The following is a 55381-nucleotide window of genomic DNA, read 5'->3' on the forward strand; positions in this document are numbered from 1 at the left end:
TGCAGGCCGAGGAAGGGGCGATCGTGCTCACCGCGTCCCAGGCGGCGTTCGCAGCCGACGGCGGCGGTGCGGCCTACACGGCCAGCAAGGGGGCGGTGCGCAGCCTGGTGAACCAGCTCTCGTTCGAGTTCGCCCCGCGGGTACGGGTCAACGCCGTCGCCCCTTCGGGCATCGCGGGCAGTCAGCTCCGCGGACCCGGCGCTCTCGACCTGCACGAGTCCAAGCAGTCGGACATTCCCGCGGACGCCTTCCGCGCGGCGTTCGAATGGTCCACGCCCCTTCAGCACCTGCCCACCCCGGAGGAGTACGGGCCCTTCTACGCACTCCTCGCATCCCGGCACAACAAGGTGATGACAGGCCAGACCGTGATCGCCGACTCCGGCACCCTGAACCGGGCCCTCATGAGCATGGGCCAGCTTGTCAGCAGCTACCCGTCGGCCTGAGTGCTGCGCCTCTGCGCACAACACCGGGTCGCAGAGGCGCGCATGCCGTCTTCCTGCTGGACGTGCGTCAACCGTACGACCGTTGACGTGCGTGCTGTTGCCGCTTGGCCGACCTGTCCCGAACCCACATTCCAAGCCGTCTCCGCAAGCAGGTGCCGACGAATCAGCCGTACGAAAGCCAGCCCAAGGGGCGCTACATCAGCCGCGTGGTGGGGTGGCGCGCGTTGGGAGGGTGCCTCAGCCACTTGTCGGGTGCCCGGAGGAAGGAGACGTGCGCAAAAGCCGAGAGACCAAGTGGTCAGCACTGCGGGCGGCAAGCTCGTCGTAGGTCCATCCCCGCACCGCACGCAGCCGGGCCAGCTCCAGACGCAGAGCCTCGAAGTCCGGGTCGGGCGGGAAGATCGTCACCCACCCATCGGAAGGTGCAGACACCTGCCGTGTCAGTGCAGACCTCTGCCCTATTTCCGCCCGTCAGGGGCGCAGCGAAGGGCAGAGGTCTGCACTAGCGTGTGCGCCCGACTCCAGTCCGGCAGAGTGCCGGCGCAATGAACGACGGGAGGAAGACGCGCGCCATGAGGCTCTGCTCCGTACGCCCGGGAGTCCGGCGCACCTGGACGGTCGAACTGCGCCCCCAGCCCGGCGGACCGGTACTCGTGTGCCATCAGTGCACGCACGGCGGGCGGCCGCTCGTCGGCACCGCCGCTCGAACCGAGCTCTTGGCCCACCTGGCCGCGCATGCACGTCAAGATCCTCTCCCCGCGCATCTGCGGACCTGCCAGTGCCACGAACGGGGTTGTCGACAGCATCCCCGCCACCGCGGGTGCAACGGCCCGATCCGACTCCTCCTCGTCCGAGAACGAGGCGGACGCCGCTGGCGCCTCTCCGACGCATGCACAGCGTGCGCGGCGGCCACGTCCCAGGCCGCCGTCGTCCCCGAGACAACCCTGGCCGCAGTCACACCTTCCGGGCAGACGCGCGCTCGACGCAGGCGACGCCCGAGAGGGCCAGACAGCCAGACGCGGGTGCGCGAGATGCTCAACTATCTCGCCACGGTGCTGCCCGAGGAGACAAGGGCTGGCGCCCGCATGCTCGCCCTTCAGTGCGCACTACGCATGAACAACTCGGCTCAAGTCAGGTTGCCCCACGGCGTGGTGCGCAGCCTTCGCCTCGAACCCGCCAGGGATTCGTGGCGTGAGCTCATCGAAGCGGGGCTGCTTCGTCCACTTCCACCGGACCGCGCAGTTGCCGTCCAGATGCTCGACGCGGGTCTACTCACTCAGTATCCGGCCCGGCCAGACCGGTGCGCGCCGCCGACTGGGCATTGCGCGGCACCTGCCCTGCTCGTACCTCGACCCCACTCCTACGACTTGCCGCCCTGTCCTTCGTCGTCCGCACCGCCCGCGGAAGCAATCATGGAGTCGCCGAGATGGACCTTGTAGCGCGAGAGTGCGGGGTGCCTGCGGCCGTCCTTCCCCCGCTACTGGAGCAGTTGGTGATCGCAGGGGTTCTCACGACCTGGCAAGCGGCACTGGACACAGGAGAGCTGTCGTGGAAGCTGGGCCCGAAAGGGCTCCATCCGTGTTCCGTCAACGAGGACACCACCCAAACGCCCTGCACCAGCTGACCGCCGACCACGGCGACCTGAGACGCCTTCCGCTTTCCGAACGTGATCGTTTGGTTCGGGGTGGGTGGGCATGAACTCCGGCTGGCTGCGGGAGGGATGGGCGTGGTGCGTCCGTTCGTCTCGCTTGTGGAGGTGGCTGGTGCCGTCGGTGCTCGGTCTGCTGGAGGCCCGGGAGAAGAAGGTCCGGGAAGAGGTCGCGTGGTTGCGGGATGAGGCCGAGCGGGTGCAGGCCGCACTCGACGAGGCGGAACGCGCGCTTCAGCGTCTTGCGGATGCTCGTGTGACGGTGGCCGAGGTGCTGGCCGAGCCTCCGCGTGCGGTCGTAGAGCCGGTGCGGAGCGCGGTGGCGGGGGCCGCGGTGCCGCGACGGACCGAGGGGATGACGGCGTCGGCCCTGCCTGCGGACTACCAGCGGATCATTTCCGTGCTGGAGTCGGAGGCGGGCCGGGAAGGCATGCGGTGCCAGCAGCTGGCTGCGGCCCTGGGGCTTCAGGCGGTCCCGGCGAAGGTCGAGGGACTTCGGTCGAAGGCGAAACGCCTGGTGGAACGAGGCTGGGCGCTCCAGACGCGGCCGGGAGTGTTCACCCCGCTCGGGACGCCGGCCGTCCGAAGGCACCGGGCCGGCGCCCGGCCAGGCGGCCGCTCATGAGCATGGTCATCGACCACAGCACCATGGCCTCGTGCATGGCGGGCAGCGTCTCGTAGTCGCGCACCAGGCGACGCGAGCGCATCAGCCAGCTCAGCGTTCTTTCCACCACCCACCTGCGCGGCAGCGCCACGAACCCCGTGGTCTCGTCAGAGCGTTTGACGATCTCGAGCGTGAGGCGGAGGTTCTCGGCCGCCCAGTCGACCAGGCGCCCCGCATAGCCGCCGTCCGCCCAGACGAGCCGGACGGAGAAGCAGAGCCTGCGCAGCCGCTCGAGCAGAGGTACTGCAGCGTCCCGGTCCTGCACGCTCGCTGCGGTCACTGCGACGGCCAGGACCAGGCCGAGGCAGTCCACCACCAGGTGTCGTTTGCGGCCGCCCACCCTTTTGCCGCCGTCCCAGCCGGTCGTGGAGCCCGGGATGTTCGCTGCTGCCCGCACTGACTGCGAGTCCACGATGGCAGCCGTCGGGCGTCGCGGCCCTCCTTCTGGCGCACCTTGTCGCGCAGCCGGTCGTGGAGCTCGGCGAGCAAGCCCGTAACCTGCCAGCGGCGGGCGAACGCGTGCACCCGCCGGTACGGCGGGAAGTCACAGGGCAGGTTGACCCACTTGACGCCGTTGTCGACGACATAGCGGACTGCGTCCAGCATCACGCGGTGGCAATAGCCCTCCGGCCGCCCGACCCGTCCCTGAAGCCACGCGGGGACCGGCAGCAGCGGCCGGAGGACCTGCCACTCCGTCTCCGTCAGGTCGGAGCCGTAACACCGCACGCGGACGGGCCCGTCCGCCGCGTGGCCGAACCTGTGCGCGAGACAGTCACACGCAGGAGACGGCCCGTTGGACTCCACAGACGCAAGCGCGACAGACTGCGACAACAGGGCCTCCTGGTACTGCTCGGTTGGGATCGCAACCCCGAGCTACCAAGAGGCCCTGCCGCTATGCCCCGACCACCGAGAGATCACCCGAAAAGGAACCCTGTTCGACTGATCAAGCCTGCCGAACGGTAAGCGGATGGCGTCTCACCATCCACACCCGGTGCGCCTTTGTGGACGGGTCCGGACACCACCCGTGGTTTTAGCGGGCCTGGGTGGCGTCCACGTTCTTGCGAGACGACCCCACCGTGCCAAAACAGCGAGTCCGGCCCGGCGTCGACCACGGCGGCGTCAGGCTACGACGATGACCGTCTTGCCGAGAAGTTTGCCGTTGCTCTCATCCTCGTGGACGGTCGGCAGTTCCTCCAGCGGTCGACGGTCGGCGATGTGCAGCTTGAGGACGCCGTTGTCGACGCGGGAGACGAGGTCGGCCAGGTGGGAGGCGTCGGGGCGGGTGAACACGCCCGCCGTGCGCACCGAGCGTGCCTCGTCGACCGGCACCGGGCCGGCTGAGCTGACGACGATGCCGCCGTCGGCCACGTAGGCGGTCAGCTTCGCGGCGTCCTCGGGAGCCAGGCGTACGTGGTTCACCACCGCGTCGAAGAAGCCACCGACGGCGGCCGGGCCTGCGTCGAGGTCCAGGGGACCGACGACATTCTCCGCACCGTAACCGTTCAAGCGATCGGCGTGCTGGGGGCCTGCGACGGCGGTCACCTTGGCGCCGGCTGCGACGGCGAGCTGGACCGCGATACTTCCCACCGCACCGCCTGCCCCGTTGACGAGAACGGTCTGGCCGGCCTTGATTCCGGCGAGCTCGACTACCGCTTGGCGAGCGGCCAGCCCTGCCAGGGGTAGTGATGCGGCGTCGGTCAGAGTGATGCTGCGGGGAGCGGCGGTCACCAAGTCGGCCGCCACGACCGCGTACTCGGCGGCCCCGCCGTGCTCCTCCAGCGGGAGCATGGCGATGATCGGGTCGCCGACCTGCAGTCCGCTGACTCCGTCGCCGAGCTCGGCAACGGTGCCGGCGACGTCGAGGCCGGGGGTGATCGGCAGCGGGGTGGGGATCATCTCAGCCATGAGACCCAGCCGGGTGTGGTCGTCGGCGGGGTTGAACGAGGTGGCTGCCACCTTCACGAGCACCTGGCCGGCACCGGGAACCGGACGCTCCACCTCCTCCCGGCGCAGGACGTCGGTGCTACCGAACTCGTGATAGCGAATCGCCTTCACGGCACTCTCCTATGGCTTCGTGGTTGTCGGATCCATGGCGAACGGGGGGAATCTCCGGACCGGTGATCGCCACCTCGTCCATGCCATCGATCGGCGCGCGAGCCGATCAGCTCATCTGCACCGACCGGATCGAGTCGCCCAGCACATCCGGTCAATGGCGAAGGTGCTTGTCGTAGGCCCCGGCGGACCGGCTCGGCCGGAGAAAGGGCATCGGGTTGTTCGTCATGGCCATCGGTGTCGATCTCTTCAGGGCGAGACGCCGGACGCCGCCGGACTTGCCTGGGCAACTGTGAAAGAGTGTGTCTGACTTGCCTGGGCAAGTCAAGGTGTGTGGCACCACAGAGCCCCTCCGGGTCATTACCTGCTTCCTGAGCAGCCAAGACGTCTCTGGATACCGTGTTGTCCAGTCAAGTAAGCTGCGTGTATGACACTCCCTGTGTCGACCTCAGGCAGCGAGCAATTCGTTCTGCCCGGGTTGGATGAGCCGCCGTCGAAAGGATGTGCCCTAGTGACCGGCTCCCCCCATGGGCTCGACGACGAGCAGCAGAAGCTATGGGAGGACCTGCTGACTGTGGTCATGGCGCTGCCCGCACTGCTGGACCGTCAGTTGCAGCGAGACGAGGGCATCTCGAACTTCGAGTACAGCGTGATGGCCCGGCTGGCCATGACTGAGATGCACACGATGCGGCTCAGCGACCTGGCCGCGCAGTGCAACAGCTCGCTACCACGGCTGTCCAAGCTGATGGTCCGTTTCGAGCAGCAGGGGTGGGCGACCCGGGCCCCTTGCTCGAACAACGCCCGATACACCCTCGCGACCCTGACCGACGCCGGTCTGCAGAAGGTCAAGGACAGCACCCCGGCTCACGTCGAGCAGGTCAGGCAACTGGTGTTCGACCCACTCAGCGCTGCACAGCAACGCCACCTCGGCGCCGCAATCGCCCGCATCGCCGCTCTGGCACGTGAGCGACTCGACGGCAGGTGAGCGACGCCTGCCTGACTGACACGCCTTCCGCTTTCCGAACGTGATCGTTTGGTTCGGGGTGGGTGGGCATGAACTCCGGCTGGCTGCGGGAGGGATGGGCGTGGTGCGTCCGTTCGTCTCGCTTGTGGAGGTGGCTGGTGCCGTCGGTGCTCGGTCTGCTGGAGGCCCGGGAGAAGAAGGTCCGGGAAGAGGTCGCGTGGTTGCGGGATGAGGCCGAGCGGGTGCAGGCCGCACTCGACGAGGCGGAACGCGCGCTTCAGCGTCTTGCGGATGCTCGTGTGACGGTGGCCGAGGTGCTGGCCGAGCCTCCGCGTGCGGTCGTAGAGCCTGCGCAACCGCTCGAGCAGAGGCACTGCCTCGGCCTGGTCCTGCACGCTCGCCGCGGTCACTGCGACGGCCAGGACCAGGCCGAGGCAGTCCACCACCAGGTGTCGTTTGCGGCCGCCCACCCTTTTCCGGCCTGGGCATGAATCTCGGTTCGCCGTATCCCCGAGATCGGTCAACAGCAGCCCGAGCCGATTGCATCGAGGTAATGCGGCGTCACTTGTGACAGGGCTCACTGACAAACGGGGTCTCGGACCGCGTTGGTTGACCGCCTCGTCCGCCACACCGAAAGATCTCTCTAAAAGCCGACGGCCACCGCGTGCGAGGCCAACACCTCAGACGGATTCTCGCCGTGAACATTGGCAAATGAACAACGTCAAGTGACCTACTGGGACCGGGCGTTCACGCGTTCGTCAGGAGAGGCCGCCGAAAGATCCTGAGACGGACGCGCAAGCGGGAGGGGCGGCATTGGCGGCAGCGCACGTGCTACCGAGACGCACGATCACACAAGTACCTGCGCAAAGTCCCGTTGCCGTACCCCGTGCCCGCCGGCTTCCTGTCGTACCGAAGCCGGTTAGCGGCGAGGCTTTCCCCTCTTGGGTAGATTGTGTTGCGGGCACGCTGAACGTTTCTCCCGGCCGGGATGCCCACGCACTGGGGTTGGAGTGTGCCGAAGGCGCGGCAATCACCCGGCCCGTGTTTTTCGGAGTCATTCTCACCCCTAAGAGCCTCAGCGGCTTGCGCGATGCGACAGGGTTGCCAGTGCGAACCCTTCAGGACATGCAGCTCGCCCGGTATGACGGAACCGCACTCGACCTCGCGGGCCTGGAGCCGAGCGACCGGACGTCGATGCGGCTTGTCGCTCTTCGTGAATGGATGTTGACGACGTCAAGTCGGGCCTGCCCGTACTGCCTCGCAGAGAGACCGGAATGGCCTCTGTGGTGGCGTCTTGGGGTCGCGGCGGTATGCCCCGTCCACCGTTGCCTGCTGATCGACGTCTGTCCCACGTGCGGCATCCCACTCAGGCGCGGCAACCACAGCAACCAACGTGGCCTGCTCTCGAGGCCTCCACTGCCTGGTCCCGGTGAATGCGGCAATCGTCCGCCTGGCGGGCCGTCAGCCCGTGGCGGCCGCCGCGGCGGGCTGTGCCCGCAGCAGTACAAGGACATGCCGACGGTAGCCGTGAACGACTCCTTAGCTGGTCTCCAACTGCAGGTACTCGCCATCGCAGACGGGGCCGAAGGGTCCGTGGCCGGTACGTCTGTCTCCTCGAGGGAATGGTTTGCTTCCCTACGACTGCTGACAGCCATGGCCCGTCTCGCCTCTGATGAGACCGATGTCTCCGCCTTCCCTGGCTACATGGCCCAAGCGGTGACAGAAGACCGTCGACGGCGCCAGGCCATTCGCAGCGGTAGCGCGAGTCACCTCGGAGCAATGCCTGCAACAGCTGCTCACGCCATGGCCTATTTGGCGCTCGCTTCCACGGTCCTCGATGCCCCGAACTTCGAGACCGGTGCACAAGCACTGGCTCCTTGGGCCCGGCGCCTGGCGGACCTGCAACGGGCCGCCGGTGTCGGAGACCGGCTTCGCAAGATGCGCCGCCCCGCTGTCCTCAACGAAATGATGGCTGCCGTTGCTCCTCGTTCCTCTCGTGTTGTCGGCGCCCTCACAGCCGTCAGACCAGTGGGAATCAGCCCCTGTCACGTTCCTCATCTCACTGATGCTGCGGACTACAGCGAGCTCGTTGCCGCGCATCTGCCCGGAACCAGTCCGTTGTGGGGAAGGCGGTTCACCGCCCTGGCCCTGGCCCGCTGATCCTTGCGCGGCACCGAGGCGAACACATCGGCCACGAACAGACCCAACGCCGCGCGTAATCGGTTCACTTCATGCGTGTCCACACACCCAACATGCTCTTGATCAGCCCAAACGCCTAGACCTAACGAAGCACTACTAGCCCTCGCGCGGTACCTGGTGGCTCCGGCGTGATGCCGGGCACCGCGTCCGAAGCTGCCGCCGCCCTTGCACTCACGGAACCCATCCTGAACGCCTCCGACTGGGGTGCTGGCGCACGCCATCTTGCTCCCTGGGCGCGCAGGTTGGCCGCAGAACGGCAAACCAGGCACTTTGGCCGCAACCCGCTGCGCGGCATCCAGCACCCGGCGGGACTGCATCGCATGATGACGGCGATCGTTCCCCACCACTACCGAATCGCTGGCGCCGTTACCACTGGATCATCCGTCACCCTGGAGTTCCGGCATATTCCGAATCTGATAGACGCTGATGACTACCGCAACGTCATGGCCATTCACCTTCCCGGAACCACACCTGTCATCGGCAGGCACTTCTGCTCCCTCGCACTCGCTCGCCTGGCCGGGGCAGAGACTTGGGCCCAAGCCGAAGAATCGCTCGACACCATCCCACAGTGCCGCACGGGAAATTGGGGAAAAACTACTCAGAAAATCTCTGACTCTCAGGCTTTCTGGAGTGGAATTCGAACTTTGGCGGATCTATTGCGGAAACGAGGAGCCATTGATTACGCCGCTCGCCGGAGAGCACTATCCCAACTTCTCGAGGTCCCTTATGAAACCCTGTTCTCGATCTTCCATCCAGTACGGATGGGCGTTACTCGCCAGCGGCAACGCCACGCCGCAGCCTGGATCTGGCAGACCCTCACCGGCAGCCCAGCCCACGACTCCCCTGTCTACGCCGGTGGCTGGGAGGGACAGAGCGCGGCCTCGGTGACCCAAGCCCGGCGGAAGTTCCACGAACGCGTTCCGGAATCCGCCGCCAGGGAATTGACTTTGGGGGCTGGAATGGCTGGACGAGAAGGGCACGGGACCGCAGCCTGACTCGAGAGCCGCTGGTGCTGTGGGCGACCCGGTTCGATCATGGTCTGCGCACTGAACTGTTCCGCGCGAGGGTCGCTACTTCCTTCCATGCAGAAAAGAGTTCAGTGCCCAGGTCAGGACCACGGGGACTGAACTTTCTCCTTTCGTCCGACATGCCGGACTCCGCTGCTGGAAAGGCCGTTGATCGGCATCTCACCGGCGCATAGGTTCCGGGCATGACGAATGTACGGATCGGTGTGATGTACGACCGTGACTGGGCGCCGGAAGAGCTGCCCGGGTTCGCGCGGCGGGCCGAGGCGCTCGGGGTCGACGACCTGTGGGTGGTCGAGGACCTCGGGTGGAACGGCGGAGTGTCGGCGGCGGCCGTGGCACTGGGAGCGACGGAACGCGTCAGGGTCGGCATCGGCATCACGCCCGCCCCGCTGCGCAGCCCGGCGCTGCTGGCGATGGAACTGGCCACGCTGGCACGGGTGTTCCCGGGGCGGCTGGTGGCCGGGGTCGGGCACGGGGTGCGGGAGTGGATGGCCCAGGTGGGCGTCGCGCCGCGCTCGCCGCTCGCCCTGCTGGAGGAGACGATCACCTCGGTGCGCGCCCTGCTGCGCGGGCAGGGGGTGGAGCTGGCCGGACGTGAAGTGCGCCTGGAGGGCGTCGAGTTGGTGCATCCGCCGGCCGAGGTGCCGCCGGTGGTCGCGGGCGTCGTACGCCCCCGTTCGCTCGAACTGTCCGGCAGGGTCGCGGACGGCACCGTGATCACCGAGGGCCACGGCCCCGGTGACCTGGCCAACGCCCGTACGCTGATCGCCAAGGGGGGCGCCGCGCCCGACCACACCTTGACGGTCCTCGCCTTCGCCTCCGTCGGTGACGACGCCGACGAGGTGGCCCGCGCCCTGCAGCCGCACGTCGAGGGCCATGCCGGCTGGCTCGGCCGCCCGCAGGACGAGGTGTTTACCGTCGCGGGACCCGCCTCGCAGGCCGCCGGACGGATCGATGAGCTTGCGGCGGCCGGCGCGGACACGGTCGTCCTGCGGATCGCCGGCGCGGAGCCGCTGCGGCAGTTGGAGGCCCTCCTGGAGGCGGCCGGCCGACGGGGCTGAGGGTCAGCGAGGAGAGTGCGGGGAAGGGTGGCGGCGGCGCCCGGGACGCGCGGGCCTGATCGCACCCGTTCCTGAAGCAACCACTCGCACCGGGCGCCGCGGGACCCGCAGCGCCTGGAGTGGCACTGTCGCGCCGAGTGGGCCGACCGGGGCGTCATCGCTCGGGCCGGCCTTCTTCATGGGCAGCAGGAGCTCCTCGTAGCGGCCGAGTGCGAGCACCATGCCGAGCATGAGAAGCGGGATGATCACGGCGAGCAGCGCCATGGCCGTTTCCTCCCCGAGGATGTGCGTGGAGGGCGTGTGACGGGTTCCCGGCTTTCGGGCCGCAAACCCTGTGTCGGCCTCCGGTCTGCGGGTACGCGGAGGCCACCCCCGAAGATCTGGAGGGAGTCATGCAGCGAGGCAGTGACCGGCTGAGCGTCCACCGCGACGAAGAGATGAAGCACGAACTGCAGGGTCTGCTCCGTTCCGGGCACCCCACGCGGACCGAGGAATGGCACGACCCGGAGCCCACCGCCGACGACGACCCGGAGGTCGCGGGCGGTCCCATCGCACCGGGACGCTCCCGCGCGTCCCTGGCCGCGGTCCGCACGGAACTGGCCCGGCACCTGAACCGCCACGTGTTCCCCGCGGGCCCCCGCGAACTCGTCCGCGCGCTGCGCCGGGCCTACGCGCCCGACGCCCTGATCGACCCCGTGGAGCGACTGCCCCGCACGGCGCGCTACAGCACCGTCCAGGAACTGGCGGAGGCCCTCACCGGGGCCGGACGGGAACGACCGGCGTAAGACCCGGACGCGGCCGGATCCCGCGGTCGCCGGAGTACGAGGGTCCGCCGCGGCGCATAGGCCCCGGGCCCGGGGGTACTGCGGGCGGCGTCACCCCGACGACGGCCACCGGCCGGGAACGGAGAAGGGCCCACAGTGATGGCAGCGAGCGCGGATTTCGTCAGGGAGGTCATGACACCGGGCGTGGTCGCCGTCCGCCCGGACGCGTCACTCGTCGAGGCGGCGCAGCTGATGCGGGCGCAGGGCATCGGCGATGTACTGGTGGCCGACGGGCAGCAGCTCGTGGGAGTGCTCACCGATCGTGACATCACGGTGCGCGCGGTCGCGGACGGCGCCGATCCGCTGACGGTGAGCGCCCAGTCCGTGTGCACCCCCGATCCGGTGCTGGTCGGCCCGGACGATCCCGTCTCGGCCGCCGTGGCGCTCATGCGCGCGCACGCCGTGCGCCGGCTGCCGGTCGTGGAGGACGGGCTGCCGGTCGGGATGGTGAGCCTCGGTGATCTGGCCACGGTGCAGGACCCGGACTCGGCACTCGCCGAGATCAGCCTTGCCGTGCCCGACGGCCGGGCCGGCCTATGAGCCGGGACCAGGCCGCCGAGATCAGTGCCGCCGGTGTCACCGTCGACGTCGGTGATGTGACCACCCGCTATCTGCTGTACGGGCTGCTGCCCGGCTGGTTCCTGCCCGGTCTCGCCGACTGGGTGATGCACCGGCGCAGCCGCATCGAGGACACGGCGGGCACCAAGGAGTCGTTGATCCACTCGTTGATGATGGCTGAGGTCGGCATCCCCATCGCGCTGACCTTGCGTTACGAGGTCAACCCGCTGCTCCTGACGGTGCAGTTGGGCGGTGCCGCGGTGCATGAGGCGACCGCGCTGTGGGACGTGCGTACGGCGGTGAAGAGCGACCGCGAGGTCACGCCGCTGGAGCAGCACATCCACAGCTTTCTGGAGTCGCTGCCGTACGGCGCGCTGTCCGCACTGATGTGTCTGCACGCCGACCAGGTCAAGGCACTGGTGCTCGGTGGCAGCGGCCGCACGGACGCCTGGCGTCTGGTGCCGCGCCGCCGCCCGCTGTCCCGCAGCTATCTCGCGGGCATCGCCGCCGCGATCGGCACCTGTGTGGTGCTGCCGTACGGCGAGGAGCTCGTGCGCTGTGTGCGCGCGGGCCGCCGCAACAAGAAGCGCGTCACGACCGACGAGGCCAACTGGCGTGCTACGAAAGGACGTTGAACCATCATGCGTATCGCATTCCTGACCGCACCCGAGGGCGTCGAGCAGATCGAGCTCACCGATCCATGGCAGGCGGCGAAGGACGCGGGCCACGAACCCGTGCTGGTGTCGACCAAGTCCGGCCGCATCCAGGCCTTCGACCACCTCGACAAGGCGGACACCTTCCCTGTGGACGAGGTGGTGGGCGAGACCTCGGCCGCCTCCTTCGGCGCACTGGTCCTGCCGGGCGGTGTGGCCAACCCCGACTTCCTGCGCATGGACGAGAAGGCCGTCGCGTTCGTACGGGACTTCTTCGACCAGGGCCGACCCGTCGCCGCGATCTGCCACGCCCCGTGGACGCTGGTCGAGGCGGACGTCGTACGGGGCCGTGAGCTGACCTCCTGGCCGAGCCTGAAGACGGACATCCGCAACGCCGGCGGCACCTGGGTCGACGAACAGGTGAAGATCGACGACAACGGCGCCGGAAAGCTGGTCACCAGCCGCAAGCCGGACGACCTGAAGGCGTTCTGCGACGCCTTCCTGCATGTGTTCGCCGAGGGGGCCGGCTGATGGGGTCCCCCGCCGACCGGAAGCAGCAGCAGCGCGCCTCCTTCCACGCGGACGATCCGGCGGGCGGGCCGCTCACCACCGATCAGGGCGTCGAGGTCGACCACACCGACGACTCGCTGGCCGCGGGCGAGCGCGGTCCGACGCTGATGGAAGACTTCCACTTCCGGGAGAAGCTGACCCACTTCGACCACGAACGCATCCCGGAGCGGGTGGTGCACGCGCGGGGGGCGGGCGCGTACGGCTACTTCGAACCGTACGAGTCCTGCGCCGAGTTCACGCGGGCGGCCTTTCTGCAGGACCCCTCCGTGCAGACACCGGTCTTCGTGCGGTTCTCGACGGTGCAGGGGCCGCGAGGCTCGGCGGACACGGTGCGGGACGTACGCGGCTTCGCGACCAAGTTCTATACATCAGAGGGCAACTACGACCTGGTCGGGAACAACTTCCCCGTCTTCTTCATCCAGGACGGCATCAAGTTCCCGGACTTCGTGCACGCGGTGAAGCCGGAACCGCACAACGACATCCCCACCGGGGCCTCCGCGCACGACACCCTGTGGGACTTCGTGTCGCTTCAGCCCGAGACACTGCACGCGATCATGTGGCTGATGTCGGACCGGGCGATCCCGCGCAGCTACCGCATGATGCAGGGCTTCGGCGTGCACACCTTCCGGTTCGTGAACGCCGACGGGCGCGGCACGTTCGTGAAGTTCCACTGGAAGCCGAAGCTGGGCGTGCACTCCCTGGTGTGGGACGAGGCACAGGAGTGCCAGGGCCGCGACCCCGACTTCAACCGGCGCGACCTGTGGGACGCGATCGAGGCGGGCGAGTACCCGGAGTGGGAGCTCGGCGTCCAACTCGTCCCGGAGGAGGACGAGTTCGCCTTCGACTTCGATCTGCTGGACGCCACGAAGCTCATCCCGGAGGAGCAGGTGCCGGTCCGGCCGATCGGCCGGATGGTCCTCAACCGCAACCCGGAGAACTTCTTCGCGGAGACCGAGCAGGTCGCCTTCCACACCGGCAACGTGGTCCCCGGCATCGACTTCACCAACGACCCGCTGCTGCAGGCCCGCAACTTCTCCTACCTGGACACGCAGTTGATCCGCCTGGGCGGCCCCAACTTCGCGCAGATCCCGGTCAACCGTCCGGTGGCACCCGTGCGCACCAACCAGCGCGACGGCTACCACCAGGGCGCGATCCACCGGGGCACCAACTACTTCCCGAACTCCCTCGGCGGCGGCTGCCCCGCCCACGCCGGGGTGGACGCGAACGCCTACACGCACTATGCGCAACGCGTCGACGGCGCAAAGATCCGCAAACGCAGCGAGAGCTTCAAGGACCACTACAGCCAGCCCGCGATGTTCTTCCACAGCATGACCGACTGGGAGAGGCAGCACATCGTGGCGGCCTTCCGGTTCGAGCTCGGCAAGGTCGGTGCGATGACGGTCCGGGCCCGGACCGTCGGGGAACTGGCCGAGGTGGACGGCGAGTTGGCGCGCGAAGTGGCGCGCGGCATCGGGGTGCCGGAGCCGGACGGCACCGAGCCGGGGACGTACAAACTCGCCTCGCCCGCGCTCAGCCTGGAGTCACTGCGCGGCGACGGCTCGATCCGCACCCGGCAGATCGCGGTGCTCGTCAGCGACGGCGTGGACGCCGAGCAGGTGACCTCCGTACGGGAGGCGCTGGCCGCCGAGGGGGCGATCGTCGAGGCGCTGGCGCCGACGGACGGCACCGTGACAGGCGCCGACGGTGCCCGGTACACGGTCGACCGTGCGCTGCCGACCGTCGCCTCGGTGCTGTACGACGCGGTCCTGCTGCCCGGCGGGAACGACGGAGCCGCGCCCGCGGCGAAGGACCCGGACGCGCTGCGCTTCGTTCGGGACGCCTACCGGCACGGCAAGCCGGTGGGCGCGCTCGGCTCGGGCGTGGGCGTCCTGTCCGCCCTGGAACCCGACGGCCTGCGGCTGTCCGCCGGGGGCCGGAGCACGGTGTCCGACCGGGGCGTGGTGACGGACACGTCACCGGGCACCGCGGACACCGAGTTCGTACAGGCATTCGTCGACGCGATAGCGGCGCACCGGCATTGGGACCGGCCGCCGGTACGCCACTGAGCAGGCGCCGCGTCTCAAAGCGCAAACGCTGTCACGTTCTTGAGTGCGTTCACTTCCGATCCTGACGTCGACCTTTCGATGCTCGTCGAAAGGTTGGACCATGCGCCCGGGCGCCTGGAGAGTGGTGATCGCCTCAGCCGCCGCCTCCCGTGAAATTCCTGCATGTCCCCCCGGCGCCGATGGTTTTCGTCCCGCGTGCGTCGGGTGGTCGATCGCTGGTACGGGAGGGGCGGCACGCTTGGAGAACGGACAGGTGAGTGGAGAGCATCTTCTCGGGTGAAGGGCGTTCCATCAGCGGTTTCCTTCGTGAACGCTGGACGGAAATGTGCGACGGGCTCGGCCTGCCGCAGTCCATGAGCGGGCCGGTGACGGACCAGGTCCACGATCTTTTACGGCCATGGGCCGACCTGCCCGTCGGACAGGCGAGCCCGTTCCCCTCGTACGTCGCCGGCGACGGCTTCCCCGCCGAGACGTCGGTGAAGTGGTCCCGTGGGAGACCGGAGCTGCGCATCCTGTTCGAGGCGCTGGGCGCCTCCAGGCCCATCACCGCACAGTCCAACCGGGCGGCCGCGGCGGCGCTGACGGACCGTTTGGCCGGGGAGCCGCTGGTCAGTCTGGACCGCTACGGGAAGGTGGCCGATGTGTTCGCACCGGCCACCGCCCAGGGGTCGGCGCCCGTGCCCATGTGGCACTCCCTGGCCTGGCGGCCGGGGCACCCTCCGGCCTTCAAGATCTATTTCGGGCTGTACACCCTGGCCCCGCAGGAACGTTACGCCCTGGTGAGCGAGGCCATGGAGCGCCTCGCGATGGGCTCGGCGTGGGCCCACACCTCCGCGAGGGTGGCCCGAGGGACACAGGCGGACGGAGCCGAGCGCGAACTGGAGTTCTTCGCCCTTGACCTGGACACCGGCACACGGGCCCGGGCCAAGGCCTACTACCGCAACCACACCAGCAGTGTCGCGGTCCTGGAACAGATGGCCGCGCTCGCCCGGGCACATGATCCGGACAGGGCCCGCTCGGCTTTCCGCGCTCTGCTCGGCACGGCCCCTGAGGCAGCGGGGGAGGCTCCGCTGACCTGCTTGGCCTTCCGGCCGGACGCCACCTGCGCCGACGAGTCGACCACCTACTTCCGGGTGTCGAGTTTCACCGCGTCCGACGAGGAGGCCGCGGCCAGGATCGGCGCACTGATGGTGCACGAGGGCCTTGACCCACAACGCCACCACGCTCTCCTCCATGCCATGGCCCCACGGCCCCTGAATCAGAGCCGGGGCCTCCAGGAGCTGGTCAGCTACCGCTCGCTCGGCCACGACGGCGATGTGTCCGTCTACTTCAGGTTTCCGCTCTACCTCGCGCAGGCCACCCGTCCCGGCCCGGCGCCGCAGCCATCCAGAGGAACGCTCCGGGAGGACGAATCCCCATGACCACCATGCCCGCACCCCTGAGGGACGTCGCCGACAGGAACGAACAGCACGTCCGCGCATACCGCACCAGTGGCCTGATCGTCCTGCTGGAGGACCCCACGACACCGGCGGCCACCAAGGACGCCGTACTGGCACACCTGAAACCGTGGTCGGACGGCTTCCAACGGATGATCAGGGCGCGGGTCGCGTTCGAGCCCGACCCCCAGCTCAGGGAACTCGCTCTCCAGCACCAGCAGGAGGAGTTCGGCCACAACGAGATCCTGGCGGACAGCCACCGCACCGGCCGGGCCGCCCGCTGGGACCCCGTCGTCGAAGCCGGAGCCGCCTGGTTCGTCGACCAGTTCCGCACTCTGCCCGGACTGCACCGTGTCGTCCTGGCCCACCTCGTACTGGAGGCGGGCAGCCTCACCTTCAGCAACGCCGGCTCCGTGGCGTTCCCCGGCAACGCCTACTTCGCCCTGCACGACGAAGCGGACGAGGAGCACATCGAGATGGGCTACCGCCTGCTCGCCGAGCGCCAGGAGTGGCAGCTCGGCGAGGTCACCGAACTCCTCGACCGCGCCTGGCAGATCATCACGATGGTCTCCGACCGGATCGCCGAGCTGGCGCGCCGCGACACCGCCGCCCCAGCATGAGCGCGCTCCCCCAGGAGATCCTCGATCCCGGCTCCGCCACAAGGATCGCCGAGCGCTGCGCGAGGCTGTTCCAGGAAACCCTCGCCGACCGGCTCGTGGCGGCCTACGCCCTGGGAAGCCTGGCGCACGGAGGGTTCGCACCCGCTGTCAGCGACATCGACCTCGGACTGGTCCTGGCGGACCGCCGTCACGACGACGACCGGACCATCCACCGGGTGACCCGCGACCTCCAGGAGAAGGACGGCTCCCACCAACGCCTGTCGGTGTTCTGGAGCTCCTTGCCGGCTCTGCGCACGGACCGGGACGACGGCAGATTCCCAGCCGTCGACCGGCTCGACCTCAGGAAGAGCGGCGTCCTGCTCCTGGGCGAGGACGTACGCCAGGACGTGGCACCCCCCGGCGCCGACACGCTGCTGAACGACAGCATCCGCTTCGCGCTGGAGATGCTCGCGACGGGCCCCGTCCTGGCCGAGTTCCACAACCCCGCGCGCCTGGCGGGCGACATGAGGCGGTTCACCAAGGCGGTCCTGCTCCCCGTCAGGTTCCTCTACACCGCCGCGACGGGAGATCCCGGATCCACCGACGACGCCGTCCGCCACCACCTCGCAGGCCCCTCACCGGTGGCCGCGGAACTCGTCCGTGCCGCCATGCGTGCACGCCACGGGCAGCCGGCCTCGGCGGAGCACCTCACCGAACTGCTCCACGCCCAGCTCGTCCCGCTCTACCGCCACTACATCGACAGCTGCCTGCGCAACAAGCCGGCTCCCGGGGACAGTGACCTGTCACAAGGCCTGAGCCAGTGGCGGACACGACTCCTGGACCGGTAGGGCCGCCCAGCCCCTAGGCCGAGGAGCAGGATCAGAGGCGGGGAGTCGCCGACTCCCCGCACCGGCGGTCCCGCGCCCCTTCACGGGTGCGGCCCGCGGCCACCATGCGCCGCGGGTTGCGGCGCAGGTACTCGCCCTCCAGCTGGGCCATGCGATCGTTGTGGGCCCGCAGCGCGTCCGTCGAGCCGTACAGCAGCGTGTCGTGGCGTGTGCGGTGGATCGTCTCCAGCTCCTTCATGAGCTGCTGGTCGTCCAGCCGGCTGGGGTCGACTCCGTTCATGGTGGCACCCCGCTCGTCGTGTTCGTCCATGCGGTCCGGGTACCCGCCCGGTGAACACCAGTCCCAAGCGGCATCCGGGAGGGAGCCATGGATCTCGCTTTCCTGCATCCACTCTACGAACATCCGGGCCCCTGGGCCTCCGTGTACGTCGACACTTCCCGGCATACGGAGGACACGCCCCACGAACGGCATCTCACGGCCGTGGCGCTGGCCCGCGACCTCGACCGGCAGGGGGCGGACCAGGCGACCTGCCAGGCCGTCCAGGAGGCCCTCGACGAGCTGCAGCACTCCTCCGAGCCCAACGGGCGAGCCCTGTTCGCCAGGGCCGGCGAGGTCGTGCTGGACCCGCCGCTGGCCCGGCCCCCGCAGCGTGACAGCGCCCATTGGGCGCCCCTGCCGCACACCTCGCCCCTGCTCGAGCTGGCCGGTGAGGACCCGGCCTGCGTGGTGGCGTACATCGACCGCAAGGGCGCGGACTTCGAGCTGCGCACTACGCTGGGCCAGCAGGAAGCGGGCACGGTCAGCGGGCGGCAGTGGCCGGTCCACCGTACGAGCACGGGGGACTGGTCGGTGCGGCACTTCCAGCTGAAGGTGGAGAACACCTGGGAGCACAACGCGGCCGAGATCGCCGACGCGCTCGTCGTCTGCCAGGAGGAGACCCGCGCCGACCTGCTGGTTCTCGTGGGTGACGAGCGGGAGAAGCGGGCGGTTCACGACCGGCTGCCCCAGCGGCTGCAGGACATGGTCGTCGAGGCGCCGCACGGCGCCGGCAGCAGGCTGCTCGACGAGGATGTCGAGCAGGCTCGCGCCCAGCACGTACGGCAACGGGCCGAACGCGAGCTGGAACGGTTCCTGGCGGCCCGCGAACCGGACCCCGAGGGACGCTCCGGTGCCGTGGAGGGCGTGCCCGCCCTGGTCGAGGCCGCCCGCGAGCACCGCATCGACGAGCTGTTGATCCGTCCCGACGGCCCCGACGCCCACCGCGAGGTGTGGATCGGCGAGGACCCCGACCAGCTGGCGGTCCGCCGCACTGACCTGAAGATCCTCGGCGAACAGCGCTCCTGGCCGGCCCGCGCGGACGACGCCCTGATCCGCTCGGCGGTGACGACGGGCGCCCCGGCGCTGTCGGTGAGCCCGGCGGCCGAGGCGACAGGGGGCCAGATCCCTGCGGGCGGCTTGGGTGCCCTGTTGCGCTGGACGTGAGTTCACCGCGCGTCTGGGGGCTACCGCCCCCAGACCCCCGTTCGGCCCTGAACGGGCCTCGTCCTCAAACGCCGGACGGGCTGGTTGACGCCTACCGAACCCGCTCCACACGCCGCTCGTCCCACACCGGCTCGGCGGTCTCGCGCACACGCCCGTCGCTGCCGAACACCAGATACCGGTCGAAGGACCGAGCGAACCAGCGGTCATGCGTGACCGCCAGCACCGTCCCGTCGAACGCCTCCAGCCCCTCCTGGAGCGCCTCGGCGGACTCCAGGTCGAGGTTGTCGGTCGGCTCGTCCAGCAGCAGCGCCGTCACGCCCTCCAGCTCCAGGAGCAGGATCTGGAACCGTGCCTGCTGCCCCCCGGACAGGCGGTCGAACGTCTGCTCGGCCTGGGCCGTCAGCTCGTAACGGCGCAGGCGGGACATCGCCGCACCCCGGTCCTGGGAGTGCTCCTGCCACAGGATGTCCAGCAGCTTGCGGCCCTGGAGCTCGGGATGGGCGTGCGTCTGCGCGAAGTGCCCGGGTACGACCCGCGCGCCGAGCTTCCACTCCCCCGTGTGCGCCACGTCGTCTCCGGCCAGCAGCCGCAGGAAGTGCGACTTGCCGGAGCCGTTGGAGCCGAGGACGGCGACCCGCTCGCCGTAGAAGACCTCCAGGTCGAAGGGCTTCATCAGACCGGTCAGCTCAAGTCCCTTGCAGGTGACGGCCCTTACCCCGGTGCGGCCGCCCTTGAGGCGCATCGTGATGTCCTGCTCACGCGGCGGCTCCGGGGGCGGCCCCGCCTCCTCGAACTTGCGCAGACGGGTCTGCGCGGCCTGGTAGCGGGACGACAACTCATGGCTGATGGAGGCCGCCTGACGGAGGTTCAGCACCAGCTTCTTCAGCTGGGCGTGCTTCTCGTCCCAGCGGCGGCGCAGCTCCTCGAAGCGGGCGAAGCGTTCACGCCGGGCGTCGTGGTAGGTGGCGAAGCCGCCGCCGTGCACCCAGGCGTCCGCCCCGGCCGGAGAGGGCTCCACCGACACGATCTTCTCGGCGGCGCGGGCGAGGAGCTCACGGTCGTGGGAGACGAAGAGGACCGTCTTGCGGGTCTCCTTCAGGCGCTCCTCCAGCCAGCGCTTGCCGGGCACGTCGAGGTAGTTGTCGGGCTCGTCCAGCAGCAGCACTTCGTCGGTGCCGCGCAGCAGCGCCTCCAGCACGAGCCGCTTCTGCTCACCGCCGGACAGCGTGCGCACCTGCCGGAACTGCGCCTTCTCGTACGGCACCCCGAGCGCGGCCGTGGTGCACATGTCCCACAGCGTCTCCGCCTCGTACCCGCGCGCCTCCGCCCAGTCGGCGAGGGCCTGCGCGTACTGCAGCTGGGCCGCCTCGTCGTCCACGGTCATGATGGCGTGCTCGGCCTTGTCGACGGCCTGCGCGGCCTCGCGGATGCGGGGCGGCGCCACGGACACCAGCAGGTCCCGTACGGTCGTCTCGTCCCGTACGGACCCCACGAACTGCCGCATCACGCCGAGGCCGCCACTGACGGTGACGGTGCCGCCGTGCGGTTTCAGCTCGCCGGAGATCAGCCGCAGCAGAGTCGTCTTGCCGGCGCCGTTCGGTCCGACGAGGGCCACGATGGCCCCTTCGCCCACCCGGAAGGACACATCGCCGAGCAGCGCCCTCCCGTCGGGGAGGTAGTACTCGAGGTGCGCGGCTTCCAGATGTCCCATGAGGAGGCATTCTGCGGGCCGTGCCGGGGGTCGGGCAAACGCTTATACGGTCTGTGCGGTCCCGTCGAAGGGACGGCCCGCGGGTCCGCCCTCGCCTGCCGGGGCCACCAGGGCACCCGCCCACGACAGGGCCTTCCAGCCGTCGCCGGGCGAGCCCTCCAGGATCACCACGCCGGTGTTCTCGAGGGGGCGGGCGGCGGCGAAGGGGACGTCGACGTTGTCGGCGCGGGCCGCGGTCCACATGCGGATCGCCGCGCCGTGGCTGACCATGGCGACCGTCGCGGCGCCGCTGCGTGCGGCCTCGGCGACGACGGCGTCGTAGCGGGCGAGCGCCTCGGCGCCGCTCTCGCCGCCGGGCATCCGCAGCTCGGTGTCGCCGGCCGCCCACGCGAACACCGTCTTCATGTAGAGCGCGCCCTGCTCGGTGTCGCCGGGCAGCATCTCCAGGTCGCCCGCGGTGAGCTCGCGGATCCCGTCCCTCACCAGGACGTCAAGGCCGCGGGCGGCGGCCAGCGGGGCGGCGGTGAGCTGCGTACGCACCAGTGTGGAGGCGTACAGGGCCTCGATGTCCTCGTCGGCGAGCGCCTCGGGGAGGGCGGCGGCCTGCTGTTCGCCGAGCGCGGTCAGCCCCGGACCCGGGACGGCGGTGTCGAGCAGGAGATCGACGTTCGAGGGGGTCTGACCGTGGCGTATGAGGAGCAGACGCATACAGGGCCCTCCGGGTGTCGATCACCGCCCGTGGGACAAGGAACGGGCACTTCAGGGTACCCGGCACTTCATGAGCCCCGACGTCGACCTCACCGTCCCGAAGCCCGGCCCGCACCCGCTGCGCGGCCGGCTGCTCGCCCTCGACTGCCGTCTCTTCGAGTTCGCGGCCGAGCGGAACTGGCCGGCCGCCGAGCGTGTGCTGCCCCGGCTGAGCCGGAGCGCGAACCACGGTGTGCTGTGGTTCGCGGCGGCCGCCGCCATGGCGGCGAGCCGTACCCCGCGGGCCCGCCGGGCCGCCGCGCGCGGTCTCGCCTCGCTCAGCCTGGCCTCGCTGACGATCAACACGCTCGGCAAGCGCTCGGTGCGCCGCCCCCGGCCGGTGCTGGATCCGGTGCCGCTGGTGCGGCAGCTGAAGCGCCAGCCGATCACGACCTCGTTCCCGTCCGGGCACTCCGCGTCGGCGGCCGCGTTCGCGACCGGCGTCGCACTGGAGTCGCCGGCCTGGGGTGCGGCGGTGGCCCCGGTCGCCTGGTCCGTGGCGCTCTCCCGCGTGTACACCGGGGTGCACTTCCCGAGCGACGTGCTCGCGGGAGCGGTCCTGGGCGCGGGCGCCGCCTTCGCCGTACGGGGTCTGGTGCCGACCCGCGCCCAGCACGTCCCGCCGGCCCGGCCCCGCGCCGAGGTCCCGGCGCTGCCGGACGGCGAGGGCCTGGTCGTGGTGGCCAACAACGGATCGGGCACCGCCGACCGGGTGCGCGCGCTGCGGGACAGCCTGCCGACCGCCGAGGTCGTCGAGTGTCAACCTGGCGAGCTGCGGGCCGAGTTGGAGAAGGCCGCGACCCGCGCCCGGGTCCTCGGCGTGTGCGGCGGCGACGGCACGGTCAACGCGGCCGCCGAGGTCGCCCTGCGCCACGGCCTGCCGCTCGCGGTGCTGCCCGGCGGCACCCTGAACCACTTCGCCTACGACCTCGGGGTCGAGGACGTCCGCGATCTGAGCCGGGCCGTCCAGCAGGGCGAGGCGGTGCGCGTGGACGTCGGCCGGTTCGTCTGCGGCAGGCAGCAGGGCGTCTTCCTCAACACCTGCAGTCTGGGCGTCTACCCGGAGCTGGTGCGGGTGCGGGACCGCTGGTCGGGCCGGATCGGCGGCTGGCCGGCCGGGGTGCTCGCGGCCCTGCGTGTCCTGCGCACCGGCCGGCATCCACTGGAGGCCGAGTTCGGCGGCCAGGTACGCCCGCTGTGGCTGCTGTTCGTCGGCAACGGCACCTACCACCGGATGGGCCTGGCGCCCGGCCGCCGACTCGACCTCGCGGACGGGCAGCTCGACGTGCGGGTGGTGCACGGCGGTCGCCGTCCCGCGCTGCGGCTGCTCGCGGCCGCCCTGGCGGGCCCGCTGACCCGCTCCCCCGCCCACGCGGCGGTCCAGGTGGGCCGTCTGCACCTGGAGGGCGTCGCCCCCGGCACACTCCTCGCCCACGACGGCGAAGTCACCGAGGCGGAGGGCGAAGTGACGCTGGAGAAGCTCCCCGAGGCGCTCACGGTGTACCGGCCCCTCACCGGCAGCTGATGCTCCATCAGTCCATATTGCAAAACACGGGTCTCACGATTCGACATACGAGCGTACGGTGATGCGTACCGACAAGCCGTCGAACAGGGGAGTTCCGCCATGTCGAAGCCGCAGGAGACCGCCGTCTACACGCACGGGCATCACGAGTCGGTGCTGCGCTCCCACACCTGGCGGACCGCCGCCAACTCCGCGGCCTATCTGCTCGGTTCGCTGAAGCCCCACATGAAGATCCTGGACATCGGCTGCGGCCCGGGGACCATCACCGCCGACCTGGCGGCGCTGGTCCCCGACGGCCAGGTCACCGGTGTCGACCATGCGCCGGCGATCCTGGACCAGGCCCGGGCCACCGCCGCGGAACGGGGCCTGACGAACGTCGACTTCGCGGTCGCGGACGTGCACGCCCTGGACTACCCCGACGACACGTTCTGCGTGGTCCACGCGCACCAGGTGCTGCAGCACGTGGGCGACCCGGTGCAGGCGCTGCGCGAGATGGTGCGGGTGACGAAACCGGGCGGGTTCATCGCGGTCCGCGACTCGGACTACGCGGCCATGACCTGGTATCCCGCGTCCCAGGGGATGGACGACTGGTCGGACCTGTACCGCCGGGTGGCCCGCGCCAACGGCGGCGAACCGGACGCCGGGCGGCGGCTGAAGTCCTGGGCGCTGCGGGCGGGCCTGACCGACATCACTGCCACCTCCAGCACATGGACATTCTCCACACCGCAGGAGCGGGCATGGTGGAGCGGGCTGTGGGCGGACCGTACGCTCGCTTCGGCCTACGCGCAGCGGGCCACGGAGGGCGGGCACGCCACCCCCGGGCAGCTGCGGGCCGTCTCGGACGCCTGGCGGGAGTGGGGCGCACAGGAGGACGGCTGGTTCAGCGTGCTGCACGGAGAGATTCTGTGCCGAAAGCGCGCCTGAATCTCCATTTCCGGGATACCCGGAGAACAGGAGGTTCGAATTATGGTTGCTGTTCTGCTCGTACTGCTTCTCGCGCTGATTCTTTTCGGCGCGGGATTCGCACTGAAAATACTGTGGTGGATTGCGCTGGCGGTTATCGTGCTGTGGCTGCTGGGATTCCTGGTGCGCGGCACGACAGCGGCCGGGGGCAGGGGTCGCTGGTACCGCTGGTAGTCAGCTCCTGGGAAGCAACGGCCCGAGCGGCCCGAGGTCCAGATTCAGGTCCTCGGGCCGCAGTCCGTAGCGCTCACGCAGCTCGGTCATACGGTCGTCCAGCAGCATGAGCGTGAGCCCGATCCGCTCCTCCTGCTCCTCGCTGAGGTCTCCCGTGTCGAAGCGGCGCAGCGCCTGGCGCTCCATGAGCTGGCGCAGCAGCTCGACCACGGTCAGCACGAGTTTGACGAGGTCGCGCTCGACGGTGTCGGGTTCCAGGTCCAGACTGTTGTGGCGCCGGGTCATGTCAGCTCTCCCCAAGGTGACGGGACCTGCTCGTTGACCGAGCTGATCAACGCGTTCAGGTCGATGCGCACCAGGTCGACGTCCGCGATGCGCAGGGTGATGTCCCCCGTGATGACGACCCCGCCGGCGAGCAGCCGGTCCAGCAGGTCCACCAGGGCGATCTCACGACGTTCGACAACCGTCACGACTCTTCCCCCGCAAAGGAATAGGCGGCCCATGGGCCGGTGAGTTCGACTCGTATCGCCGGACTGTTCAGTTTCGTTTCGTCCTTGCTCCGGTCCACCAGCTCCACGAATTCCTCGGAATCACGGCGGGACACCAGATAGGCGGCGTTGAGGACATTCCGGCCGGATACTCCGGACAGGGCGGGATTCTGCGGAGCATGCAATCGGGAATCATCGGCGTACGCGGAAAGCGCCGCGTGCAGGTGCTCGGCGAATTCCTCGGTCTGCTTCCACATGTCCTCGTCCGCCCGCACCCGCATACGCCGCTGACGCAGATAGTCCCGGCCCGACACCGCCTTCTGCTGAGGTGCGGCGCTTTCCTCGGGCTCGATGTCGGCATACACCTTGACGCCCCATTCCACCCGCCCCTCCAGCCGGTCGAGGGTGCGCCGGAAGTCGTCCTCGCGCTCCTCCATCATCACGCGGACACCGCTGTCGTCCCGGAAGACGGTCGCGAGCCGCAGCGGCAGCGGAGTGGTGACGACCGTGAGCGCGTCGATCACGGTCTGATGGGCCCGCGCCGTCTCCGTCAGCCAGTCCAGGTCCTCCAGACGCCTGCGCAGCGGCTCCTCCGCGAAGTCCCGCTCCGGCACATGACTGACCACGGCGACCAGGCCGTGGTGGGTGAGGACTCGGGGCGGATCACCCGCCACGCCTTTCAGCTGGGACTGCAACGGGGCGCCGAAGGGATGGCAGACGGCGTAGACGTACCGCAGTCCGGTCATGGGGCCTCCTCCTCTTCGCCGCGCACTGCACGGCCCTCTTCCAGCCGGCCGTTCTCCAGCTGGGCGAGCCGCTCGCGCAACTCGGCGTTCTCCCGCGCGAGCTCCTTGCGGCGGGCACCGGAGGACAACGCGGGGTCGTCCTCCCACCAGTCGATGCCCATCTCCTTCGCCTTGTCCACCGAGGCCACGATCAGCCGCAGCTTGACGGTGAGGAGTTCGATGTCGAGCAGGTTGATGCGGATGTCACCGGCGATCACGATGCCCTTGTCGAGCACGCGCTCCAGGATGTCGGCGAGGTTGGCGCCGCCGTTGGATCCGTAGGGCTCGGGCAGTCGGCCGGCCATGCTCATCGACGGCTCCCACCGTGGGCGGGCTCGTACTCGGGTTCCTGCTCTTCCTCGTACGCGTCCTCACCCTCGTCCTCTTCGTCTTCGTACTCGCCCTCGGGCTCTTCCTCTCCTTCTTCCTCCTCGTCGTACTCCTCTTCCTCCCCTACGGGTTCTTCCTCTTCCTCGTACTCGCCGTTCTCCTCCTGGCCGTTCTCCTCCTGGCCGTTCTCCTCCTGGCCGTTCTCCTCCTGGCCGTTCTCCTCCTCGGCGATCGCGTCCTCGTGGCTGCGCACGACCTCGCCGTCGCTGATCTCGCCCCGCCAGCCGTCCTCGGCCTCCCCCTTGAGGGTGATGAAGCGGGCGAAGTTCTTGAGGTCGAGCCGGGCCCTGCGGCCCTGGGCGCGCCAGAGGTTGCCGGTCTTCTCGAACAGGCCCTTGGGGTAGTACTCGATGACCAGCAGGACGCGGGTGAGGCTGTCGTCGAGCCGGTGGAAGGAGACGACGCCCTTGGTGGTGCCCTTGCCGCCCTCCGATGTCCAGGAGATCCGGTCGTCGGGCACCTGCTCGGTGGTCTTCGCCTTCCAGCTGCGGTTGGACCAGAAGACCTTGAGCTGCCAGTCGGACTCGGTGTCGCCGGCGCGGTTCGCGCTCTTGACGCCCTTCGCGAAGGTGCTGAAGTCCTGGTACTGGGTCCACTGGTCGTAGGCGGTGCGCTTGTCGACGCCGACGTCGACGGACTCGATGATGACCGTCGGCTTGTTGCCGGCCCCGCCCTTGCGCTTCCCCTTGCCGCCGCCGAGGTTCTTGAAGGCCTCGACCACCTTGTCCTTGGCCTGGCCGGCGCCGGTCTCCAGCGCCGCGCGCAGGGGGCCCTTGCCCTCGGCGAGCTTGCGGCCGCCGTCGAGCGCGAGCTTGCCGAAGCCGGGGCTGTTTCCCTCGGCGATGTCGTTCAGCTTGACGGTGGTCTCGCCGAGTTTGCGGCCGAAGCCGGTCAGCAGCCGGGTGGCCTGTGCGGCCAGGTACTCCTGCAGTTCGGCCTTGAGCCGGTCGGCGGCCTCGCTGTGGGCCACGTCGGTCAGTGGGCCGGTCGCGTCCTTCGCACCGCGCGCGGCGGAGGTCGCGGAGCCGAGTGTCTCGGTCATCGCTCACCGCCTCCCTTCGGCCGGCGGGCCCGGGTGCCGCCGGACCCGCCCCTGGCGGAGGCCGTCTTGCGGGCGGCCGTCCTCTTGGCGGCGGACTTCTTCGCCGCCGTCTGCTTCGACGCGGCCTTCTTGGCCGGCGCCTTCTTCGCCGGAGCCCTCTTCGCGGCCGTCTTCTTGGCCGGGGCCTTCTTGACGGCCTTCTTGGCGGTCTTCCGCGCCGGGCCGCCATCGGTCTCGTCGTCCGGAGGCTCCTCCTCGCCCTCCGGCTCCTCGTCCTCGTACTCGTCCCGCGAGTCCTCCCCTTCAGCCTCTCCCGGGTCCTCGTTCTCGTCCTCCTGAGCCTCGTCCTCGTCCTCGTCGTCGAGGAGCCCCGTCGCCTGCCCTGTCGCACCCGAGAGCTGGTCGCGAACCTGGGCGGTACGTCCGTGGAGGTGGTCGGCGAGGGCGTCGATCTGCCGTTCCACCATGGCGCCCGAGGCCGCCTTGCCGACGCCGCGCAGGTCCTCGCGCAGCTGGTCCCCGATCTCCTTGAACTGCGGATTGTTCTGCAGCTGCTGGGACACCAGGTCCGCGAGCGCCCGCGGGCTCAGATGCATCCGCTTGCCGGCCACCAGGCTGCCGACGGCGAACGCCAGTTTCATCTTCTTCGTACGTCCGAGGACGTATCCGGCCCCTATCGCGAGGCCGAGTCCCACTCGATTCATCGTGCCGTCCCGTTGCCTGTGGCCACGCCGCCGCGCAGGCCGATGTCCAGCCGGTCCAGAAGCTCGTCCTCCTGTCGGTCGAACTCCTCCTCGTCGATCTCACCCGCCTCCAGCTGCTCCTCGAGCCGGGCGAGTTCCGCCCTGACGGTGGCCGGGTCGTAGTAGATCCGTTCCGCCTCGTGCAGCACCTGTCCGATCACCCACGCACTGCCGCGCACCGGGGCGAAGGGCAGCAGGACCAGCTCCTTGATCAGTCCCATGACCTCACTCCTGAGCGCTGCCCGGGCCGGCTGAGCTGCCCGCGTGCTCGGCGGGACCGGGTTCCACGAAGCTGTACGGCGGCAGCGGGCCGTTGACGCGCAGCTCGATGTGCGGATGGGTCTTGCGGACCTGCTCCACCTCAGCGAGGAACGACTCGGCAGAGTCACGCCCCACCAGGAAGGAGACGTTGAGCAGCCACCCGGTGGACTCGGGCCCCGCGCTCACGGCGGCGGCCATCGGTTCCAGGGCGCTCTGCACCTCGGCCGCGTCCTCGGCCTCCCGTGCCTTGACCGCGGCGACGACCATCTCGCCGAGCTGCAAGCGCTGTTCGTAGCTGCCGCCGCCCGCCTTCCGGTTGGCCTCGGTCATGGCGCGGATCTCCGCGTTCTCTGACATCACGCGGTGCAGGACGGCCTCTTCCTGGTGGGTGGCCTTGACGTTGTACTCGACCTTGCCCTCCAGGGCACGCAGCCGCTCCTTGTAGTGGTCGGCGCGTTCGGCGAGCACTCCGGTGACCGCGTCGTCGTCCGGGGCCACGCTGCCGAACCGCATGGGCAGCACCGGGCCCGCCGCCCCCGCCTCGGCGAGCACGCTCTGGTGGGCGAGCAGGTCCTTGCGCTTGGGCCGCAGCCCCTCGGGGGCGTCGCTCACGACGGCCGCCAGATCGCCCTCCTCCAGGACGCGCACCGGGCGCGGTGGGTCGCCGACGCCGCTCAGCTCCTCGGGGAGCGCGGGATGCGAACTCGCGGTGATGCCGTACACGTACGTGCTCACTCCTGCTCCTCCTTCCTGCGCGAGGACGTCGCCTTGCGGGCGCGCGGCCGGGACTCGGTCTCCCGCTCACGGCCCTCACCACGTGCCTGCTGGAAGGCGTCGGAGATGGTCTCCGCCGCTCCGGAGAGCGCGCCCTTGGACTTGCCGCGCGCACCGGACTCGGTGATCTCGCCGACGAGGTCGGGCAGACCGGGTTCCTTGCGCGGTCCTGCCTCCAGGTCGAGGCGGTTGCACGCCTCGGCGAAGCGCAGATAGGTGTCGACGCTGGCCACGACGACACGTACGTCGATCTTGAGGATCTCGATGCCGACCAGGGAGACCCGCACGAACGCGTCGATCACGAGACCCCTGTCGAGGACGAGCTCCAGAACGTCATAAAGGCCACTGGAGCCGCCTCCGCCGCTCTGCTGTGCCGGGACAACGGTCATGCCGACCGCGCCTCCTTGTCTGGTTGAGTTCCGGGAAGGCGGCCTAGCGGCCGCCGGACCTGTGTGCGTCGGCCCGACCGCGTTCGTAACGACGGACGCGCCGGTAGCCGGTCAGTTGTCCCTCGGGGTCCAGATCGACCTGATAGCTCGCCATCAGGCTCATCGTGTCCGGCACGCGGGCCAGCTCGAGGACCTCGACCTCCAGGGACCAGCCGTCCTCCGTCTGCTCGAAGGACGAGACGGTCTCGGCGGACATGCCCGTCAGCTCCGCGAGCTGCATGCGCGCCTGGCGCAGCACCTCCATGGGGCTCTGCTGCTTGTCCGCCGCACTCTCTTTGTCGGTATTCCGTGGACTGTGCGAATCTCTGGTGTCTTTTGTGTCAGCCATGGCCACCTCTGCGACCGGGTGGCCGCATTGGCGCTGGCCAAACCTTCAGGATTCACGCAACGCGTCGAGCCTGCGCCGCGCCGGTCCCAGGGCGCGGCCGCGGCTCATGATCCCGGCCCAGGGATCGGTGCGGGCCTGCTCGACGGCGTCGGCGATGGTCCAGCGGCGGGCGGTGAGGTCCGGGTCCTCCAGCTGCTCCCAGGTGATCGGGGTGGCCACGGGGGCGCCGGGGCGGGCGCGGACGGTGAGGGGCACGACCGCGGTCTGCGCGTAGGCGTTGCGGCCCACGTCGAGGTAGAGCCGGTCGCCGCGGTCCTTCTTGCGGGCGGCGGTGGTGAGCCGGTCGGGGTGGGCCCCGGCGAGGGTGTCGGCGACGTCGCGGGCGAACTCGCGGACCTCGTCGAAGTCCTGCCGGCCGCTCAGCGGCACGACGACGTGCAGTCCGCGCGAGCCGGTGGTCATCAGTCCCGAGGGGAGTTCGAGCTCGTCGAGGAGTTCCCCGAGCAGTACGGCCGCCTCGCGGACCGCCGCGAAGTCGTCACCGGCCGGGTCCAGGTCGAAGACCATCCGGTCGGGCCGGTCGAGCCGGCCGACCCGGGACAGCCAGCGGTGCAGGGTGAGGCTGGCCTGGTCGGCGAGGTAGAGGAGGGTGGCGGAGTCGTCGCACACGGTGTGGCAGACGGTGCCGCCCTCCTTGGGAACCTCGATGCGGGTGATCCACTCCGGGTAGTTCTCGGGAGTGTTCTTCTGCATGAAGCGCGGGCCGTCCAGTCCGTCCGGATGCCGTTCCAGCATCAGCGGGCGGCCGCGCAGATGCGGCAGCATGAGCGGGGCGGCGGCCCGGTGGTAGTCGACGAGGTCGCCCTTGGTGTACTCCTTCGCGTCTCCCTCGCCCGGGAAGAGCACCTTGTCGGCCCGGTGGACCTGCACCGTGCGGCGCCCGGCGCGCACGGTGCGTACGTCCTCGCTCACCGCACGACCGCCTCCTCCACCAGCAGTTTCCCGGCCGCCGCGATCGACTCGGCGTCGATGCCCGCCGCGTGCAGCTGCTGGTCCGGGGCGGCCGAGCCCGGCATCGTACGGACGGCCAGGCGCACCAGCCGCGGTACCGGCCGGCCGTCGAGGAACGCGTCCAGGACGGCGTCGCCGAGGCCGCCCTCCTCGTGGTGGTCCTCCACGGTGACCAGGCATCCGGTGTCCTCGGCGGCGCGGCGCAGGGTGCGCCGGTCGACGGGCTTGACCGAGTAGAGGTCGATGACGCGGGCCTGGATGCCGTCCCGGTCCAGCGCGTCGGCGGCGGCCAGCGCCTCGGCCACGGTGACGCCCGCCGCGACGAGGGTCAGCCGGTCGTGCGGGGAGGAGCGCAGCACCTTGCTGCCGCCGATGGGGAACTCCTCGTCGGGGCCGTAGATCACCTCGCTCGCCCCGCGCGAGGTGCGCAGATAGCGGATGCCCTCGCAGCCCGCCATCGCGGCGACGAGCTGTGCGGTCTGGTTGGCGTCGCACGGGTACAGCACGGTCGAGCCGTGCACCGCCCGCATCATCGCCAGGTCCTCCAGGCCCATCTGGGACGGACCGTCCTGGCCGATGGCGACGCCGGCGTGCGAGCCGACGAGGTTGATGCCGGCGCCGCTGACGGACGCCATGCGTATGAAGTCGTAGGCGCGGGTCAGGAAGGCCGCGAAGGTGCCGGCGTACGGCACCCAGCCGCGGGAGGCGAGGCCCACCGCCGTGGCGACCATCTGCTGTTCCGCGATGTAGCACTCGAAGTACCGGTCGGGGTGTTCCTTTGCGAAGAGCTCGGTCCGGGTGGAGTCGCCGACCTCGCCGTCGAGGGCCACGATGTCGCTGCGCCCGGTGCCGAGGGCGGTGAGCGCCTGCCCGTAGGCGTCGCGGGTGGCGACCCCCTCCTCGGGGGTCCCCTTCTCCCACCGGGGCAGTTCGAGGTGCCCGGTGCGCACGGCGTGCAGCATGCGGGTGGCGGTCGGCTCGTGGACGTGCACCCGCAGGTCGCGGGGGCCGCCGAGTTCGGCGATCGCCTCGTCGGCGTCCTTGAGGGGCTTGCCGTGCAGTCCCTCGCGGTCCTGGGCGGAGCTGACGCCCTTGCCCTTGAGGGTGCGGGCGAGGATCACGGTCGGCTGCCCGGTGGTCGAGAGCGCCTCGCCGTACGCGCGGTCGACGGCATCCACGTCGTGCCCGTCCACCTCGATGGTGTGCCAGCCGAACGCCTGGAAGCGGCGGGCGTAGGCGTCGAGATCGTGCCCGTGCCGGGTCGGGCCCCGCTGTCCCAGCCGGTTCACGTCGACGATCGCGGTGAGGTTGTCCAGATGCTCGTACGCCGCGTGCTCGGCGGCCTCCCAGATCGGCCCCTCGGCCAGCTCGCTGTCCCCGCACAGCACCCACACCCGGTATCCGCCCCGGTCCAGCCGCTTGCCGGCCAGCGCGATGCCGACGCCGACGGGCAGCCCCTGGCCGAGCGACCCGGTGGCTGTCTCGACCCACGGCAGCCTCCGCGGCGTCGGATGCCCCTCCAGGCGGCTGCCCAGCTTGCGGAAGGTGAGCAGCTCGCCGTCCTCGATGGCGCCGGCCGCCTTGTAGGCGGCGTAGAGGAGGGGCGAGGCGTGTCCCTTGGAGAGCACGAAACGGTCGTTGCCGGGGTGGGCGGGCCGGTCGAAGTCGTAGCGGAAGTGGTGTGCGAACAGGACGGCCATCAGTTCCGCGGCGGACATCGAGGACGTCGGGTGCCCCGACCCGGCGGCGTCGGCTGCGCGCACACTGTCCACCCGCAACTGCTGGGCGAGTTCGACGAGTTCGTCGGTATTCATGAGTCTCCTTCTGCGGGGGTGTCGGTACGTCGCTTCAGGGAGCCCGGAGGTTCACCCGATCCACCGCCGCTCTGCTCCACGGCACCCTCGGAGTCCACCTGCCCCTCGACAGGCTCACCACCGGGCTGATTCCACGCAGGCTCCCCGCCCGGCTGGTTCTTGGCAGGCTCCCCGCCCGATCGGTTCCCCGCGGGCGCCCCACCAGGCTGTTCCTCGGCGTATTGGGGTGCGGGCCGGCCCTTGGCGGGTTCACCGCTGGGCCGACCCTTCGCAGGCTCACTGGCCGGCCGATTGCTCGCGGGCTCACCACCCGCCCGGTTCCTCGCGGGCGCTCCACCAGGCTGGTCCTCCGCAGCCTCGAAGACGGACTCCCTCTCGACGTGCACGCCACCGGGCCGCCCCTCCGAGGTCCCGATGCTGGACCGGTCCTCGGCGACTCCGGAGGCCACCCGCCCCTTCGGCGGCTCACTGCCGGGCCGACCCTTGGCCGCCTCACCGCCCGGCCGGTTCCTCGCAGGCCCGGTGGTCTGCTCCGGGGGCGGCGCGCCTTGGCTGGTCGTGTCGGTCGCCGTGGCCGCTCCCGGGCCCGAGGTGGTCGAGGCCGCTTCCCGGGGTTCCGGGCGGCCCGGTACTCGGGCCAGTTCCGGGGAGGAGGTGTCCAGGGGGACCGACCAGGAGCGGACGAGGCCCAACTGGACTGCCTGGCGTGGGAGTACGGCGTCCAGGAGCCAGTCCGCGGCCACCCGGACGCGGTTGCCGGGCATCGCGGCGAGGTGGTAGCCGCGGGTGACGGCGCCCGCCAGCGGGCCGGGCAGGTGGATGCCCAGCGGGTTGGCGGCGGCCTTCGTGCCGCCCAGGTCGACGACGAAGCCCAGGTCGCGGTGTCGGTAGGCATGCCGTTCACCGACGCCGAGCGACGCGGCGACGTTCTGTGCCGCGACCTTGCCGTGCCGCCAGGCGTGCTGCGCGGTCATCGGCGTGTACGCCCCGGGGTTGTTCAGGTCCGGCACCGCGGCAGCGTCGCCGCACGCGAACACCTCCGGCCGGCCCGGCACTTGGAGATGCGGGTCGACGAGGAGCCGGCCTCGTTCCAGCGGCTGCCCGGTGGACTCGACGAGCGGATCGGGCCGCACGCCGACGCACCACACCAGCGTGCGGGTGTCGACGAACTCGCCGTCGGTCAGCAGGACCCCGCCCGGCGTGGCCTCCTTCACGGAGGTTCCCATGCGGACGTCGACCCTTCGCTGCCGCAGTACCCGGTCAGCGGTCCGCGAGAGCCGTTCGTCCATCTCGGGCATCACGCGCGGCGCGATGTCGAGCAGCATCCAGCGAGGGCGAATTCCTTGCCGGAGCGGGTGCTTGCGGACTTGCGCCTCGGTGTACATCTGCCCGTGCGCGGCGACCTCGGTCCCGGTGTATCCGGCGCCGACCACCACGAAGGTGCACCGGGCGGCGCAGCTCTTCGGGTCCTCGGCGGAGGCGGCGAGTTCCACCTGCCGGGTGACGTGATCGCGCAGGTACAGCGCCTCGGGCAGCCCCCGGAAGCCGTGCGCGTGCTCGGCCACGCCCGGGATGGGGAGCAGCTTGTTGACGCTGCCGACGGCGAGTACCAGTCGGTCGTACTCCAGCGTGCCACCCCCGCCTTCCGGGTCGGTGTAGTGCACGCTCCGCCCGTCGAGGTCGACGGAGTCGGCCTCGCCGAGCACCAGCCGGACGTGCGGCAGGGTGCCGGAGAGGGACACGGACACCCGGCGGGGTTCCAGGATCCCGGCGGCGACCTGGGGCAGCAGGGGCAGGTACAGGAAGTAGTCGGTCGGGTTCAGCAGGGTGACGTCGGCCTTGTGCCGCATCAGCCGGGACAGGGTGCGGGCCGTCCGGTACCCGGCGAATCCGGCACCGACGATCACGATGCGGGGTCGACTCACGGTTCGCCTCCGGCGCTGTCGCGTACGTCGTGCGGAGCCTTCCGCGTCCCCCTGGTCAAGGCCCCCAAACGTCCGCCGGTTTCCGCCGCGGGCGCCGGGTACCCGGTGCGGGCCCGGCCCCCACGCCCAGCACCTCCGGAGGTGTCCCCCATGCCCGAGTACGGCTACTTCCTCTCCTGCGAGGAGTTCGGTCCCGCGGAACTCGTCGAACAGGCGAGGATGGCGGAACAGGCGGGATTCCAGTCGCTGTGGATCTCGGACCACTACCACCCGTGGAACGACGCGCAGGGCCAGAGCCCGTTCGTGTGGTCGGTGATCGGCGCGCTCTCGGAGGCCGTGTCGCTGCCGGTGGAGACGGCGGTCACCTGCCCGACCGTGCGCATCCACCCGGCGGTGGTCGCACAGGCGGCGGCGACCTCGGCGGTGATGCTGAACGGCCGCTTCCGGCTCGGGGTGGGCACCGGTGAGGCCCTGAACGAGCACATCCTCGGGCACGTCTGGCCGCCCGCGAACGTCCGCATGGAGATGCTGGAGGAGGCGATCCAGATCATGCGCCGCCTGTTCACCGGCGAGGAGGTCAGCCACCACGGCACCCACTACCAGGTGGAGAACGCCCGCCTGTACACGGTCCCCGACGAGCCCGTCCCGATCGACATCTCCGGCTTCGGCCCGGCGGCGACGCAGCTCGCGGGACGGGTCGGCGACGGCTACATCACGATGATGCCGGACGCCTCGATGGTCGAGCAGTTCCGCAAGGGCGGTGGCGGCGGCAAGCCGGTGATCGGCGGCACCAAGCTCTGCTACGGCGCCGACCGCGACGAGGCCGTACGCACGGTGCACCAGCGGTGGTTCAACCAGTTCCTGCCGGGCGAGATGGGCCAGATCCTGCCCTCGCCGAGCCATTTCGAGCAGCTGGCGCCGCTGGTCACCGAGGAGATGGTGCGCGAGAAGGCGGTGTGCGGGGACGACGTCGACGAACATGTCTCGGCCCTGCGGGCCTTCGCCGACGCCGGCTTCGACCGGGTCTACGTCAACCAGATCGGCCCCGACCAGCGCGGCTTCTTCGACTTCTACCGTACGAAGGTGCTGCCGCAGCTGCAGCAGGCGTGAGGGAACCGCGATGAAACTCCACCGCCCCGTCGTCTCCGTGTACACGGTGCCGACCGACGCTCCCGAGGCCGACGGCACGCTGGCCTGGGACTCCACGACCGTGGTGATCACCGAGGTGACGACGGGCGACGAGACCGGCACGGGCTGGACCTACGGCCCGCCCGCGGTCGGCGACTTCCTGCGTGACCACCTCGCCCCGCTGGTCGAGGGCCGCTCCGCCCTCGACATCCCCTCCGTGCACGACGCGATGTGCCGCTCCGTCCGCAACGCGGGCCGCCCCGGGATCGCCGCGGGCGCGATCTCCGCGGTGGACATCGCCCTGTGGGACCTCAAGGCACGCCTCCTCGAACTCCCGCTGGCCCGCCTGCTCGGCGTGTGCCGCGAGCGGGTCCCGGTCTACGGCAGCGGCGGCTTCACGACGTACCACGACACGCATCTGGCCGCGCAGCTCAACGGCTGGGTGCACGGGCAGCACATCCCGCGCGTGAAGATCAAGATCGGGGAGAGCTGGGGCCGGGCGGTCCCGCGGGACCTGGCCCGCGTCCACGCGGCACGCCAAGTGATCGGCTCCGAGGCCGAGTTGTACGTCGACGCGAACGGCGCCTACACCCGCAAGCAGGCCGTCCGGGTCGGCCGCGCCCTGGCCGAGCACGGGGTCGGCTGGTTCGAGGAGCCGGTCTCCTCGGACGACCTGACGGGTCTGCGCCTGGTCCGTGACGCCCTGGTGTGCGATGTGACGGCCGGCGAGTACGGCTACGACCTCCCCTACTTCGCCCGCATGATCGCGGCCGGCTCGGTCGACTGCCTGCAGATCGACGCGACGCGCTGCGGCGGCATCACGGAGTTCCTGCGCGCCGCCGCGCTCGCCCAGGCCCACGGCCTGGAGGTCTCCACCCACTGCGCCCCGCACGCCCACGCCGCGGCGGCCGCCTCGCTCCCCAACCTCCGCCACATGGAGTGGTTCCACGACCACGTACGCATCGAGGACATGTTCTTCGACGGTGCGCTGGATCCGACGGGGGGCACGGTGCGCCCGCTGGCCGGGCCGGGCCTCGGGCTGACCCTGCGGACCGACGACGTGGAGGAGTACCGGGTCGGCTAACGGCGAGCGAGGCGGGTCAGTTTCCGTGCGGCCACGACGCCGGCCCCGACAGTGAGCGCCGTACCCACCCGGCCACGGTTGCGGGAGATCCACTCCTGCGCACTGTCCGCCCGGGACTCCTCGTCGAACCGTCCGTGCGCCCCGAAGTCCCGTCCGTGCGCCCCGTCCGCCGGGGTCCACAGGTTGCCGATCTCGCCGTGCTCGCCCTCGTCCTGCTGGGCGTCGAAGCCGCTGCGGGCCAGATAGCGGTCGAGCACTCCGGGGGCCACCGCGTTGGCGAGGAGGGTGGCCACCGTGGAGCTTCCGACCCAGTACTCGCGCCGTCGGCCGTGCGAGGCGGCGTGCACGATCGCGCGGGCCGCGACCTCCGGCTGGAACACCGGCGCCACCGGCCGGGCCCGCCCCGGCATCCGGCTCAACACCCAGTCGAACTGAGGGGTGTTGACGGCCGGCAGCTGCACCATCGTCGTACGGACCCCGCTGCCGCTGTGCAGCAGCTCGCACCGCAGCGACTCGTTGAACCCCTGGATCGCGTGCTTGGCCCCGCAGTACGCCGACTGCAGCGGAATCCCGCGGTAGGCGAGCGCCGAGCCGACCTGCACGATCGTGCCCCGGTCGCGCGGCAGCATGTGCCGCAGCGCGGCCCGGGTGCCGAACACACAGCCCAGATACGTCACTTCGGTCACCCGGCGGAACTCGTCCGGGGTGATCTCGGTGAAGGGCGCGAACACCCCGGCGAAGGCGTTGTTGACCCACACGTCGATGTGCCCGAACGTGTCGGCGACCTGCTGGGCCGCGTCGTCGACCGCCTTGGCGTCGGCCATGTCGACGGTGACCACGAGAGCCTCGCCCCCGGCGCGCTGCACCTCGTCGGCCGCCGCCGCGAGGCCCTCGCGCCCGCGGGCCAGCAGGGCGACCCGGTCGCCCCGGGCGGCGAAGGCCAGGGCCGCGGCCCGGCCCACGCCGCCGCTGGCCCCGGTGACGACGACGGCTTTACGGCCCCCCGGCACGGGTACGCCCCAACGCTTGCGGACCATGTGTCACGCCCGGTGGTGCGGCTGCTCGGGGTCGATGTCGTCCTGGCGCGGCGCGGGCGTGCCCTCGCCGCTCGGTTCGCCCGCGACGGGCGCACCGGCGGCCCCGCCCATACCGCCCGGCGCGACCGGCGGCATCGGCGGATACGGCGCCCCGAACCCGCTCGGCGGCGGGGCGGGCGCCCGGCCGCCCACGACGGTGTCGCCCTGGCTCGCCGCGGCCGACTGCTCCTCCCGCCCCGTGGTGGGCCGGGACGCGGAGGGACGGGCCATGCCCCGCAGGACGTAGGCGACGACACCGAGGATCACCGCGGTGATCAGCGCGGCGGCCCAGTCGGGCAGGCCGATGGCGAGGGCCAGTCCGAGGGTGAGCGCGAGGGCCGCGCCCGCGTACAGGGCGACGGCTCCGGACACGGCGTAGAGCATGGCCCTACGCCGCTGCTTGCGAGTCTGTTCGCGCAGTTCGTCGCGCACGGTCTCGCGCGCCACCTGCGCCAGCTCGTCGACCAGGTGCCTGTCCAAATGCTCCAGATGATCCAAGCCTTCCATGGCCGCCGAGTACCCGTACGGGCGTACGGATAACGCGGTCCGTCACGACCGGAAAGCGGTGCGTCAGCCCACGGCCCCCGGGTACCCGGCCCGCTCGCACGACAGAACGACCGCACGACCAAAACCCTCACAGACCCCTTCTACAGGAGTTGCAGGATGACCGAGCGCACCGATGTGGTGGAGCTGCTCAAGGGGCAGCACATCCGGATCCGAGAACTGTTCGACGAGGTGGCGAACACCAAGGGGGAGGACCGCAAGCGGCACTTCCACGACCTCGTCCGGCTCCTCGCGGTGCACGAGACCGCCGAGGAGGAGGTCGTCCATCCCTTCGCCCGCAAGCACATCGACGGCGGCGAGCTGGTCGTCAAGGACCGGATCGAGGAGGAGGAGAAGGCCAAGTCGGCCCTGTCCCGGCTGGACGACATGGACCCGGACTCGCCCGAGTTCCTGGACCAGTTCGCGGCCCTGCGCCAGGACGTGCTCGCCCACGCCGACAACGAGGAGCGGTACGAGTTCGCCCACTTCAACCGGGTCGCCGACCGCGACAGGCTGGAGACGCTGGCCCGCGCGGTGCAGGCGGCCGAGGCGCTGGCGCCCACGCGTCCGCACCCGGGCACCGACACCGCCCTGAAGAACGTGGCGGTGGGCCCGGTCGCGGCCGTCATCGACCGCACGCGTGACGTCGTACGCAAGGCGATGGGCTGATCCACGCCCAGGGGCGGCCGGGCCGAGGACGATCACCGAAACGATCGGAAGTGATCTCCTCGCCCGGCCGCCCCAACTAGGCTCTGCGCATGGACATTCTGGGAGCCACGCTGCGCATCTGCGTCGACGACCTGGAGACCGCGGTCCCCTTCTACGAACGGCTGGCGGGCGGCAGAGCCCAACGCTTCGAACGCGGCGGCGTCCAGGTGGCCGCGGTCGGTTGCTTCCTCCTGATGAGCGGGCCCGCGGCCGAGCTGGACGTACTGCGCAAGATCTCCGCGACGATCGCCGTCAAGGACGTCGAGGAGACCCACCGGGTACTCACCGAACTCGGCGCCCACATCGTCGCGGGCCCGGTGCCGACGCCGGGGGGCCGCAACCTGATCGCGATGCATCCGGACGGCATGGTGTACGAGTACGTGGACCGTAACGTGTAGGTTCTTACGCCTCCGGCGGCCGCATGCGGAAGTCGTAGTGGGCCGGGAGTGGTTCGTCGGTCAGTCTTGACCACAGGCGGCCGATCGCCTCCGCTCCCTCCCGCAGGTCGGCGGCCTCGAAGCCCGCCCGGAAGATGTCCAGAGCCTCCTCCCGTCGCCCCTCCGCGAGCAGCAGCCCCGCCTCGATCAGCCGGAACCGGCCGCGCTGCCGGGTGGCGGGGTGCAGCCGCCCCCAGACCCCGCGTGCCTGAGCCGTGCGGCGTACGGCGAGCAGGGCCTCGATCGCCTCGCGGCCCAGCGCTGCCGTGGCCGCCGTCCACCGTTCGCCGCCGTCGCGCCGCTCGTGGCACAGGTCGTCGAAGGCGTCGGCGTACCGGTCCGCCGCCCGTTCGTGGTTGCCGCTCTCCTGGTCGGCGACGGCGAGGCAGCGCAGCAACGGCCAGAGCGACGGGGCGAGTTCGAGGGCCCGCTCCCAGCTGCGCACCGCCTGCGCCCGATCGCCCGCGTGCCACTGGGCGACACCGAGGTGGTACTCGGTGAGCGGGGTCGCGGGCGCGGTCTCCAGCATGTCCCGCCAGTGCGGGGCGACCAGCGTCTCGCCGGGCGGCCGCACCCGGCGCGGCTCGGGGAGGGAACCGGTCCGCAGCAGTTGCAGCCAGGGCTCCTGCGCCTCGCCGAGCGTGCCCTCGTCGAAGGGCGTGCCGGGCAGCTTCCAGTCGGCGCGCAGCACTTCGAGCGCGCCCCAGCCGGAGCCGACGGCGAGGGTCTCGCCGGGTTCGGTGTCGGCGTGGGGCTTCCAGGCGGCGTAGGCGGCTTCGACGTCGGCGCGCGGGAGGGCGGCTTCGAGACGCGCCTCCACTTCGTCGGCGGCCTCCGGGGAGCTGAGCGGGCCGTAGGCCTCCAGCCACGACACCTCGCTCTCCGGCTCCAGCCGTACGTGCTCCAGCTGGGTGCGGGCGAGCCCGGCCTGGATCTCGGAGTAGCCGCCCGTGCCGGGTTCGGTGAGCCATTGCTGCCAGCGGCGCCCTCCGGGTCCCTTCCCCCAGACGAAGAGCTTGCGTCCGCGCAGCAGGTCGGTGGAGGTCTGCACCAGACCGTGCCCGTCCTCGTCGAGGGCGGCGATCCAGCGCCGCCGCGCATCGGGGACGTCGTAGAAGTAGTCGGCGGCGTAGGGGAGTTGCTGGATCTCGGCACACGACGGTGCGGGCACTTTCCGCAGGCGCCGCTCGTAGCCGAACTGCCAGGCCTCCTCGGCGGGCGCCGGCACCCGGCGCTCCTCCGGGACGGCGATGTTGGACCACCAGTAGGCCGGCACGGGCCGCTCGTGCGGGTTGCGGATACGGACGCCGACGTACAGGAAGTCGGAGTCCTGCGGCAGCCAGAGGTCGACCTGGAAGGGCAGGTCACGCAGCCGCTCCCACTCCCACAGCCGGAGCATCTCGCCTCCGTCGGGGGCGCGGACGCGGGCGGCGTGCAGCGGGGAGCAGGAGAGGGTGGTGTGGCCGGTGGCGCCGATGTTCCATTCGATGCCGCCGGAGTACCAGGCGCCGTTGAGGGCGAAGTTGGCGGGCTGGAACACCGGGTTGCGGTACAGGAGTTCGCGGCCGGTCGGCTTGTGGAGGAGGGAGGCTACACGGCCGCCGAGAGAGGGCAGTACGGTGGCGCGCAGCCGGCCGTTCTCGATCACGAGGGCGTCGAAGTCACGGGGCTCGCGCGTCCGCCCGTACCCGTCCCGGACCCGCACCGGCAGCAGACTGCGCAGCACGTCCCGGTCCCGTTCCTCGATGCGATGAACCTCGTGCAGCAGCCGCAACGGGGGCAGCGGATTGTCCTGCCCCAACTCCGCGGCGGGCAACGTCAGTACCTCACGTCGGATGCTCGTCACGATCACCATGGAAGCCGCTCACCGCCTAACCGGCCAGGGGCCCTACCGGTCAGGATTCCGCAAAGGGATACTGCAGCGCCCCCCAAAGGGGCGCGGGGCTGTATCGATATGCGGCTACGCCGCGTGAGCGCGGTCAACCACGACGGCGCCGCAGTCAAACGACAACCCGGCGCGGCACCCCCGTCGCTGTCCTCACAGCGAAGCGCCCCGCATCTCGGCGGTGATCGCCCAGCGCTCATGATCCCGCCAGTCCCCGTCAATAAAGATCATCTTCGGCGAGAACCCCTCCAGCCGAAACCCACACGCGCGCGCCAGCGCAATGGACGCCGCGTTCTGCGGCTGCGCGTTGATCTCCAGGCGGTGCAGCCGCATCGGCCCGAACGCGTACCCCACCACCAGGTCCAGCCCCTCCCGCATCAGCCCGCGCCCGGCGGCGTGCGCGAAGGCGCCGTAGCCGAGCGCGCCGTTCTGGAAGCCGCCCTCGACGATGTTGTTGATGTTGATGTACCCGGCGATGGCGCCCTTGCCGTGGGCGCCGGCCTTCTCACAGACGAGGAACCCGGCCTTGGTCGGGTCCTCGATCAGCCGGCCCGCGTACGCGGTGTAGGCGCCCGCGGTGTCCGGCGGGAACAGCCAGGGGTGGTGCAGGTCCTTGCTCTCGCGGGCACGGGCGGTGAACTCGGCACCGTCCTCGTAGGTGAAGTGGCGTATACCCACGCGGGGGCCTTCGGCGAGGTAACCGGATGCGATGTGCGGCATCCCGCCACCCTATGGCGGGCTAACGCTTCCGCCTCATGAAATACGCCCCGAAGAACGCACCGATCGCCGCCGCGACGAGCAGTGCCGTCGACAGCGGCATCGTGACCTCGGGGATCAGGAGGCGGATCCTGGTGTGGTGGGTGTTCTGGAAGATGAAGATCAGGGCGAAGACGGCGAGCAGCAGGACGGTCACCCTGCCGGGTGTCACCGCTGGGCCCCTGTCGCCGCCGTGCCTGGCACCCCGCTCGGAGGTCTTCGGGCTCATACCACCAGGATGCGCCCGTAGACCCCCTTACGCACGGTGAGGACTGCCCGTGGGCCGCCTCACCCGCCGAGCACGGGCAGCTCCAGCACTCCGGTGTTCCCGGGCGCGCTGACCACGGTCACCGCCTTGATCCCGCGGTTGCCGAAGTACGCGTCGTCGCTCGCCGCGATCACGAACCGCAGCCGGTGCCCCTTCTCGTAGCGGTGCACGATGCCCGGCAGGCTCACGGTGAAGCTCTTGGTCACGTCCGGTACCCGGACCGGCGCGACCAGCCGGTGCACCAGCGTCTTGGTGCCGTCGGGCGCGACGTCGTACAGCTTGGCGAACAGGACGAGCCGGTTGGCCGCGTTGTCGGAGTCCTGGGCCTTCGCGGCCTGCGGGGAGTCGACCCTGAGCGTGGCCGTCGGCGCGCCGACCACATCGGTGGCGCGGGTGAACGGCTCGCTGGTCCAGCCGAGGTAGGTGCCCTCGGTGTCGAAAGGCGCCGGATCGGGCAGCCCGCCCAGCGCGGCCAGCGAGGTCTCCGAATGGCTCGTGGGAGTCAGCCGGTTGGCGTACGTACGGCTGCCGAGGGCCACCTTCTTGCTGTTGTCGACGAGTTTGCCGTCCCCGGAGAGGTAGAGCCTCCGGCTGAGGGCGGGGAGGTGGTCGGCCGTGGCGTAGGCGTGGCCGGGGTCGGTGATCCAGTCGCGATAGTAGGCGAAGGCCGGGCCGGTGTCGGTGTGCTGCCCCCGGAGGTAGTGGTCGAACCAGGACAGGATCCGCCGGCCGACATAACTGGTGTCCAAGTTGCCCTGGGTGAGGTTGAGTTCACCTGCCACCATGCCGCCGCTGTGCCCCCAGGACTGCCAGATCATCGCGGCGGGTGTGCCCTGGGCCTTGAGTGTCTTGTAGGTCGCCGTCGCCTCGTTGAGGTTGAAGAGGCTGTCGGCCTGCCCCTGGATCAGCAGGGTGGGCGCCTGGACCCGGTTCAGATACGACGCCGGGGAGACGCTGTGGGCGTAGGCGAGCATCGCGGCGGTGGGGCCCGCGCGGTAGCTTCCGGAGTTCAGCGTGCGGATGGTGGCGCAGGCCTGGGTGACGAAGTGCAGACAGGTGAGGGAGTTGATCCGGGACGGGTCGAGGTTCGGCTGGGTCAGCGCCTGGCCCTCGCCGAGGAGGTAGAACCCGTTGGTCCACTGCCATTTGAAGGCGCCGGGGACGGCGCCGCCGGCGCTGTTCGGGTCCAGCGCGTAGGCGAGGTTGTTCCAGGTGATCAGGGGGATCAGCGCGTCCACCCGGTGGTCGACGGCGGCCGTGGCCAGCTGGATGGCCCCGCCGTACGAGCCGCCGATCATGCCGACCCTCGGGTCGCCCGCGCCGTCGAGCGTGACGAAGTCGGCCCTGGTGCCGTCGTCGGCGGCGTGCTTGCCGCCCAGGAAGTCGATCAGCCGGGAGGCGGCGGTACCGTCGATGCCGGGGTCGTCGAGCGAGATCAGACAGCCGGACCGGCCGAAGCCGAGCCCGGAGTAGATCAGGGACACATAGCCGCGCGAAGCGAGGGCCTTGCCGACGGCGTCGGTCGTGCCGTCGGACTTGCTGCCGCCGAAGCCGTTCGTGGCGAGCACGGCCGGGGCGCGGTGGGCGCTGTCGACGCCCGCCGGGCGGTACAGATCGGCGTCGACCGCGCAGCGGCGGCCGCCGGCCTGGACGGTGAACTTCAGTGCCGTGACGCTGTATTGGCCCGCTGCTGCGGACATGGGAGGGGTGAGTGCCTGGGGTGCGGCGAGCGCCGCGCCCAGGGCGAGAGCGAGCGGAGCCCGGGATCTGAACACGCGTCGGGACACTGAGACCTCCACACTCAGGACAGCCCTGCTTACCGACCAGTAAGTAACCACCGCTTGTCATGGTGTGACACGTGTCATACGAGGTCAATCGCCCAGACGAGTGTTCTTGACGGATATTCAGTGAAGACGACCGCGCGTTCGGTTCAGCGAAGGGCGGGCCGATCGAGCGTCAAGGTGCCCGCGTCGGCGTCGAGTTCGGCCGTCACACCGAAGGGGATGGTCAACGCACCCTCGCAGTGCCCGAATCCGAACTCCTCGACGACGGGCACGCCCAGGCTTCCGAGCCGGTCCACGAGGACGGCGCGCACTTCGTCGTAGGGACCGCACTTCACCCACGACCCGAGCGCGATCCCGGTGACGCCGTCGATCCATCCACTGCGCAGCAGCTGGGTCAGCATCCGGTCGATGCGGTACGCCCGTTCGCCGACGTCCTCGATCAGCAGCAGCCCGCCGCGGGCACCGTCGTGCGCGTGCGGCGTCCCGAGGTCGGAGGCGAGCATGCTCAGACATCCGCCCAGCGTGACGCCCCGGGCCCGCCCCGGAACCAGAGCAGTGCCGTCGGAGGCGAGGGTGCGGACCCGTTCCGGAGCGAACAGGGTGGCTTTCAGGTGTTCCTGCGCCCGGGCGTGCTTGATGAAGTCGATCCCGGCGGCCGCCGGTCCATGCAGGGTGACCAGGCCCAGCCGGTTGGCGAAGGCCTGGTGCAGCACCGTGATGTCGCTGAAGCCCACGAACACCTTGGGCCCGGCGGCCCGCATCGCGTCCCAGTCGAGCAGATCGACCATCCGCTGCGCCCCGTACCCGCCCCGCGCACACAGCACCGCGTCCACCGAGGGGTCGCACCAGGCCGCCTGCAGATCGGCGGCCCGGTCGGCGTCCGTGCCCGCCAGGTAGTCGAACTCGCCGTGCCGGTCCAGCACATGGGGCGCCACCACCGGGTCGAGGTCCCACCCCCGGAGCACATCGAGCCCGGCCTGCAGCCGCTCCTCCGGCACCGGCCCGCTGGGCGCGACGACTGCCACGCGGGCGCCGGGGGCGAGTCGGGTCGGCCGCAGGAGTTCTCTCACTTGGTCAGCTCCAATGTGGGGACACCGCGCGGATTCAGCCCGAAGACCTGGGCGTAGAGGGAGAGTTCGGACTCCAGGACACGGATCATGGTCTCCGCCCGCCGGAAGCCGTGCCCCTCCCCCTCGAAGGCGATGTACGCGTGCGGCACCCGTCTGCCCTCCATCCGCGCCAGGAACCGTTCGCACTGGGCGGGCGGGCAGATCACGTCGTCCAGGCCCTGCAGCAGCAGGAAGGGCGCGGTGATGCGGTCGGCGTGCTCGGCGGGCGACCGCTCGGTATAACGGCCGGGCACCTCGGCGAGCGGTCCCACCAGGGTTTCCAGGTACTGCGACTCGAAGTCGTGGGTCCCCGCCGCGTTCCAACCGGCCAGGTCGAGGACGGGATAGAGGATCGTGCCGCAGGCGTAGACGTCGGTGGCCGCCAGGGAGGCGGCCGTGGTCCAGCCGCCCGCGCTGCCGCCGCGGATCGCGAGCCGCTCGCGGTCGGCGGTGCCCTCGTCGGCGAGGGCGAGCGCGACGGCCGCGCAGTCTTCTACGTCGACCACGCCCCACTGCTCGCGCAGCCGGCCCCGGTACTCGCGGCCGTACCCGGTCGAGCCGCCGTAGTTGACCTCGGCGACACCGATGCCCCGCGAGGTGAAATAGGCGATCTCCAAGTCCAGCACGAGCGGCGCGCGGCTGGTGGGGCCGCCGTGCGCCCAGACGACGTACGGCGGCAGCTCGTCGCCGGGCGAGACGCAGCGGGGGTTGTGGGGCGGGTAGATGTGCGCGTGGATGTCGCGTCCGGCGGGGCCGGTGAAGGTGCGGATCTGCGGTTCGGGGTAGTAGGCGGGGTCGACCGCGTCCTCGTGCTCGGCGCCGATCACGCGGGCCCGGCCGGCCCGGGTGTCGAGCTCCACCACCTCGTACGCGCTGCGCGGGCTGGCTGCGACGGTGACGACCCGCCCGCCGTGCACCGCGAGCGTGGACTCGAACTCGGTCCAGGGGCCGGCCGCGTCGACGACCTCGCCGGTCTCGGGGTCGAGTATGCCGAGCGTGGTGGCGCCGCGGCCGTGCACGACGGCGATCAGTCCGCTGTCCAGCGGGGCGAACCAACGCTGCCCGAGCTTCCACAGGGGCCCGCCGAACTCCTCCTCGCGCGGGCAGAGCGGGACGCCGTCGCGGTAGAGGTTCCACCAGCCGGTGCGGTCGCTCGCGTGCAGGAGGGAGCCGTCGGGCGCCCAGTCCGCCTGGGCGATCGACTCGTCCGGTCCCCCGGCGACCGTGCGCGCCTGCCGCAGCGTGCCGTCGTCGCCGACGTCGGCGACGACCAGCTCCGTGCCGTCCCACGGCATCCGCGGATGGTCCCAGGCCAGCCAGGCCGCGCGCCGTCCGTCAGGGGAGATACGGGGACCGGTGACGAAGCGGTACCGGTCGTCGGTGAGTTCGCGCACGGCATCCCGGTCCTGGGCCGCCGAGCCGTCCAGCGGCACCGCGGCCAGGACGCGCCGCACATCCGTGGGCCCGTCGCCGGTGAACTCCTCCAGCACACACCACACTTCGCCGCGCTCCAGCAGCAACTGCGGCTCCACCCAGCGCAGTCCGCCGCCCACGAGCGACACGGGCGTGAGGGGCCGCGGGTCGCTTCCGGGCTCGTACCGGTACAGCCGCTGGTCGGCGAAGTTCACGAACACCACGAGCGGCCGTCCGGCCACGACCGTCCCGGCCCAGGGCTGTCCGCCGTACTCGATGACGCGGCTGCGGACGTTCCACGGTGCGGGCAGCAGTGGCTCCTCCCGGCCGTCGGCGCGGCGCCGCACCAGGGTGCGGCGGCCGCCCTCGGTGGGGCGTGGCTCGGTCCACCACGCCTCGTCGCCCACGAAGCCCACGTACTCGGGGTGCCCGTCGTGCTCGGCGGCGAGCGCCGCGTCGATGGGCGAGGGCCAGGAACCGTAAGGCAGTCTCTGCACGTTCTCCCCCAACTCGCCTAGGCCGTCCGCAGGAAGTGGTCGAGGACGCGGACACCGAAGTGGAGCGCCTCGACCGGGACCCGCTCGTCGACCCCGTGGAACATGGCCTGGTAGTCGTAACCCTCCGGGAGTCTCAGCGGCGTGAAGCCGTACCCGGTGATGCCGAGCTGCGAGAACTGCTTGGCGTCCGTGCCGCCCGTCATGCAGTACGGCACCACGTGCCCCTCGGGTGCGAACTCCTCGACGGCGGCACGCATCTTCGCGTACGTCGGCGAGTCCAGCGGCGCCTGGAGAGCCACCGAACGGTGGTGGAACTCCCAGTGCACGTCGGGCCCGGTGAGCTGGTCAAGGGTCGTGCGGAACTCGTCCTCGCCGCCGTACAGAAACCGCCCGTCGACATACGCGACCGCTTCCCCGGGGATCACGTTGAGCTTGTAACCCGCCTCCAGCATGGTCGGGTTGGCGCTGTTACGGACGGTCGCCTCGACGAGCTGGGCGGCCGGACCGAGCTTGCCGAGCAGACCGTCGATGTCGTCCGGGTCGACGTCGAGGCCGTAGAGCGCGGCCAGTTCGGCCAGAGCGGCCCATACGGTCGGAGTCGGCCGCAGCGGCCATTCGTGCTCACCGATGCGGGTGATCGCGGCGGCGAGACGCGTGACGGCGTTCTCCCTGTTCACCTTGGAGCCGTGCCCGGCGCGCCCGCGCGCGGTGAGCTTCAGCCAGGCCGAGCCGCGCTCACCGGCCGCGATCGGGTAGATCTGCCGTCCGCTGCCGTCGTGGAAGGTGAACGCCCCCGACTCGCTGACGCCCTCGGTGCACCCCTCGAAGAGGCCCGCGTGCTGATCGGCGAGGAACCCGGAACCGTCCCGGGCGCTGTCCTCCTCGTCGGCGGTGAAGGCGACGACGATGTCACGGCGGGGCCGCACACCCTCCCGGGCCCAGCTCCGCAGCACGGCCAGGATCATGGCGTCCATGTTCTTCATGTCGACGGCACCGCGGCCCCACACCACCCCGTCGCGGACCTCCCCGGAGAAGGGGTGCACGGTCCAGTCGTCGGCCTGAGCGGGTACGACGTCCAGGTGGCCGTGCAGGAGCAGGGCGTCGGCGGACGGGTCGGTCCCCTCGATACGGGCCACGACATTGGCCCGCCCCTTGGTGCGCTCCAGGAGGACGGGTTCGAGTCCGGCTCCCGCCAGCTGCTCGGCGGCGTACTCGGCGGCGGGCCGCTCCTGGCAGTCGCCGCCGCCGCGGTTGGTGGTGTCGATACGGATGAGGTCGGAGGTGAACCGGACGACCTCGTCCAGAGCCTGCTGGTCAGCCATACTGCTCCTCCACGGCGGCCGAGACGATCGTGGTGACCGCCTTGAAGGTACGGATCCCCTCGTACATCGTCTCGCTGGTGTACGCCACTTTCCGCTCCCCGATCCGGCCGACGCCCGGCACGACGGTCGCGGCCAGGGCGAGATGCTCGGCGTCGAATTCCAGCGCGACGGTGAACGGCCCTGCCTGGACGGGCTGATGACGGACCGCCAGCTGCGCCGCGTCCTTGGCGGCGGCCCGGATGTCGGATGCGGTCCTGGCGGGTGTACGGCACACGGCCGCGTACCGCGACACATGGTCCTTGACGGCGACCTTCAGCGCCTCGGGTGCGTATCCGAGGGCGTCCTCGCAGGCCACGTCGTCGCCGGTGACGAGGACGACGGGCACCCCGTACTCGGCGACGACATGCGCGTTGAGCAGCCCCTCACTGGCGCGTACGTCGTTCAGCCACACCCCGGTGATGGAGTTGGCGAGGTAGGTGTGGGCGAGGACGCCCTCCATCCCGGCACCGGCGTGATAGCCCACGAAGGCGATGCCGTCCACGTCGCCGTGCTGCACGCCCTCGACCATGGAGAGGGACTTGTGCCGCCCGGTGAGCATCTCGGTGCGCTCGTCCAGTTGCTCCAGCAGCAGGTTGCGCATGGTCCAGTGGGCCTCGTTGACGAGGACCTCGTCCGCCCCGCCGTCGAAGAACCCCAGCACGGCGGCATTGACGTCCGAGGTGAACATCGAGCGGCACCGCTCCCACTGCGGCGTCCCCGGCAGCACGTCGGCCGGCCAGGTCACCCCCGTGGCGCCCTCCATGTCGGCGCTGATCAGGATCTTCATGATGCGCCACGTTACGCGCCACGAAGGAAACCGGCCAGGAAGCAGGGGTCAGAGGGTCCGGCGGAACAGGTCCAGCAGCGCCGTCCAGTGCCGCTCCGTGGCCTCCGCGCTGTACATCGCCGTGTCGGCCTGCGTGAAACCATGACGTGCCCCGCTGTACACCTCGCCGCGATGACGGACCCCCGCCTCGGTGAGCGCCTTGTCCAGGCGGTGGATCTGTTCGGCGGGGTTGGCGGTGTCCTCCTCGGCGTGGCCGAAGTAGAGCTCGGCGGTGATGCGCTCGGCGAACAGATGGGGGCTGTCCGGGGCGTCGGTGGCGAGGTACCCGCCGTGGAAGCCGGCCGCGGCGGCGACCCGGTCGGGGTGCGTGCCGGTGGTGCGCAGGGCCAGGCCCGCGCCCATGCAGTAGCCGGTGATGCCGACCGGGCCGTCGGTGGTGAGAGGCGACGCGGTCAGCCAGTCCAGGTAGACGGCGGCGTCCCGCATGGCCCCGTCCCAGGTGAGGGTCCGTGCGGCAGGGCCCAGCGCCTGGATGATCTCCGGGCGTTCGGCGGGGTCGATGAAGTCGGGCAGTTCGACCACGGGCGCACGGCCGGAGCGGTAGAAGACGTTGGGGACCAGCACCGTGTAACCGGCCGAGGCGAGACGGTCGGCCATCGACCTGAGGTGCGGGCGCAGGCCGAAGGCGTCCATGTAGAACAGAACGGCGGGGTGCGGGGCGTTGTCGTCGGGGTGCGCGAAGTAGGCGTCGGCGCTTCCGTCGGGGGTCGGGATGTCCACGGAGGTTGCCTGGACGGCAGTCATGGGAGGTGGTCTCTCGGCGTCTCGAAGAACAACAACTGCGGTGACCATTCGGCGAGTTGACAACGACCCTGGCGCCTCAGAGGGTTCCCTGAACCCCGACCACCACCCGCGTCACATGGTGCGCCCCGCCACCAGCCACTTGGACGGCAGCACGATCCGCTCGCCGTCGGGACCGAACTCCGTGGTGGTCAGCGGGAGTTCGCCGCTCGCCAGGACGGTGAGGCCGGCCGTGCGCAGATACTCGGGCACGGCCTCGTCGGCGACTTCACCGGGGGCGATGCCGTGCCGGAAGATCGGTGCGAGCTTGGCCGGCGGTCCGGTGGGGCTCTGCGCCAGGCCCAGCAGGACGGGCTTGGCGGCCTCGGAGAGTTCGACGAGGAAGACCCGGCCGCGTTCACCGACGAGCGCGGCGATCCCGTCCACCATGGGCTGCCGGTCGTCCGGTTCGGCTTGGTGCAGGACCCCGCGCATATAGACGTTGGCGTCGCCGATCTCGGCGTGCAGCGTCTCCGTCTCGCTCTTCTCGACGGCGTCCAGTACGCGGTACGTCGCCTGTCCGGCGGGGTCGGCCTGCTGGGCGCGGTCGAGGGCGGCGGCGGACAGATCCGCACCCACCACGCGCCTGAAGCGGTCGGCGAGGAAGCGGGTCTGGGTGCCGTTGCCGCAGCCGAGGTCCACCATCGCCAGGCTGGGGTCGGCGAGGTGCGGTTCGAACAGACCCAGGTGTATGCCGACGGTCAGAGCCGGCTCGGCGTCCCAGAACACGGCCCCCTCGTCCTCGGGCGCCTCACGCCAGAAGCCCTCCCAGGCCTCCCGGTACCGACTCGTCACGCTCATGACCCACTCCCCAGGGTGCGACGTACTGACCCGATCCAAGTGACGGGCGAGTACGGTCTATCGCGCCCTGGTCACGGCTACAAGCGGGCGGCGCATACCTTCACTCCGCATTCGAGGGGCGTACGCCCCCGGGCGCCTCACGCCAGAAGCCCTCCCAGGCCTCCCGGTACCGACTCGTCACGCTCATGACCCACTCCCCAGGGTGCGACGTACTGACCCGATCCAAGTGACGGGCGAGTACGGTCTATCGCGCCCTGGTCACGGCTACAAGCGGGCGGCGCATACCTTCACTCCGCATTCGAGGGGCGTACGCCCCCGGGCGCCTCTCAGGTCCCTGATGTGTCGTCAGCACGTGCCTGTCGTGCGATCAGCGCCGGGGCAGCGTCAGTTCGAACCAGACGGTCTTGCCCGCCTTCGTACGGCTGGTGCCCCACTCGCGGGCGAGGGCACTGACGACGCGCAGTCCGCGCCCGAACTCCTCCTCCGGGCCGGCGCTGCGCAGGGTCGGCAGGTCGTGGTCGTCATCGTCCACTTCGCACAGCAGGGTGTCGCCGCGGACGAGCCGCAGTTCGACGGGGCGGCTGTGGGAGTGCCGTACGGCGTTGGTGACGAGTTCGCTGACCAACAGCTCGGCGTTGGGAGCGAGTCTGGCGAGCCCCCAGTCGTGGAGTTGTTCGCGGACGACGGCACGCGCGCGGCCGACCTCGATCGGGTCGAGGGCGAGCCGCCACTCGGCGACGTCGTCCGGCTCGATGCCATTGAGGCGGGCCATCAGCAGGGCCACGTCGTCCTTGCGGCCGCCACGGGTGTTGAGCGCGCGGATGATGGTGTCGCAGGCGTCGTCCATGGAGGCGGCGGGGTGGGCGGCGGACTCGCTGAGGGTCGCCAGGCCCACACCGATGTCCTCGCCGCGCACCTCGACCAGTCCGTCGGTGCACATCACGATGCGGTCGCCGGGCTCCACGCGCACGCGTACCGCCTCGAAGGGCACTCCACCGACGCCGATGGGTGCGCCGGTCGGCAGGTCGAGCAGCTCGCTGCGACCGTCCTTGGCACGGACCAGCACGGGCGGGATGTGGCCGGCGTTGGCGATGTGCAGTTCGCTCGCGATCGGGTCGTAGACGGCGTACAGACAGGTCGCGAGGTAGGTGTCGCCGAGGCGCTGCGCGAGGTCGTCGAGGTTGCGCAGCAGCTGGGCGGGCGGCAGGTCGAGCGCGGCCATGGTCTGCACGGCCGTGCGCAACTGGCCCATCATCGCGGCCGAGTTGAGGCCGTGGCCCATGACGTCGCCGACGACCAGCGCGGTGCGGGCGCCGGGCAGCTTCACCGAGTCGAACCAGTCGCCGCCGACCCGGCCCAGCAGCGTGCCCGGCAGATAGCGGGTGGCGATGTCGCAGCCCGCCATGCGCGGCGGGATGTGCGGGAGCATGCTGTCCTGGAGGGTCTCGGCGACGCTCTCCTGGTACGTGTACATGCGCGCGTTGTCGAGCACCAGGCCCGCACGGGCGGCGAGTTCGGCGCCGGTGACCCGGTCCATGTCGTTGAATTCGACGCGCTCCGGGTGACGCAGCAGGATCATGAAGCCGAGCACCACGTTGCGTGCCTTCAGGGGCACGATCAGCATGGAGCGGTTGTTGATCAGCGGCCGGATGTCCCGCTTCTCGAACTGCGAGGCGATGGCGTGGCCCATCTCCTCGCTGATGCGCGGCACCAGGACGGGCTCGCCGCTGGTCATGCACTGGAAGAACGGCGTGTGTGCCGGGAACGGCATGGCCTCACCGACGGGTACGACGTCGTCCCAGCGGCCGGGTTCGTCGGTGTGCTCCACGGCGACCCGGTGCCACATGGTGGTCGTGTCCGGCACACCGTCGGGGAACCCCTCGCCGGCGACGACCTGTTCGCGCAGATAGGTGCCGGCGACGTCCGTGAAGCGCGGGACGACGGCCTTGCTGACCTCGATGATGGTCGTGGCCAGGTCCAGCGAGGTGCCGATCTTCCCGCTGACCTCGTTGAGGAACTCCAGGTGCTCGCGGACGGCCGCGTACTCGAGGTCCTCCGCCTCGTCGGCGAGCTCCTGCGGTACCGGCAGGCCCTCGGCCGCCGCCCGGGCGGCCCGCTCGCGCCGGGCCCTGCGCTCGACGCGCCGGGGCACGCCCCAGTCGGGGGTGACGGGCACCCGGTCGTTCTGGCTGAACTCCAGGACGGGGTAGCCCAGTTCGAGGACCTGCGAGACGATGCGGGCGCTTTCGTCGACGCTCATGCTGGGCAGGATCTCGGGCAGCCGGCGGGCCAGCTCCTCGGCGCCGGGGAAGTCGGTGTGCAGGGCGAAGCCGGGAGCGATCCGCTCGAACGCCAGGTCCCCTTCGCCGCCGTCGGCTTCGTCCTGGCGGAGCCCGGCGGTGTCGGCGGCGAGGACGAGCAGCCGCTCGTGCCCCGGACCCACCAGGGGGTACGCCCACCACAGCACGTCCACGCGCGCGTGGACGCCGGCGTGTTCGGGGACGGTGAGGCGGGCGCGGCCCGCCGCCGGGTAGGAGAGCCTGCCGTCGAGGGACGACTCCAGGTCTGGGCCGAGTCCGTCGTACGCCCCGTACGGGGTGATGTCCTCGTCTTCGGGCAGTGCGCCGGAGACGGGCAGCAGGTCCACCGCCGCGCGGCCTATCGCGTCGTCCTTGGGGACTCCGAAGAGCCGGCCCGCGCCCCTGCTCCAGTGGGAGACGAGGCCGGCACGGTCCACCACGACCACGGCCAGCGGGATGCGGCCGGCAGCGGTGGACTCCGTCGCCGCGCCGTTCCCAGCTCCGCGGCTGGGAGGCGCGTCCCTCTCGGTGCCACGGTCGGTGCCATTTTCCATGGCCCTGGCCCTTTCTCCCCACGGCTCCGCAAGATCTGTGCCGCCTTCTCCACCGTACGGCTCGGGCCGGTGGTGATGTGCGGCAATACGGGAATTGGTGCAACGGAACGGTCCCGGAGCGCGGGGGCGCGCGCCGGAGCGCATGACATCGCGTCAGTCTGCGTGCCCCAGTTGCAGGTCCCGCTCGGTCCGTCCGCCTCCCGCGACCTGGAGCACCGTGGCGACCGGCGGGTAACCGGCCGCGATGACGGTGTACTCGCCGGAGGACAGGTCGACGAACCGGAACGTTCCGTCGAGGCCGGTGGTCAGCGTGTCCACCACGTTGCCCGCCGCGTCGAGCAGGGTCACGCGCGCGTCCTCGACGGGGCGCCCGCCGCTGGTGCGCACGGTGCCGCGCAGCACGGCGCCGCCGGCCAGTTCGACGTCCTGGCGGGTCTCCCGGGAGGCCTGGACGGTGACCGGGAGGGCGGCCGGGCGGAACCCGGGAGCGCTCGCGGCGAGGGTGTACTCGCCGGCCACCAGCTCGGTGATGACGTAGCCGCCCTCGCGTCCGCTGCGGGTGGTGGCGACGACCTGGCCGCGCACGTCGGTGAGCGTGACCGTGGCGTCGCGCACGGGGGTGCCGTCGGCGGTGAGCACGCCGCCTGCGAGGCGTCCGGCGCCGCCCAGGACGACGTCCAGCTCCACGGGGCGTTCCCCGACGGTGACGGAGACGGCCTGCGGCTGGTGGCCGCCCGCGGCGGCGATGAGGACGTACGACCCGGTGCCGGGCGTGGACAGCGCGTACCGCCCGTCCTCTCCGCTCGCGCCCCGCCCGACCTGCTGTCCGGTCGCGTCGATGAGCGTGAGCGCGGCGCGCGGGACGACGGTCCCGTCGGGGTGCTGCACCGAGCCGCAGAGGGGGACTCCGGCGGCGTACGGCGAGCGAAGCGAGATGGGGGTCTCCCCGGCCGAAGGCTGGGGGCGGGCCTGCGGGATCGCGGCGGTCGCGGGCTCGGTTTCGGCGGCGTTGTGGGACACCAGTGGTTTCTCCTTGAGGAAGAACGCGATGAGCAGGCCGAGGGCGAGCACCGGCACGAGGTAGAGGAAGATCCGGGGCATGGCGTCGGCGTACGCCCGGATGTAGTCGTCGCGCAGGGGCGCGGGCAGGGCGTGGACGAGCTGCGGGGTGATGGACTGCGGGTCGGGAAGCTGTGCGCCCGCGCGCGTGGGCAGCCGTTTTTCGAGGGCGTCGGTGAGCCGGTCGGCGAAGAGGGTCCCGAAGATCGCGGCGCCGACGCTGCCGCCGATCTGCCGGAAGTAGTTGTTGGCGCTGGTGGCGGTGCCGAGGTCGGCGGGGCGCACGGAGTTCTGCACGGCGAGGATCAGGACCGGCATCACCATGCCGATGCCGGCGCCGAGGACGGCCATCCAGAGGCTGTAGTGCAGCCGGGGCGTGTCGACCTGGAGGCGGGAGAGCAGCCACATGCCGACGACGGAGACGGCGCTGCCGAGGACGGGGTAGATCTTGTAGCGCCCGGTGTGGCTGATGAGCTGCCCGGAGACGATCGAGGCGCCGACGATGCCGCCCATCATGGGCAGCATCAGCAGACCCGACTCGGTGGCGGAGGCCCCGTCGACCATCTGCAGAAAGGTCGGCAGATAGCTGGCGGCGCCGAACAGCGCGACGCCGATCACCAGGCCCACCAGACCGGTGACGTTGAAGACGGAGTCCCTGAACAGCCGCAGCGGGATGAGGGGTTCGGCTGCGAAGTGCTCGGCGAGGAGGAAGAGGACGGTGGCGGCCGCCGCTCCCGCGCCGAGCCCGAGGATCATCCGCGAGTCCCA

General features: G+C 70.7%; 55 protein-coding genes and 3 pseudogenes (2 of these 58 only partly in view). 22 read left to right on the forward strand and 36 right to left on the reverse strand.

Features of this window, described 5'->3' with window-relative positions; all coding sequences use genetic code 11:
* On the forward strand, positions 1–443 hold the 3' portion of the coding sequence (locus ACWDAG_RS02990; RefSeq protein ID WP_351924671.1) for an SDR family oxidoreductase. It extends 391 nt beyond the left edge of the window; 443 of the gene's 834 nt are visible here — the last part of the coding sequence; the start codon falls outside the window, past its left edge; its stop codon occupies positions 441–443.
* Between the two features lie 303 nt (positions 444–746).
* Here ACWDAG_RS02990 and ACWDAG_RS02995 read toward each other — a convergent pair.
* A pseudogene (locus tag ACWDAG_RS02995) lies at positions 747–851 on the reverse strand (XRE family transcriptional regulator); the annotation flags it as partial.
* Positions 852–2206: 1355 nt separating this feature from the next.
* On the opposite strand from ACWDAG_RS02995, the gene ACWDAG_RS03000 reads away from it, so the two are divergent.
* Positions 2207–2716 carry a hypothetical protein gene (locus ACWDAG_RS03000; RefSeq protein ID WP_450693798.1) on the forward strand — a complete coding sequence of 170 codons (510 nt, stop codon included), beginning with the start codon at positions 2207–2209 and terminating at the stop codon, positions 2714–2716.
* Here the strand turns inward: ACWDAG_RS03000 and ACWDAG_RS03005 are convergent.
* The 3 genes and pseudogenes from ACWDAG_RS03005 to ACWDAG_RS03015 all read right to left on the reverse strand — a co-directional run bounded on the left by ACWDAG_RS03005 (position 2649) and on the right by ACWDAG_RS03015 (position 4810).
* Positions 2649–3167, reverse strand: coding sequence for an IS5 family transposase (locus ACWDAG_RS03005; protein ID WP_450693799.1), 519 nt, complete (start codon positions 3165–3167; stop codon positions 2649–2651). The two genes, ACWDAG_RS03000 and ACWDAG_RS03005, sit on opposite strands and share 68 nt — an antisense overlap.
* Before the next feature lie 119 nt (positions 3168–3286).
* A pseudogene (locus tag ACWDAG_RS03010) lies at positions 3287–3559 on the reverse strand (transposase); the annotation flags it as partial.
* A gap of 315 nt (positions 3560–3874) precedes the next feature.
* The gene (locus ACWDAG_RS03015; RefSeq protein ID WP_450693800.1) at positions 3875–4810 is read right to left on the reverse strand and encodes an NADP-dependent oxidoreductase; all 936 of its coding nucleotides are present in this window, start codon (positions 4808–4810) and stop codon (positions 3875–3877) included.
* Positions 4811–5318: 508 nt separating this feature from the next.
* Between ACWDAG_RS03015 and ACWDAG_RS03020 the strand changes: the two genes are divergently transcribed.
* Positions 5319–5792, forward strand: a complete 474-nt coding sequence (locus tag ACWDAG_RS03020) for a MarR family winged helix-turn-helix transcriptional regulator (RefSeq protein WP_351924689.1) — start codon at positions 5319–5321, stop codon at positions 5790–5792.
* A gap of 341 nt (positions 5793–6133) precedes the next feature.
* Here the strand turns inward: ACWDAG_RS03020 and ACWDAG_RS03025 are convergent.
* Positions 6134–6253: pseudogene (locus ACWDAG_RS03025) on the reverse strand (transposase); the annotation flags it as partial.
* A 346-nt stretch (positions 6254–6599) separates the two neighbouring features.
* Between ACWDAG_RS03025 and ACWDAG_RS03030 the strand changes: the two are divergent.
* From ACWDAG_RS03030 to ACWDAG_RS03040, 3 genes are all read left to right on the forward strand, one after another.
* Positions 6600–7931, forward strand: coding sequence for a TniQ family protein (locus ACWDAG_RS03030; protein ID WP_450693948.1), 1332 nt, complete (start codon positions 6600–6602; stop codon positions 7929–7931).
* Between the two features lie 170 nt (positions 7932–8101).
* A complete protein-coding gene (locus ACWDAG_RS03035; RefSeq protein WP_450693801.1) occupies positions 8102–8965 on the forward strand; it encodes a hypothetical protein in 864 nt (287 codons plus the stop codon).
* A gap of 215 nt (positions 8966–9180) precedes the next feature.
* The gene (locus ACWDAG_RS03040; RefSeq protein ID WP_450693802.1) at positions 9181–10059 is read left to right on the forward strand and encodes an LLM class flavin-dependent oxidoreductase; all 879 of its coding nucleotides are present in this window, start codon (positions 9181–9183) and stop codon (positions 10057–10059) included.
* A 3-nt stretch (positions 10060–10062) separates the two neighbouring features.
* Here ACWDAG_RS03040 and ACWDAG_RS03045 read toward each other — a convergent pair whose 3' ends face one another.
* Entirely contained in the window at positions 10063–10323 is a 261-nt protein-coding gene (locus ACWDAG_RS03045; RefSeq protein WP_450693803.1) for a hypothetical protein, read from the reverse strand.
* Between the two features lie 128 nt (positions 10324–10451).
* Here ACWDAG_RS03045 and ACWDAG_RS03050 point away from each other — a divergent pair, with 128 nt between their 5' ends.
* The 8 genes from ACWDAG_RS03050 to ACWDAG_RS03085 all read left to right on the forward strand — a co-directional run bounded on the left by ACWDAG_RS03050 (position 10452) and on the right by ACWDAG_RS03085 (position 17613).
* Positions 10452–10844: a DUF2795 domain-containing protein gene (locus tag ACWDAG_RS03050; protein WP_450693804.1), complete on the forward strand. Its 393-nt coding sequence runs from the start codon at positions 10452–10454 to the stop codon at positions 10842–10844.
* A gap of 171 nt (positions 10845–11015) precedes the next feature.
* Positions 11016–11423, forward strand: a complete 408-nt coding sequence (locus ACWDAG_RS03055) for a CBS domain-containing protein (RefSeq protein WP_450693805.1) — start codon at positions 11016–11018, stop codon at positions 11421–11423.
* Positions 11420–12076, forward strand: a complete 657-nt coding sequence (locus ACWDAG_RS03060; protein ID WP_450693806.1) for a diguanylate cyclase — start codon at positions 11420–11422, stop codon at positions 12074–12076. The genes ACWDAG_RS03055 and ACWDAG_RS03060 overlap by 4 nt, the downstream gene beginning before the upstream one ends.
* 6 nt (positions 12077–12082) lie before the next feature.
* On the forward strand, positions 12083–12625 hold the full coding sequence (locus ACWDAG_RS03065; RefSeq protein ID WP_450693807.1) for a type 1 glutamine amidotransferase domain-containing protein: 543 nt from the start codon (positions 12083–12085) through the stop codon (positions 12623–12625).
* The gene (locus ACWDAG_RS03070; protein ID WP_450693808.1) at positions 12625–14730 is read left to right on the forward strand and encodes a catalase; all 2106 of its coding nucleotides are present in this window, start codon (positions 12625–12627) and stop codon (positions 14728–14730) included. The genes ACWDAG_RS03065 and ACWDAG_RS03070 overlap by 1 nt, the downstream gene beginning before the upstream one ends.
* A 323-nt stretch (positions 14731–15053) precedes the next feature.
* A complete protein-coding gene (locus ACWDAG_RS03075; RefSeq protein ID WP_450693809.1) occupies positions 15054–16151 on the forward strand; it encodes a tryptophan dimethylallyltransferase family protein in 1098 nt (365 codons plus the stop codon).
* Positions 16148–16786 carry a hypothetical protein gene (locus ACWDAG_RS03080; RefSeq protein ID WP_450693810.1) on the forward strand — a complete coding sequence of 213 codons (639 nt, stop codon included), beginning with the start codon at positions 16148–16150 and terminating at the stop codon, positions 16784–16786. Before ACWDAG_RS03075 ends, ACWDAG_RS03080 begins: the two co-directional genes overlap by 4 nt.
* Positions 16783–17613, forward strand: coding sequence for a hypothetical protein (locus tag ACWDAG_RS03085; RefSeq protein WP_450693811.1), 831 nt, complete (start codon positions 16783–16785; stop codon positions 17611–17613). Before ACWDAG_RS03080 ends, ACWDAG_RS03085 begins: the two co-directional genes overlap by 4 nt.
* A 31-nt stretch (positions 17614–17644) precedes the next feature.
* Here the strand turns inward: ACWDAG_RS03085 and ACWDAG_RS03090 are convergent, their stop codons facing one another.
* The gene (locus ACWDAG_RS03090; RefSeq protein WP_450693812.1) at positions 17645–17923 is read right to left on the reverse strand and encodes a DUF6158 family protein; all 279 of its coding nucleotides are present in this window, start codon (positions 17921–17923) and stop codon (positions 17645–17647) included.
* 57 nt (positions 17924–17980) lie between these two features.
* Between ACWDAG_RS03090 and ACWDAG_RS03095 the strand changes: the two genes are divergently transcribed.
* Positions 17981–19096 (forward strand): baeRF2 domain-containing protein, encoded by a 1116-nt coding sequence (locus tag ACWDAG_RS03095; protein WP_450693813.1) that lies wholly within the window; start codon positions 17981–17983, stop codon positions 19094–19096.
* Positions 19097–19187: 91 nt separating this feature from the next.
* On the opposite strand, the gene ACWDAG_RS03100 is transcribed toward ACWDAG_RS03095, so the two are convergent.
* Positions 19188–20807 carry an ABC-F family ATP-binding cassette domain-containing protein gene (locus ACWDAG_RS03100; RefSeq protein WP_450693814.1) on the reverse strand — a complete coding sequence of 540 codons (1620 nt, stop codon included), beginning with the start codon at positions 20805–20807 and terminating at the stop codon, positions 19188–19190.
* Positions 20808–20849: 42 nt separating this feature from the next.
* The gene (locus ACWDAG_RS03105; RefSeq protein WP_450693815.1) at positions 20850–21515 is read right to left on the reverse strand and encodes a histidine phosphatase family protein; all 666 of its coding nucleotides are present in this window, start codon (positions 21513–21515) and stop codon (positions 20850–20852) included.
* Between the two features lie 70 nt (positions 21516–21585).
* Here ACWDAG_RS03105 and ACWDAG_RS03110 point away from each other — a divergent pair, with 70 nt between their 5' ends.
* From ACWDAG_RS03110 to ACWDAG_RS03120, 3 genes are all read left to right on the forward strand, one after another.
* Positions 21586–23079 carry a phosphatase PAP2 family protein gene (locus tag ACWDAG_RS03110; protein ID WP_450693816.1) on the forward strand — a complete coding sequence of 498 codons (1494 nt, stop codon included), beginning with the start codon at positions 21586–21588 and terminating at the stop codon, positions 23077–23079.
* A gap of 99 nt (positions 23080–23178) precedes the next feature.
* Positions 23179–24000 carry a class I SAM-dependent methyltransferase gene (locus tag ACWDAG_RS03115; RefSeq protein WP_450693817.1) on the forward strand — a complete coding sequence of 274 codons (822 nt, stop codon included), beginning with the start codon at positions 23179–23181 and terminating at the stop codon, positions 23998–24000.
* Between the two features lie 42 nt (positions 24001–24042).
* On the forward strand, positions 24043–24213 hold the full coding sequence (locus ACWDAG_RS03120) for a hydrophobic protein (RefSeq protein ID WP_266962738.1): 171 nt from the start codon (positions 24043–24045) through the stop codon (positions 24211–24213).
* On the opposite strand, the gene ACWDAG_RS03125 is transcribed toward ACWDAG_RS03120, so the two are convergent.
* From ACWDAG_RS03125 to ACWDAG_RS03185, 13 genes are read right to left on the reverse strand one after another with little or no spacing between them, the layout of a single operon-like run.
* On the reverse strand, positions 24214–24498 hold the full coding sequence (locus tag ACWDAG_RS03125; protein ID WP_450693818.1) for a gas vesicle protein K: 285 nt from the start codon (positions 24496–24498) through the stop codon (positions 24214–24216).
* Positions 24495–24683 (reverse strand): gas vesicle protein, encoded by a 189-nt coding sequence (locus ACWDAG_RS03130; protein ID WP_030936857.1) that lies wholly within the window; start codon positions 24681–24683, stop codon positions 24495–24497. The genes ACWDAG_RS03125 and ACWDAG_RS03130 overlap by 4 nt, the downstream gene beginning before the upstream one ends.
* Positions 24680–25447 carry a GvpL/GvpF family gas vesicle protein gene (locus tag ACWDAG_RS03135; RefSeq protein WP_450693819.1) on the reverse strand — a complete coding sequence of 256 codons (768 nt, stop codon included), beginning with the start codon at positions 25445–25447 and terminating at the stop codon, positions 24680–24682. The genes ACWDAG_RS03130 and ACWDAG_RS03135 overlap by 4 nt, the downstream gene beginning before the upstream one ends.
* Entirely contained in the window at positions 25444–25797 is a 354-nt protein-coding gene (locus ACWDAG_RS03140; RefSeq protein WP_450693820.1) for a gas vesicle protein, read from the reverse strand. Before ACWDAG_RS03140 ends, ACWDAG_RS03135 begins: the two co-directional genes overlap by 4 nt.
* Positions 25794–26918 carry an SRPBCC family protein gene (locus ACWDAG_RS03145; protein ID WP_450693821.1) on the reverse strand — a complete coding sequence of 375 codons (1125 nt, stop codon included), beginning with the start codon at positions 26916–26918 and terminating at the stop codon, positions 25794–25796. Before ACWDAG_RS03145 ends, ACWDAG_RS03140 begins: the two co-directional genes overlap by 4 nt.
* Positions 26915–27622, reverse strand: a complete 708-nt coding sequence (locus ACWDAG_RS03150) for a DNA primase (protein ID WP_450693822.1) — start codon at positions 27620–27622, stop codon at positions 26915–26917. Before ACWDAG_RS03150 ends, ACWDAG_RS03145 begins: the two co-directional genes overlap by 4 nt.
* Positions 27619–27882, reverse strand: a complete 264-nt coding sequence (locus ACWDAG_RS03155; protein WP_450693823.1) for a gas vesicle protein GvpG — start codon at positions 27880–27882, stop codon at positions 27619–27621. The genes ACWDAG_RS03150 and ACWDAG_RS03155 overlap by 4 nt, the downstream gene beginning before the upstream one ends.
* A gap of 4 nt (positions 27883–27886) precedes the next feature.
* The gene (locus ACWDAG_RS03160) at positions 27887–28657 is read right to left on the reverse strand and encodes a GvpL/GvpF family gas vesicle protein (protein WP_450693824.1); all 771 of its coding nucleotides are present in this window, start codon (positions 28655–28657) and stop codon (positions 27887–27889) included.
* Positions 28654–29085, reverse strand: coding sequence for a gas vesicle structural protein GvpA (locus tag ACWDAG_RS03165; RefSeq protein WP_450693825.1), 432 nt, complete (start codon positions 29083–29085; stop codon positions 28654–28656). The genes ACWDAG_RS03160 and ACWDAG_RS03165 overlap by 4 nt, the downstream gene beginning before the upstream one ends.
* A gap of 43 nt (positions 29086–29128) precedes the next feature.
* On the reverse strand, positions 29129–29473 hold the full coding sequence (locus ACWDAG_RS03170) for a gas vesicle protein GvpO (RefSeq protein WP_450693826.1): 345 nt from the start codon (positions 29471–29473) through the stop codon (positions 29129–29131).
* A 45-nt stretch (positions 29474–29518) separates the two neighbouring features.
* The gene (gene ligD, locus ACWDAG_RS03175; protein WP_450693827.1) at positions 29519–30445 is read right to left on the reverse strand and encodes a non-homologous end-joining DNA ligase; all 927 of its coding nucleotides are present in this window, start codon (positions 30443–30445) and stop codon (positions 29519–29521) included.
* Entirely contained in the window at positions 30442–32298 is a 1857-nt protein-coding gene (locus ACWDAG_RS03180; RefSeq protein ID WP_450693828.1) for a transketolase, read from the reverse strand. Before ACWDAG_RS03180 ends, ligD begins: the two co-directional genes overlap by 4 nt.
* Positions 32295–34223 carry an FAD-dependent oxidoreductase gene (locus ACWDAG_RS03185; RefSeq protein WP_450693829.1) on the reverse strand — a complete coding sequence of 643 codons (1929 nt, stop codon included), beginning with the start codon at positions 34221–34223 and terminating at the stop codon, positions 32295–32297. The genes ACWDAG_RS03180 and ACWDAG_RS03185 overlap by 4 nt, the downstream gene beginning before the upstream one ends.
* Positions 34224–34373: 150 nt before the next feature.
* On the opposite strand from ACWDAG_RS03185, the gene ACWDAG_RS03190 reads away from it, so the two are divergent.
* On the forward strand, positions 34374–35333 hold the full coding sequence (locus tag ACWDAG_RS03190; RefSeq protein ID WP_450693830.1) for an LLM class F420-dependent oxidoreductase: 960 nt from the start codon (positions 34374–34376) through the stop codon (positions 35331–35333).
* Positions 35334–35343: 10 nt separating this feature from the next.
* Positions 35344–36435, forward strand: coding sequence for an enolase C-terminal domain-like protein (locus ACWDAG_RS03195; RefSeq protein ID WP_450693831.1), 1092 nt, complete (start codon positions 35344–35346; stop codon positions 36433–36435).
* Here the strand turns inward: ACWDAG_RS03195 and ACWDAG_RS03200 are convergent.
* Both ACWDAG_RS03200 and ACWDAG_RS03205 read right to left on the reverse strand, forming a co-directional pair.
* Positions 36432–37472: an SDR family oxidoreductase gene (locus ACWDAG_RS03200; protein ID WP_450693832.1), complete on the reverse strand. Its 1041-nt coding sequence runs from the start codon at positions 37470–37472 to the stop codon at positions 36432–36434. The two genes, ACWDAG_RS03195 and ACWDAG_RS03200, sit on opposite strands and share 4 nt — an antisense overlap.
* Positions 37473–37475: 3 nt before the next feature.
* Positions 37476–38018: a phage holin family protein gene (locus ACWDAG_RS03205; protein ID WP_450693833.1), complete on the reverse strand. Its 543-nt coding sequence runs from the start codon at positions 38016–38018 to the stop codon at positions 37476–37478.
* A gap of 156 nt (positions 38019–38174) precedes the next feature.
* Between ACWDAG_RS03205 and ACWDAG_RS03210 the strand changes: the two genes are divergently transcribed.
* Together ACWDAG_RS03210 and ACWDAG_RS03215 are read left to right on the forward strand one after the other, a co-directional pair.
* Positions 38175–38723 (forward strand): hemerythrin domain-containing protein, encoded by a 549-nt coding sequence (locus ACWDAG_RS03210; RefSeq protein WP_450693834.1) that lies wholly within the window; start codon positions 38175–38177, stop codon positions 38721–38723.
* 89 nt (positions 38724–38812) lie between these two features.
* The gene (locus tag ACWDAG_RS03215) at positions 38813–39160 is read left to right on the forward strand and encodes a VOC family protein (protein WP_099932448.1); all 348 of its coding nucleotides are present in this window, start codon (positions 38813–38815) and stop codon (positions 39158–39160) included.
* Between the two features lie 4 nt (positions 39161–39164).
* On the opposite strand, the gene ACWDAG_RS03220 is transcribed toward ACWDAG_RS03215, so the two are convergent.
* The 12 genes from ACWDAG_RS03220 to ACWDAG_RS03275 form a co-directional block, all read right to left on the reverse strand.
* On the reverse strand, positions 39165–41054 hold the full coding sequence (locus tag ACWDAG_RS03220; protein ID WP_450693835.1) for a DUF5107 domain-containing protein: 1890 nt from the start codon (positions 41052–41054) through the stop codon (positions 39165–39167).
* A 183-nt stretch (positions 41055–41237) separates the two neighbouring features.
* Positions 41238–41804 carry a GNAT family N-acetyltransferase gene (locus ACWDAG_RS03225; RefSeq protein WP_450693836.1) on the reverse strand — a complete coding sequence of 189 codons (567 nt, stop codon included), beginning with the start codon at positions 41802–41804 and terminating at the stop codon, positions 41238–41240.
* Positions 41805–41823: 19 nt separating this feature from the next.
* A complete protein-coding gene (locus ACWDAG_RS03230; protein ID WP_450693837.1) occupies positions 41824–42069 on the reverse strand; it encodes a DUF1049 domain-containing protein in 246 nt (81 codons plus the stop codon).
* 59 nt (positions 42070–42128) lie between these two features.
* Positions 42129–43895, reverse strand: a complete 1767-nt coding sequence (locus ACWDAG_RS03235) for a CocE/NonD family hydrolase (protein WP_450693838.1) — start codon at positions 43893–43895, stop codon at positions 42129–42131.
* A gap of 143 nt (positions 43896–44038) precedes the next feature.
* Positions 44039–44962 (reverse strand): S66 peptidase family protein, encoded by a 924-nt coding sequence (locus ACWDAG_RS03240; protein WP_450693839.1) that lies wholly within the window; start codon positions 44960–44962, stop codon positions 44039–44041.
* Complete coding sequence (locus ACWDAG_RS03245; protein WP_450693840.1) at positions 44959–46911, reverse strand: dipeptidyl-peptidase 5; 1953 nt, start codon at positions 46909–46911, stop codon at positions 44959–44961. Before ACWDAG_RS03245 ends, ACWDAG_RS03240 begins: the two co-directional genes overlap by 4 nt.
* Before the next feature lie 17 nt (positions 46912–46928).
* The gene (locus ACWDAG_RS03250; protein WP_450693841.1) at positions 46929–48233 is read right to left on the reverse strand and encodes a M20/M25/M40 family metallo-hydrolase; all 1305 of its coding nucleotides are present in this window, start codon (positions 48231–48233) and stop codon (positions 46929–46931) included.
* A complete protein-coding gene (locus ACWDAG_RS03255) occupies positions 48226–49059 on the reverse strand; it encodes a M55 family metallopeptidase (protein WP_450693842.1) in 834 nt (277 codons plus the stop codon). Before ACWDAG_RS03255 ends, ACWDAG_RS03250 begins: the two co-directional genes overlap by 8 nt.
* Positions 49060–49107: 48 nt before the next feature.
* The gene (locus ACWDAG_RS03260; protein ID WP_450693843.1) at positions 49108–49863 is read right to left on the reverse strand and encodes a dienelactone hydrolase family protein; all 756 of its coding nucleotides are present in this window, start codon (positions 49861–49863) and stop codon (positions 49108–49110) included.
* A 111-nt stretch (positions 49864–49974) separates the two neighbouring features.
* A complete protein-coding gene (locus tag ACWDAG_RS03265; RefSeq protein ID WP_450693844.1) occupies positions 49975–50700 on the reverse strand; it encodes a class I SAM-dependent methyltransferase in 726 nt (241 codons plus the stop codon).
* Between the two features lie 367 nt (positions 50701–51067).
* Positions 51068–53554: a SpoIIE family protein phosphatase gene (locus ACWDAG_RS03270; protein ID WP_450693845.1), complete on the reverse strand. Its 2487-nt coding sequence runs from the start codon at positions 53552–53554 to the stop codon at positions 51068–51070.
* A gap of 153 nt (positions 53555–53707) precedes the next feature.
* Positions 53708–55381: the 3' portion of an MFS transporter gene (locus tag ACWDAG_RS03275; RefSeq protein ID WP_450693846.1), read on the reverse strand. The gene runs 750 nt beyond the window's last position; the window shows 1674 of its 2424 coding nt (coding positions 751–2424); its start codon lies beyond the right edge, outside the window; its stop codon occupies positions 53708–53710.

The sequence above is a fragment of the Streptomyces sp. NPDC001157 genome (genome assembly GCF_053598255.1).

Bases quoted from the DNA above. Each gene is read 5' to 3' on its own strand.
- ACWDAG_RS03035 (WP_450693801.1), top strand. From the start codon at position 8,102: ATGCCGGGCACCGCGTCCGAAGCTGCCGCCGCCCTTGCACTCACGGAA.
- ACWDAG_RS03040 (WP_450693802.1), top strand. From the start codon at position 9,181: ATGACGAATGTACGGATCGGTGTGATGTACGACCGTGACTGGGCGCCG.
- ACWDAG_RS03045 (WP_450693803.1), bottom strand. From the start codon at position 10,323: ATGGCGCTGCTCGCCGTGATCATCCCGCTTCTCATGCTCGGCATGGTG.
- ACWDAG_RS03050 (WP_450693804.1), top strand. From the start codon at position 10,452: ATGCAGCGAGGCAGTGACCGGCTGAGCGTCCACCGCGACGAAGAGATG.
- ACWDAG_RS03055 (WP_450693805.1), top strand. From the start codon at position 11,016: ATGACACCGGGCGTGGTCGCCGTCCGCCCGGACGCGTCACTCGTCGAG.
- ACWDAG_RS03060 (WP_450693806.1), top strand. From the start codon at position 11,420: ATGAGCCGGGACCAGGCCGCCGAGATCAGTGCCGCCGGTGTCACCGTC.
- ACWDAG_RS03065 (WP_450693807.1), top strand. From the start codon at position 12,083: ATGCGTATCGCATTCCTGACCGCACCCGAGGGCGTCGAGCAGATCGAG.
- ACWDAG_RS03070 (WP_450693808.1), top strand. From the start codon at position 12,625: ATGGGGTCCCCCGCCGACCGGAAGCAGCAGCAGCGCGCCTCCTTCCAC.
- ACWDAG_RS03075 (WP_450693809.1), top strand. From the start codon at position 15,054: ATGTGCGACGGGCTCGGCCTGCCGCAGTCCATGAGCGGGCCGGTGACG.
- ACWDAG_RS03080 (WP_450693810.1), top strand. From the start codon at position 16,148: ATGACCACCATGCCCGCACCCCTGAGGGACGTCGCCGACAGGAACGAA.
- ACWDAG_RS03085 (WP_450693811.1), top strand. From the start codon at position 16,783: ATGAGCGCGCTCCCCCAGGAGATCCTCGATCCCGGCTCCGCCACAAGG.
- ACWDAG_RS03090 (WP_450693812.1), bottom strand. From the start codon at position 17,923: ATGGACGAACACGACGAGCGGGGTGCCACCATGAACGGAGTCGACCCC.
- ACWDAG_RS03095 (WP_450693813.1), top strand. From the start codon at position 17,981: ATGGATCTCGCTTTCCTGCATCCACTCTACGAACATCCGGGCCCCTGG.
- ACWDAG_RS03100 (WP_450693814.1), bottom strand. From the start codon at position 20,807: ATGGGACATCTGGAAGCCGCGCACCTCGAGTACTACCTCCCCGACGGG.
- ACWDAG_RS03105 (WP_450693815.1), bottom strand. From the start codon at position 21,515: ATGCGTCTGCTCCTCATACGCCACGGTCAGACCCCCTCGAACGTCGAT.
- ACWDAG_RS03110 (WP_450693816.1), top strand. From the start codon at position 21,586: ATGAGCCCCGACGTCGACCTCACCGTCCCGAAGCCCGGCCCGCACCCG.
- ACWDAG_RS03115 (WP_450693817.1), top strand. From the start codon at position 23,179: ATGTCGAAGCCGCAGGAGACCGCCGTCTACACGCACGGGCATCACGAG.
- ACWDAG_RS03120 (WP_266962738.1), top strand. From the start codon at position 24,043: ATGGTTGCTGTTCTGCTCGTACTGCTTCTCGCGCTGATTCTTTTCGGC.
- ACWDAG_RS03125 (WP_450693818.1), bottom strand. From the start codon at position 24,498: ATGACCCGGCGCCACAACAGTCTGGACCTGGAACCCGACACCGTCGAG.
- ACWDAG_RS03135 (WP_450693819.1), bottom strand. From the start codon at position 25,447: ATGACCGGACTGCGGTACGTCTACGCCGTCTGCCATCCCTTCGGCGCC.
- ACWDAG_RS03140 (WP_450693820.1), bottom strand. From the start codon at position 25,797: ATGAGCATGGCCGGCCGACTGCCCGAGCCCTACGGATCCAACGGCGGC.
- ACWDAG_RS03145 (WP_450693821.1), bottom strand. From the start codon at position 26,918: ATGACCGAGACACTCGGCTCCGCGACCTCCGCCGCGCGCGGTGCGAAG.
- ACWDAG_RS03150 (WP_450693822.1), bottom strand. From the start codon at position 27,622: ATGAATCGAGTGGGACTCGGCCTCGCGATAGGGGCCGGATACGTCCTC.
- ACWDAG_RS03155 (WP_450693823.1), bottom strand. From the start codon at position 27,882: ATGGGACTGATCAAGGAGCTGGTCCTGCTGCCCTTCGCCCCGGTGCGC.
- ACWDAG_RS03165 (WP_450693825.1), bottom strand. From the start codon at position 29,085: ATGACCGTTGTCCCGGCACAGCAGAGCGGCGGAGGCGGCTCCAGTGGC.
- ACWDAG_RS03170 (WP_450693826.1), bottom strand. From the start codon at position 29,473: ATGGCTGACACAAAAGACACCAGAGATTCGCACAGTCCACGGAATACC.
- ACWDAG_RS03180 (WP_450693828.1), bottom strand. From the start codon at position 32,298: ATGAATACCGACGAACTCGTCGAACTCGCCCAGCAGTTGCGGGTGGAC.
- ACWDAG_RS03190 (WP_450693830.1), top strand. From the start codon at position 34,374: ATGCCCGAGTACGGCTACTTCCTCTCCTGCGAGGAGTTCGGTCCCGCG.
- ACWDAG_RS03195 (WP_450693831.1), top strand. From the start codon at position 35,344: ATGAAACTCCACCGCCCCGTCGTCTCCGTGTACACGGTGCCGACCGAC.
- ACWDAG_RS03200 (WP_450693832.1), bottom strand. From the start codon at position 37,472: ATGGTCCGCAAGCGTTGGGGCGTACCCGTGCCGGGGGGCCGTAAAGCC.
- ACWDAG_RS03205 (WP_450693833.1), bottom strand. From the start codon at position 38,018: ATGGAAGGCTTGGATCATCTGGAGCATTTGGACAGGCACCTGGTCGAC.
- ACWDAG_RS03210 (WP_450693834.1), top strand. From the start codon at position 38,175: ATGACCGAGCGCACCGATGTGGTGGAGCTGCTCAAGGGGCAGCACATC.
- ACWDAG_RS03215 (WP_099932448.1), top strand. From the start codon at position 38,813: ATGGACATTCTGGGAGCCACGCTGCGCATCTGCGTCGACGACCTGGAG.
- ACWDAG_RS03220 (WP_450693835.1), bottom strand. From the start codon at position 41,054: ATGGTGATCGTGACGAGCATCCGACGTGAGGTACTGACGTTGCCCGCC.
- ACWDAG_RS03225 (WP_450693836.1), bottom strand. From the start codon at position 41,804: ATGCCGCACATCGCATCCGGTTACCTCGCCGAAGGCCCCCGCGTGGGT.
- ACWDAG_RS03230 (WP_450693837.1), bottom strand. From the start codon at position 42,069: ATGAGCCCGAAGACCTCCGAGCGGGGTGCCAGGCACGGCGGCGACAGG.
- ACWDAG_RS03250 (WP_450693841.1), bottom strand. From the start codon at position 48,233: ATGGCTGACCAGCAGGCTCTGGACGAGGTCGTCCGGTTCACCTCCGAC.
- ACWDAG_RS03255 (WP_450693842.1), bottom strand. From the start codon at position 49,059: ATGAAGATCCTGATCAGCGCCGACATGGAGGGCGCCACGGGGGTGACC.
- ACWDAG_RS03260 (WP_450693843.1), bottom strand. From the start codon at position 49,863: ATGACTGCCGTCCAGGCAACCTCCGTGGACATCCCGACCCCCGACGGA.
- ACWDAG_RS03265 (WP_450693844.1), bottom strand. From the start codon at position 50,700: ATGAGCGTGACGAGTCGGTACCGGGAGGCCTGGGAGGGCTTCTGGCGT.
- ACWDAG_RS03270 (WP_450693845.1), bottom strand. From the start codon at position 53,554: ATGGAAAATGGCACCGACCGTGGCACCGAGAGGGACGCGCCTCCCAGC.